Below are 54,961 nucleotides of genomic sequence, written 5' to 3'. Positions count from 1 at the left end.
TGGTTTCGTTGAACCACTTAACAGTGCCGGTATTCACGAATAGAACCTCGTATCGTTCGTTGACCAAACACGCGTATCTGCTCGAGACACCCGGCGCCGGTCCTCTTTTACATTTGACGGGATCAGCAGGTCGTGAGACGTGCGGTGCACGTTGTGTTCGGCTCACTGACGCCCGCTGAGATCCATGTAGGCGCATTGTGCGGCGGCAACAAGGCATCCGGCTGGATCTTGCCTGTCGGATCGACGCACCGCCCTCTCATGCCGCACAATGCGAGCGCTGTGGCGAACCCCGTGTTTTTCGGTCCGCGACGTGCATATATGAGTTCGGCTCCAGGCGGTTAGGCGACGCAATCAGGCGGTTCATGGCGGGCATCTCGGTTTCCCTCGAAGGCGCGAACATCCAGCTCTCGTTCCAGAAGGACGATCAGGCCACGGCCGTCGTCATGGATGCCCGTGCGGCCCGTGCCCTCGTGCGCGCGGTCGGGCATCTGCTGACCGCGATCGACGAGCCGGACGAGGTCGATCCGTCGGACGACCTCGCCGACGAGGACATCGCCATGCTGGAAGTCACCTCCTCCGCCATCGAGGTGGGAACCGACGAGAAGGGTCAGGCCGTCGTGGCCCTCCAGGCGGGGCCGCTGCCGCCGTTCCAGCTGCGCCTGACGGACGAAGAGGCCCGTCACGTCGCGACGAGCCTCTCCGAAATCCTCAACGCCCCCCGCGATGTGCGCGCATCGCACGGGGATCACTGACCGGGGATCACATCCGCACGCCGGGGTCCGTCGGACCGCCGGGCAGATAGTCGGGCTCGGAGCCCGGCCCCGCCGGCTCGTCGATGCCGGGATCGTCGACGGGATAGGGTGTCCGGGGACCGGTCGGTCCGATATCCGGAGCCTCGTCCGGCGGCAGCGGCGGGGGCGGCAGGTCGCCGGGAATTCCCCCCGGGAGCGGCTCGGGGATCGGTAGGCCTGGATTGGCCATGCAGCGTCTCCTTCGCTTTGAGGTGGATCAGTCGGTGTGCCGGAGAAACCCGCCCCGGCAGTCGCCAGTTCCAGCCCGACGCCGATTCGCGAGCCGTCCTGCGACCCTTGCGTTGGCACCGAGGCTGCATTGCATCTCCCCGGAGCCAGGAACCCGCCATATCGGCTACCAGTTCTTCCGCCATCATTCGAGACACGTGCGGAGATCAACCATGTCCGACATCAAGCAATCGAAAGTTCTCATCCTCGCCACCGACGGTTTCGAGGAAACGGAGCTGACGGTTCCGCTTCAGGCGCTTAAAAGCGCCGGGGCGAGCGTCGTCGTCGCCTCGCCGAAATCGCGCGAATCGCGCGAATCCATCCGTGCCTGGGACAAGACGGATTGGGGCAAGAACGTCGCGGTCGACAAGGACCTGGAAGACATCGACCCGGCGGATTACGACGCCCTCGTGCTGCCGGGCGGCCAGATCAATCCGGACAAGCTCCGGCTCGAGCCGAAGGCCCTCGACGTGATCAGGACGTTCCTCGTCTCCGGAAAAGTGGTGGCCGCCATCTGCCACGCGCCCTGGCTGCTGATCGAGGTGGGGGTCGTGAAGGGTCTGAACCTCACGTCGTTCTCGTCGATCAGGACGGATGTCATCAATGCCGGCGGCCAATGGCGGGACGAGGCGGTGGTGACCGACAAGGGCATCGTCACGAGCCGTAATCCCGGCGATCTCGACGCTTTCTGCGCCAAGATCATTGAGGAGATCGAGGAGGGCAACCACGGCGCTCGCCGCCTGGCCGCCTGACACCGCGCCCCCGGCAGCCGCTCGTTCCGGGCGAGCGGCGATCTCAGCCCCGCGAAGGGCCGTCCTCGCCGGTGACTTCGAGGACCATGGCGGACGAGAACGGGCGCCCGTACTCGTCCCGGACCTCGACGGTGATGCGATGGCTGCCGGCCGGAATGTCGCCGTCGAGGCGCGCGACCCAGATGTGGCTCGACGGCTCGGCCTTCACCCACGGCTTCTTCGCCTCCGGATAGCGGAGGAAGACCTCGGCGACGAACGGGTCGGGCCGCCGCGTGCGTACCATCTCGACGGTGGGACCGTCGTCGATGCGGTACCGGACGCTGGTGCGCGGACCGCCGTCGAAGACGTTCACCACCAGATTGGTCGCCCCGACGCTCTCGCGCGGTACTGGCGAGCGCAGTGTCTGCATCGGCCGGTAATCGCGCAGGACCTCACCGGACCCTCCGCGATACTGGCTCTCCAGCACGATTCTCATCCTCTCTTCCGGCTCGCCCTGAGCCGGGCGGTACCGGGTGGTGTAGGCGGCGCCGTCGATGGACAGGACGTGGAAACCGTTGGGCGTCCCGTCGCGGCTGTCGGCCGAGGGAATGCCGGTGCGAGCGGAGGGGCCGCTCCACCACGATCCGGAGACGGCGGTGAGGACGTGGTGATGGTGGCTCCCGGTTGCGTCTTCGCGGGGGTAATGGTGCTCCGTCGTGTGGGTATGGCCGGCGAGGCTGAGCACGGGTCGGTCGCCGAGGAGGTCGAGTAGACGCTCCCGGTCCATCACGTTCTGGCGTGGATCGGCCGGATTAAGATCGGTGAAAAGCGGGATATGCATCGCGATGACGACGAGGGTCTCCTTCGGCGTCATGGACAGCATATTGGCGATGAAAGTGAGCTGCCGCTCGCCGATGCGTCCCTCGTAGCGGCCGACTCCGTCGCCATTGCCCGATTCGGCGCCCAAATAATGCACGGTGTCGAGCATTAGGAACAGCGCCTTGCCGTGGTGGAAAGCATAGTAGGGCGCGCCGTAGACCCGCTTGTAGGTCTCGCGGCTGTAGCGGGCGTCGGGCGCCTCGAAGTTGAGGTCGTGGTTGCCGCCGATATGGAACCAGGGGATTCCGATGCGCCCGATGATGCGGTTTGAGCGGCCGTAAAACGACAGATCGTCAAACAGGATGTCGCCCGTGGTCATGCCGAAGGCGGCCTTCGTGCCGAGGACCCGCGTCACCGCCGTATCCCGGACATGGCCGAGTTCCACCGGACTTTCCGGCTGCGGATCGGTGAACAGGATCACCTCGAACGCGTCCGACTCCGGTTCGCGCATCAAGGTAAAATCGATGGAGGCGGGAAGCGGCCCGGTCGGGTCGATGCCGCGATAGCGCAGGCGTAGATCGGGCAGCGTACCCTGCGGCTGGTGGATGTAGCTGAAGCGCGGAATGTTGTTCTCGTCGCACGGCAGCGCGAAGCCGGCGGGCTTCACCACGAAGACGATATCGCCGTCCAAGACGTCGAGCGCGTAGCGGCCCTGACCGTCGGTGCGGACCACGTCGCGACCGTTCGAGACGGCCACATCCGGGATCCCTGCCCGCCCCCCCGGAACCACTTCATAGACGGACCCCGTCGCGCGCTCCGACGACCGCGCCGCCGAAGTCGCCAGGGCGAGGACGGCGGCACATGCCAGGGTTTCGCGGCGGGTGAGAGCGGGACGGTCAATCATGCGGCAGCCTGTTGCGACGGGTCGGCCGCACCGAACCACGCCCTCTTGACCATGGCGTGACGATAGTCGCGTCCGCCTTCAGTGTCTGGCTGCGGCCTTCTCGACCTTTGGCTTGTCGCCAGTGGCGCCCGAAAACAATTCGCCGAGGTGTTTCTGGTCGAGACCGCGTGTCACGTCCGCCAGTCGTTCGCGAGTGGGGGATTCCGCACTGCGCGTGAGGATCGAACCGGTTGAGACCGGATCCTTCGCCGCTGCGAGGGGGGCCGGCATGGCGGTGGGTGCGCGCTGTACGCGCATGGCCCAATGGGCGGCGGTTGAAAGCGCGGCGATGGCGACGATCGCCTTGATGCCACCGGTGAGAAGGCGTCGCATGCTGGAAAGCCCGAGACTACGCGGAGGAACGCGACCGGTTCCCCGGCCCATCTCACTTGTGCGAGAAGTCGGTAAACCATTTGGCCGCTGGCCGGCCCGGAGCCTGTCCTGAAATGGCGCGGCCCGTCCGTTGGCGCGATGAGCGTGGGCCATCAGCCACGGCGACGGTTCCTGTTCCCCGCGCCCGTGACACACTTGCCGCGACCCGACCCACGAGGCCTCACAGGATCGGCGCAGAGAACTGGTCCGCACCGCCCCGTCACGACAAGCCCTGCGACCACACCAGTCCGAGAGGGTTCGCGAAACCATCGGACGCATCGGCTGCGGGGATGGTGGATGTAGACATCCTGACTTAAGCCGGCAACCGACCCGGCAACCTCAGGGCTTTTCGGCCGCAGCGGCGAAGGCCTTTAACTGCTCGACCTCGTCCCCGTCGCCCTCGGCGGAGAGCCGTTCATAGACGCGCCCCGCGCCGTCGAACATCAGTCGGCCGCCATCGTCGTTCTCGAGAAAACTCGCGATCTCGTCCATCTCCGCGACCCAGCGATAAGCCTTCGGCACCATGTCGGGCAGGACGCGGGAGAACCGCGCGAGCAGTTCCGGCTCGCTTTCGGCGAGTTCGGCATACAGCGCATTGGCGGCACCCGCCCGGCCTGCCGCGAGTACCATGACGGCGGCGAGCGCCGTTAGCCCCTTGTTGATGCCGGCATAGGACATTTTGAGCGCCGACGCCGCGCCGACGCCGCCCTCTACGGGTCGGACGTCCAGCCCCATTTCGCGCAACGCCACGGACGCCGAAAGGTCATCGCCGGAGACGTAGAACCGTGGCCCCCGTTCGCCGGATTTGGGCGGCGCTCCGATGATGGCGGCATCGACGAAGGGCGCGCCGGCCTGTCCGATCACGGCGGCGACGCCACGTTTCGTCACGACGTTAAGGGCGTTGCAATCGACATAGACCGGTTTGCGCACCGCTGCAGCGAGCAGCGGGGACAGGCGAATCGCAAGGTTCGCCGCCTCCGCTGGCGGGACGATGGAGAGGATAAGGTCTGCCTCGGCGAGGGCCGTCTCCTCCACTCCTTCCATTCCGGATTCCTGGGCGCGTGCGATCGTAGCGGCACTTCGACCTGCCAGAACGGTGAGAATACGGGCGCCGTTTCCGTGCAGTCGCGCTGCGATCGCACTGCCCATGGCACCAGGTGCGATGACAGCGATCGTCGCCATGAACGTCTCCTCCGGGCGATACCACCAGGCTAGCATCTGACTCGCGTCAGACGTGAGTCGTCAAGTCGCGATCCACCCTCGGGTGGGTCAGCTTAGCGAGCCGCAGAAGCGCTGGATGCGGGTGCAGGCCTCTTCCAGCGCCGTGTTCGAGGTGGCGTAGGAGATGCGCAGGTTCGGTCCGAGGCCGAAGGCCGAGCCGTGGACGGCGGCGACGCCCTCCGCCTGCAGCAGCTCCAGCACGAAATCCTCGTCTGACTCGATGACCTTGCCGGACGGGGTCTTGCGCCCGATCGTCTCGGCGCATGACGGATAGACGTAAAAGGCGCCTTCCGGCGTCGGGCATTTGAGGCCCTTGGTCTGGTTCAGCATGGAAACCACGAGGTCGCGGCGCTCGTGGAAGGCGGCGCGGAAACGGGCGAGATGCTCCTGCGTGCCGTCGAGGGCCGCCACCGCCGCCCATTGTGAGATCGAGGAGGCGCCGGAGGTCTGCTGGCCCTGGACGAAATCCATCGCCTTGATGAGGTGCTCCGGGCCGGCGGCGTAGCCGATGCGCCAGCCGGTCATCGCATAGGCTTTCGAGACGCCGTTCATGGTCAGCGTGCGGTCGTAGAGGCCGGGCTCCACCTGGGCCGGCGTCACGAACTCGAAATCGCCGTAGCAGAGGTGCTCGTACATGTCGTCGGTGAGCACCCAGACATGGGGGTGGCGCATCAGGACGTCGGTGATCTTCTTCAGCTCGTCGCGGGCATAGGCCGCGCCGGAGGGGTTCGACGGCGAGTTGAGGATGATCCACTTGGTCTTGGGCGTGATGACCCGCTCCAGCTCTTCCGGCTGGAGCTTGAAATCATGCTCCATATCCGTTTCGGCGAAGACCGGCGTGCCGCCGCACAGCACCACCATCTCGGGATACGAGACCCAATAGGGGCGCGGAATCACCACTTCGTCGCCGGGGTTCAGGGTGGCGAGGAGGGCATTGTAGATGACGTGCTTGCCGCCGGTGCCGACAATGGTCTGCGACGCCTTGTAGTCGAGCCCATTCTCGCGCTTGAACTTCCGCACGATCGCCTCGCGCAGGGGCACGATGCCGGAGACCGGCGTGTACTTGGTCTCGCCGCGACGGATCGCGTCGATCGCCGCCTCTTTGATGTGGTCCGGCGTATCGAAATCGGGCTCGCCCACCGACAGGCTGATCACGTCCATCCCGCCGGCTTTCAGCTCGCGGGCCTTCTGCGTCATCGCGATGGTCGCGGACGGCTTCACCTTGGACAGGGCGTCAGCGAGAAAGCCCATGATGGCGTGCTCCGAGGGTTCTGACGGGCACCAACCGGCACCCTTTGAAAAGCGCGCGGACCCTAGTCCCGGAGGTGTGAGCCGGCAAGGCTGAGTCGCAGGCGGCACTGTGTCGGAAACGGCTCGGTCTCGCCCTTCGGGTCGACGCGGTCTTCCTCTCCCATCCATCGCCACATCCCGGGGTGGTGTGAACCAACCTCGGGATGTGGCGATGAATGGAATAAACGGTGTCACCCGTACGCCCTGCGACCGTCGATCGCCGGGCCGGCCGTCGCGCGAGGAGAAAGGCACCCTCGACAACAAAGTCGCCACCCGCCCCGCTCTTGGCTGGCCGGATGACGGTTCGTTTCAGCCGGTGGTGCGTCCGTTCAGATCCCGCCGAAGACCCAGCGCAGCTTCGACAGGAACCCTCCGCCGGATTTCGCAGCGCGGGTCGCCTCCGGCTCGTCCTTCTCTGCCGCGGAGGCCTTGTCCGCATGGATCAGGCCGAGGGCCGCCGTATCGGTGGTCTCGCGGTCGATGAGGATGAAGCCACCGGTATCGCGGTTCGCGGCGTAGGCATCGATTGCCACGGCGCGGTCCAGGCTCAGGGTCACGTCCGCGATGTCGTTGGCCACGAGGCGGGCGGCCGGAACGGGATTGCCGCTCTCGGGATCGACCCGCGTATGGATGGTCGTGACAGTGGCGTTCACCGTCACGGTGCCGATCTTGGCCAGCAGCGTGGCGCCGGGCAGGAGTTCGGTCTCGGCCGCCCAGAAGAGACGGGCGTCGAAACGGTCGCTCACCCGCATCGGTGCATCGGCCGTGACGATCACCGAGCCGCGCGAGGCGTCGATCTCGTCGGCGAGAACGAGGGTGACGGACTGGCCCTCCACGGCATGCGGCAGGTCGCCATCGGCGGTGAAGATCCGCGCGATGGTGGAGGTCCGGCCCGAAGGCTCGACGATGATCGCATCACCGGGGGCAATGCGGCCGCTGGCGATGAGACCGGAGAACCCGCGGAAATCGGAGTTCGGACGGTTCACCCACTGGACCGGAAGACGGAACGGAGCGGCCTGCTCCTCGACCCGCACCGGCACTTCTTCGAGGTACTGGAGAAGCGGCGTTCCCGTGTACCAGGGCACGGCGGCACCGGGCAGGACGACGTTGTCGCCGTTCTTGGCGGAAAGCGGGATGGGCCGGATTTCTGTGAAGCCCAGGGGCGCAGCGAACGCGTCGAACGCCGCCGTGATCGCCTCGAACTTGTCCTGCGACCAGCCGACGAGGTCCATCTTGTTCACGGCGAGCACGACGCGCTTGATCCCCAGCAGCGAGACCAGCAGGGCGTGACGCCGGGTCTGGCGGGTGAGACCCTGCCGAGCGTCCACCAGGATCACGGCGACATCGGCCGTGGAGGCACCGGTCGCCATGTTGCGGGTGTACTGCTCGTGGCCGGGCGTGTCGGCGACGATGAACGAGCGCTTGTCGGTGGAGAAGAAGCGATAGGCGACATCGATGGTGATGCCCTGCTCGCGCTCGGCCTGGAGACCGTCCACGAGGAGGGCGAGGTCGATCTCGGCGCCCTGGGTGCCGTGCTTGCGCGAATCGCGCTGCAGTGCCGTCACCTGATCGTCGAAGATCTGCTTGGTGTCGTGCAGGAGGCGGCCGATCAGGGTCGACTTGCCGTCGTCGACGGAGCCGCAGGTGATGAAGCGCAGCACTTCCTTGCTCTGGTGAGCGGCGAGGAAGCTGTCGTAGCCGAAGGCTTCGGGTGACTGATGGATCGTCATCTTAGAAATACCCCTCCTGCTTCTTGCGCTCCATGGCGCCCGACCCGTCCTTGTCGATCACGCGGCCCTGACGCTCGGAGGTCCGGGCGGCCAGGGTCTCGCCGATGATCTCGGGCAGGGTCGCGGCATCGCTCTCGACGGCGCCGGTCAGCGGATAGTCGCCCAGCGTCCGGAAACGCACGGACAGGTTCTGCGGGGTCTCGCCGGGGTTCAGGGGCAGGCGGTCGTCGTCGACCATGATCAACTGGCCGTCGCGCTCCACCACGGGGCGGGGCTTGGCGAAGTAGAGCGGCACGATCGGGATCTGCTCCTGCTCAATGTAGAGCCAGACATCGAGCTCGGTCCAATTCGAGATCGGAAAGACGCGCAGGGATTCGCCGCGCTTCTTCTTGAGATTGTAGAGGTGCCAGGGCTCGGCGCGCTGGCGCTTCGGGTCCCAGCGATGCTGGGCCGTCCGCAGGGAGAAGATGCGTTCCTTGGCGCGCGAGGCCTCCTCGTCGCGGCGGGCACCGCCGAAGGCCGCGTCGAACCTGTGCTTGTCCAGGGCCTGACGCAGGGCCTGCGTCTTCATCACGTCGGTATGGACCTCGGAACCATGGCTGATCGGGCCGATGCCCCGGGCCAAGCCGTCTTGGTTGGTGTGGACGATGAGATCGAGGCCGAGATCCTTGGCGCGCTGATCGCGGAACGCGATCATCTCCTTGAACTTCCAGTTCGTATCGATGTGCATCAACGGGAACGGCAGACGGCCCGGTGCGAAGGCCTTCAACGCCAGATGCAGGAGCACCGACGAATCCTTGCCGATGGAATAGAGCATCACCGGGTTCTCGGTCTCGGCGACCGTCTCCCGCATGATGTGAATGCTCTCGGCTTCGAGACGCTGCAGGTGAGTCAGACGCTCGGGCAGCGTGGCGGCCAGGGCGGTGGCGGCGCTCATCGGGCCATCTCCAGATTGCTGTTGCGGGGTGTCGATTCGAACGCGGCGGCTTCCTGGCCCGGCTGAACGTTCGCCTCGGGCTGGTGCACGTGCAGGCCGCATTCCTTCTTGGATTCCTGCTCCCACCACCAGCGGCCGGCGCGTTCGGATTCGCCGACCTTGATGGCGCGCGTGCACGGGGCGCAGCCGATGGAGGGGAAGCCGCGATCGTGCAGGACGTTGTAGGGGATGTAATTGTCGATCACGAAGCGGTCGACATCGGCTCTGGTCCAATCCGCGAGCGGATTGATCTTGATGAGACCACGCGCCTCGTCCGCCTCCGCCAGGGGCGTATCGGCGCGATTGGCGGATTGGCCCGCTCGCAGGCCCGTCAGCCAACCGGCGGCGCCGTCGAGGGCCCGGCCCAGCGGCTCGACCTTGCGGAAGCCGCAGCAGGCCTGCCGGGCGGCGACCGAGTGGCGAAAGCCGTTGATTCCCTCGTCGCGGACGAACGCCTCTTCGGCGAGCCGCTCCGGCGCATAGGCCTGGATGCGGATGCCGTAGGCCGATTCGGTCTCCGCCCAGACGTCGTAGGTCTCGGGAAAGAGCCGTCCGGTATCGAGCGTGACGATCTCCGTCCGCCCTTTCGCCATGGCGAGGGCGTGGGTCAGAGCCTGATCCTCGATGCCGAGGCTGGTCGTGAAGACCAGTCGGCCGGGGATCGCGGCTTCGATCGCGCGAATCCGGCCCCGCAGATCGAGGCCGGCCATCGTGGACGCGAGGTCCCGCGCCGTTCGTTCCAGGGAATTGCTCATCTGCGGTGCTCGATACGACTGCCTGAAAGATGCCTGCTTGTCTGGCGCCTGAAATGTTCGCTATAACGAACGCTGTCAAGGCATAGCGGCCATCGCGGCGCGGCATTCCCACGCGGACGCCGCTATGGTTTGCAAAGGCGCGGCGACCGGATTGGTTGCCTGTCGAAGGAATATCCTTCTCAATTCGCCGGTCGACGTCGTGCCTCCGCGCACCTCGGCGCCGCCGATCGGAACTGCTTAGCGAGGTCAATATGGACGCGATCGATCTGAAGATCCTGGCACTGCTGCAGAATGACGCCACTCTGTCGATCGCGACGATCGGGGAGAAGGTCGGCCTGTCTCAGACGCCCTGCTGGAAGCGTATCCAGCGCCTCGAAGCCGATGGCGTGATCGACCGCAGGGTCGCGGTTCTCGATCCCGTCAAGCTGGGTCTCGGCCTCACCGTCTTCGTGTCCATCGAAACGTCGGACCATTCCCGCGATTGGCTCGAGCGCTTCGCCTCGACCGTCGCCGCCATGCCCGAAGTGCTGGAGTTCTACCGCATGGCGGGGGATGTGGATTACATGTTGCGGGTCGTTGTCGCTGATATGCAGGCTTACGACACATTCTATAAGCAGCTCATCGCCACCTTGCCGCTCAAGAACGTGACGTCGCGCTTCGCCATGGAAAAAGTGAAGTCGACAACGGCACTTCCGCTGCCGGCCGCTCCCTCGAACGGTCGTTTCACGCCAACCCTCTCGGTCGTGGCGGGAGAATAAAATTCTATATTGCGCTGCAAGGATAGGCAGCTCCTTCTACCCCGACGTCGTTCTGTAAAACGGACATCCCGTTGACAGCCGGCCTCTCAGGACGACATGGCTTACCGATGGCACGACAAGCGATCCTTCCCCAAACCGCCCCGTTCAACGACAGCGAACGCGCGAGCCTCGACTCGGTCCTCGGCGCAGCGACGCCGATCCAACGCGCCTGGCTCGCGGGCTTCCTCGCGGGGTTGGATGCGGCCGGCGGCCAGAATGCCGTGGCACCCGCAGCGCCGCCGAAAGCATCCGAGCCGTTGACGATCATCTACGCGAGCGAGTCTGGCAATTGCGAAGCGCTGGCCGGCTCCGTAGCCAAGCAGGCCAAGAAAAGCGGCTTCAAGCCGAAGGTCGTGGATTTCGCCGACCTCGACATCGCGACGCTGCCCGGCGCGAAGAACGTGATCGCCATCGCCGCCACCTGGGGCGAAGGTGAGCCTCCGGCCCGCGCCACCCGCGCCTATAACGAACTGATGGGCGACAGCGCCCCTCGCCTCGACGGCGTGAATTTCGGCGTGCTGGCGCTCGGCGACACTTCCTATGTTGAGTTCTGCGCCATCGGGAAGGCGCTCGATGCGCGGTTCGAGGCGCTGGGCGGAAAGCGTAGTGTGGACCGCGCCGATCTCGACCTCGATTTCGACAAGCCCGCCGCCGATTGGATCAAGAACACCCTGAAGGCTCTGGCGCCCGCGCCGAGCGCCGACAACGTCGTGGCGGTCGATTTCGCCGGCCGCGCCTCCGTCGAGGACGACGATGCCGAGCCGAGCCGCGAACCGGTCGTGGTCGAGGTGGTGGATCACATCAACCTCAACTCGTCGCTTTCGGACAAGGAGACGATCCACCTCGCGCTGGAATTCCCGGACGGTGCCCCCGCCTACGAGCCCGGCGATTCGCTCGAGATCTACCCGGAGAACGATCCGGCCCTCGTGGAGGAGATCCTCAAGGCGACGAATCTTTCAGGCGACGAGAGCCTGCGCAGGGCGCTCTTGGCGGAGCGCGACATCACCACGCTGTCGGCCACCACGGTGGAGCGATTCGTGAAGGCGACGGGCCATTCCGAAGCGCAGAAGCTCATCGACAGCGGTGAGGTGAAAGCCTGGATCGAAGGTCGCCATCTCATCGATCTCATCGAGACCTTTCCGGCCACCCTCTCGGCCGAGCATCTCAACACCATCACGCGGCCCCTGCCGCCGCGTGCCTATTCCATCGCTTCCTCGCGCAAGGAAGTCGGCGACGAGGTCCATCTCGCCATCGTCGCCGTTCGTTACGACAGCCATGGCCGCTCTCGGTCGGGTGTCGCCTCGGTCCATGTGGCCGACCGGATCAAGAACGGCGCCAAGCTGCGGGTGAAGTTGAAGCCGAATCGGCATTTCCGCCTGCCGCAGGACCCGGCCACCGACATCATCATGGTGGGCCCCGGCACCGGCGTGGCCCCGTTCCGCGCCTTCGTGCAGGAGCGCCGCGCCATTGAGGCCACCGGTCGCTCGTGGCTCTTCTTCGGTGACCGCCACTTCACCCACGACTTTCTCTACCAGCTCGAATGGCAGGACGCCCTGGAAGACCGCTCGTTGACGAAGATCGACGTCGCCTTCTCCCGCGACCAGCCCGAAAAGATCTACGTACAGGACCGCATTCGCCAGCACGCCAAGGAAGTGGTGGAATGGCTCGACGGCGGCGCCAGCTTCTACGTCTGCGGCGACGCGAACCGGATGGCCAAGGACGTGCGCAACGCCGTCGTCCGGGCCTATGCCGAGGTCAAATCGCTGAGCGAGCCCGATGCGGAAGCCGCCGTGGCGGCCCTCGAGCGGGCCCACCGCTACCAGCAGGACGTCTACTAGGGCGTGTCGTCCCTCCCCCGCGCGAACGTGGGGATGCGCATGCGGCGCCCCGACTATGAACTGAAAAAGACCGGATCATCGCCATGGACGACCTGACTCCTCCCCGCACCTACGAGACCCCGCCGACGACCCGTCCCATCGACGAGGCCGAAGCGGCCCGCGAGGCGGGCCTCGCGCATAACGAGCACATCAAGATCGCGAGCGGCTTCCTGCGTGGCACCCTGGCGGACGGCCTGCTTAAGCATGCCACGGGGGCGATCTCCGAGGATGACGGCCAGCTCGTGAAGTTCCACGGGATGTACCTTCAGGACGACCGCGACCTGCGCCCCGAGCGCACCAAGAAGAAGCTCGACAAGGCCTACAGCTTCATGATCCGCCTGCGCATCGCCGGTGGCGTCGTGACACCCAAGCAATGGCTCGTCCTCGACAACATCGCCACCACCTACGCCAACGGCACGTTGCGGGCGACGACCCGTCAGACCTTCCAGTACCACGGCGTCATCAAGTCGAACCTCAAGCGGACCATGGCGGCCATCGACGGCGCCTTGCTCGATACCATCGCGGCGTGCGGCGACGTGAACCGCAACGTCATGGCGTCGACGAATCCGGCCCAATCGGGTGCCCACAAGGCGGCCTACGATCTCGGCAAGGCGATCTCCGACACGCTCCTGCCGAAGACCAATGCCTGGCGCGAGATCTGGCTCGATGGCGAGAAGGTGATCGGCGGCGAACCGGAATTCGAGCCCGTCTACGGCAAGACGTACCTGCCGCGTAAGTTTAAGATCGTCATCGCGGTGCCGCCGTCGAACGAAGTCGATGTCTTCGCCCATGATCTCGGCTTCATTGCGATCCTCGACAAGAAGAACAAAGTCACCGGCTGGAACGTCACGGTCGGCGGCGGCATGGGCATGACCCATGGCGAGCCGGACACCTTCCCGCGCACGGCCGATGTGATGCTGTTCTGCAAGCCGGACGAGGCCGTTAAGGTGGCCGAGGCAGTGATGACGGTCCAGCGCGACTGGGGCAACCGCAAGAACCGCAAGAACGCCCGTCTGAAATACACGATCGAGCGCTACGGGCTCGCGGCCTTCCGCGCCGAGGTGGAGAAGCGCTTCGGCAAGCCGCTCTCCGACCCGAAGCCCTTCACCTTCACGGGCAACGGCGATCGCTTCGGCTGGACCGAAGGCGACGATGGCCGCCATCACCTGACCCTCTACGTCCCCTCGGGTCGCATCAAGGATCACGAGGGCGACAGCCCGAAATTCCTGTCTGGCCTGCGCCGGATCGCCGGGATCCACGACGGCGATTTCCGCCTCACCGGCAACCAGAACGTCATCATCGCCAACGTGCCGTCCGAAAAGCGCGCGGAGATCGAGGCGCTGGTGGACGAGTACGGGATGACGAAGGGGGCCGGCGCCCTGCGCCGCAACTCCATCGCCTGCGTCGCCCTGCCGACCTGCGGATTGGCGCTGGCGGAGAGTGAACGCTACCTGCCGGACCTGATGACGGAGCTCGAGGAGAGCCTCGCCTCGCATGGGCTGCAGGACGACGAGATCACGATCCGCATGACCGGCTGCCCCAATGGCTGCGCCCGTCCCTTCATTGCCGAGATCGGCTTCGTCGGTCGCGGCCCGGAGCGCTATCACCTCTATCTCGGTGCGGCCTTCGACGGCTCACGCCTCGGCAAGCTCTATGCTGAAGACGTGACCGCCTCGGAGATCAGGACGATCCTCGATCCGCTCTTCGGCGCCTACGCTCAGGGTAAGACGGCGGGCGAGCGCTTCGGCGACTTCCTCATCCGTGCCGGCTATGTCGAGAAAACCATCAACGGACCGGATTTCCATACGAAGACCGGCGCCCTGAAGGCTGTTGCCTGAACCGCCCTTCCTCCGTGCAATGCTTCGGTGATGCTGCAGTGCACGGGGGTTTGTCTTTACGGCCAAGCTCAGGTGGGGACTGAATATAAGTTCGGGTCGGCTGAACTCTGACGCGGCTTAGCGGTTGATCTCGAGATTCGACCGGAGGCTGCGATGGCCAATCACGAAATCCTCAGTTTTTTCGAACATCGCCGCGACGGCGCCTGGATCTGCGTGAAGCCCTTCACGTTGACGACGAAGCAGACAAGCGTCGATATCCGACAGGGCATGCGGTTCGATTACGGCAAGCGTGTCGGCGGCGTGGACCTGGCCGAATATCTGGAACAGCTCGGTTCGCAGTTCGGCTCGTGAGCCCTCAGCAGAGCGGCTGAAGCGCCGGGCCGCTTTCCCCGGCCCTGATCGCCGAATGTTAGGACTATGGCCGGCGCCCGATCTCGAATGACGGAACATGTCGCCCGGCCAGGATCGCCGGGTCGCCCAATGGCCAAGTCCTGACTACCCAGTCCATCGTCCAGCGCTGTCTTTTGGAACCCCGTCTGTATCACGTACGTCCGCCCAAGATCGGACCGGCTCTGAAGCCGGTATCGGCATGCGGATTTCATTCCCGTGGCGTTCATCCGTCCTATGCGACGGCGGCAGCCTCGTTGCCGTGTCTTTGACGGCCGGAAGCAGGAGACCTAGGGTCGTTCCATGACAATCACCGTCGATCCGTTGCAGGCGGGCCTGGAAGCCGCCGCACCCACGACCCGATGCAGGATTTTGGCGGCGGCGGAGAGGTTCTTTCGCGAGATCGGCTACCAGAAGACGACCGTCGCGGACATCGCCAAGACGCTCGGGATGAGCCCGGCCAATGTCTACCGGTTCTTCGACTCGAAGAAGGCGATCAACGAGGCGGTGGTCGAGCGTGTGACCCGCGAGGTCGAGGCGCTGATCGCCGGCATTGCCGTAGCGCCCGGCCTCAGCGCCGATCAGCGGGTCGCCGAGATCATCCGAGAGCTCCACCGCGACTGTATCGAGCGATGCAAGGACAATCCCCGCATCCATGAGATGGTGGAAGCCGCCATGTCGGAGAGCTGGGGGGTGTGCCGGCACCATATCGACCGAATCGGCGCCGCCCTGGAACGGGTGGTCACGGACGGGGTTCGCAGCGGCGAGTTCCAGGTCGAGGATCCCGCGACCACCGCTGCGTGCCTGCACGTGGCGATCACGCGTTATTGCCACCCTGTCCTGGTGAGCCAGTACCCCAATGCGCCGGCGCCACCCATCGATGCGATGATCGCCTTCCTGCTGCGCGCGCTCCACGAACCCGCCAGGAACGGCGCCCCTGTAAAGGCGAGAGAGCCGGCCGAGTCGATCTAGCGAACGCTGTTGGCCGTCGGGGCTCAGCCCATCTCGGCGAGGATCGCCAGCGCCGCGGCGCGGGGATCGGCGCCCTGGGTGATGGGGCGGCCGACGACGATGTGGTCGATCCCCGCTTTCATCGCCGCCGCCGGCGTCAACACACGTTTCTGATCGCCGACATCGCCGCCCGCCGGCCGGATGCCGGGGGTCACGATGAGCCGCGACGGCCCAATGGCGGAGCGGACGGAGGCCGCCTCGGCGGCACTGCAGACGATCCCGCCGATCCCGGCCTCGGCCGCCTGCCGCGCACGCAAGGCCACCAGATCCGCGATGGGGAGGGCGTAGCCCGCCTCCTCGGCATCGGCGTGGTCGTAGGAGGTGAGCACGGTGACGGCGAGGATCGTCGGGCCGTCCCCGCCCCTTCCCCGCACGGCGGCGCGCATGGTCTGCGGGTAGGCATGGACCGTCAGGAAGGTCACACCGAGATCGGACAGCGCCCGGACGCCGTCCTCCACCGTGTTGCCGATGTCATGCAGCTTCAGGTCGATGAAGACCTTGAAACCGGCCTTGGACAGCCGCTGAACCAGGGCGAGGCCGCCCGAATAGGCGAGCCGGTATCCGATTTTGTAGAACGTCGCGGCATCGCCAATCCGGTCCACCATCGCCTCGGCCTCGTGGACGCTCGGCAGGTCGAGGGCGACGATGAGGCGATCGCGCGGATCGCTGGCGGCGGGTGACGCGGCGTGGGACATGACGGGCTCCGAAGGATCGGCTGACGGATCGCCGCCCGGGCTTCCCATGTCAACGCGAAGGCGGGGTCAGCCTCGCGTCATCACCCGGGAAACCTCCTCCTTCAGCACCGGCAGCAACTCGTCGGCGAACCAAGGGTTCGTCCTGAGCCAGCCGTTGTTGCGCCAGGATGGGTGCGGCAGCGGTAGCACGCGAGGCCGACGCGGCTCCTCCAGTATCGCACGCCAGTTCCGCACCATGGCGGTGAGTCCCCCCTCGACGCGGCCGAGATGCCAAGCCTGCGCGTACTGGCCGATGACCAAAATCAGATCCATTTCGGGCAGGCCTGCGAAGAGCGCCTCGCGCCAGTGCTCGGCGCACTCGCGGCGGGGCGGCTTGTCTCCGCCCTTCGCGTCGAGCCCCGGAAAGCACGCGCCCATGGGGACGATGGCGAGCCGCGTGGCGTCGTAGAAGTCCGGTTCGGACAGACCGAGCCACGACCTCAGCCGAATGCCGGACGGGTCCATGAACGGGATGCCGCTCTGGTGCGCCCGGTTCCCCGGAGCCTGACTGGCGATAGCGAGACGCGCCGAGGTCGAACCCTGAACGATGGGCTTCGGCTCCTGCGGCAGGCGCGCGCCATACCGGGGTGCGTCGCGACAAATTCGACAGGCGCGCAGGGCGGCGGCGGTGGATTCGAAAGGGGTCATACGAGAGGACAGGTAGTGCGGGCATCTGCCCCTGGGAATCCGGGGTGCCGGGAATCCATGCCGCGGGAACGAGAGGCCGCACCCCGCGCTTGAATCGCCATAGCAGCCGGCATTGCCGGGCTCATCCGCGAGCACGCCCGACCAGGGAATACAGGGAGCAGCCCCATGGCCTTCATCACCGCGCCGGATGGCACGAGCCTCTACTACAAGGACTGGGGCAGCGGACGGCCCGTGGTCTTCCTCCACGGTTGGCCCCTCGACGCGGATATGTGGGAGTACCAGATGGTGCCCGTCGCCGAGGCGGGCTTCCGGACCATCGCGTATGACCGCCGGGGCTTCGGACGCTCGGACCAGCCCTGGCAGGGCTACGATTACGACACCTTCGCCGACGACCTGAAGGCGGTGCTGGACGCCCTCGACCTCACCGACGTGACCCTGGTGGGCTTTTCCATGGGGGGCGGAGAGGTGGTGCGCTACCTGTCGCGGCACGGCAGCGACCGGATCTCCCAGGCGGTGCTGATCTCGGCGGTGACGCCGATGATGCTGAAGACGCCCGATCATCCCGACGGTGTCGATGCCAGCGTGTTCGAGGAAATCATCGACGGGCTGAAGATGGACCGGCCGTCCTTCCTCGCTAAATTCAACAAGGGCTTCTTCGGTGCCGGCGTCTTCAGCTCACCCGCTTCGTCGGAGATGATCGCCTGGGCCGGGCAGGTCGCCATGCTGGCCTCGCCCAAGGCCACCATCGCCTGCGTGAAGGCCTTCTCCGAGACCGATTTCCGGCCCGACATGGCGAAGGTCACGGTGCCTTGCCTGATCATCCACGGCGATGCCGACCAGACGGTACCGATCGACGTCACCGGAAAGGTCGCGGCCTCAGCCGTGCCGAGCGCGGAATTCGAAATCTACGAGGGGGCTCCGCACGCGATACCGCTGACCCATCACGAGCGTCTGACGATGGACCTCATCGATTTCCTGAGGCGCTGACGCCCCCGCGGCTGGCGGAGGCGCGCTGCCGATCGGGCTCAGACTCCCTTCAGCCCGCTGAGATCCAGGGGCAGGGAGCGCAGCCTCTGCCCCGTCGCGGCGAAGATCGCGTTGGAGATCGCAGGGGCGATGACGGGCACGCCCGGCTCGCCGATGCCGGTCGGAGCGGCGTCGGAGGCCACGATATGGACCTCCACCACCGGCATCTCGCTCATGCGCGTCGGCTCGTAGGCGTCGAAATTCTTCTCCTGCACCACCCCGTCCGTCAGCGTGATCTTGTTGCGCAGCACGGAGGAGAGCGCGAAGCCCACCGATCCCTCCACCTGAGCGCGGATCACGTCCGGGTTGACGGCGACGCCGACATCCACCGCCGCGACGATGCGGTTGACCTTCACATGGCTCCCATCCGCCGTGATGTCGGCCACCATCGCCACGTAGGAGCCGAAGGATTCGTGCGCCGAGATGCCGAGGCCCTGGCCCTTGCCGCCGCTGCGCTTGGCCCAATCCGCCTTCTCGGCGGCGAGCTTCAGGACACCGGACAGACGGGGCGCGCCGGTCAGCATGCCGAGGCGATAGGCCAGCGGATCGGCGCCGGCGGCGTGGGCCAACTCGTCGATGAAGACCTCCATCGCCTGCGCCGTGTGGGTGTGACCCACCGAACGCCACCAGAGGACGGGCACGCCCTCGCGGGCGTTGTGGACCTCGAACCGGTAGGCCGGGAGAGCATAGGGCGTGTCCGACGCGCCCTCAATGGAGGTGGAATCGACCCCGTTCTTCACCAGCATCGCCTCGAAGGGCGAGCCGATCATGATCGATTTTCCGACCATCCGGTGCTGCCAGCCGGTGATGGCGCCCTGGGCGTCGATGCCGGCCTTGAGGGTGTGCAGCACCATCGGGCGGTAATACCCACCCGCCATGTCGTCCTCGCGGGTCCAGACCAGATGGACCGGCGCCTTGCCGCCGGTCGCCTTCATGATGGACGCGGCCTCGGCAATGTAATCGGCGGTGGGCGTCGCCCGTCGCCCGAACGATCCGCCGGCCCATTGCGTATGCAGCCTGACCTTGTCGGCGGTGACGCCGAGGGTCGCGGCGGCCACAGCCTGTTCGATCGTCTGGAACTGGAGGCCGGCATAGATATCGTAGGAGCCGTCGGCAGCCCGCTCGATCGTGGCGTTCAGCGGCTCCATGGCCGCGTGGGCCAGATAGGGGAAGGTGAACTCCGCCTCGATGACCTTGGCCGAACCGGCGATGGCGGCGGCGGGATCGCCTTTCTCCGATGCGACGATGCCGGGCCGCTTGGCCGTCTCGCGATACTCGGCGAGGATCGTGTCGGAGGATCGCTTTTCGGCCGCGCGCTCGTCCCAGGTGACAGACAGGGCATCCCGGCCCTTCATCGCCGACCAAGTATCCTTGGCGATCACGGCGACGCCCGTGGGGATCGTCACCACGTCGATGACGCCCGGCACCGCGCGCGCGGCCTTGTCGTCGACCTTCGACACGGTGCCGCCGAAACGCGGGGCATGCGCCACCACGGCCGTGACCTGACCCGGCCGGCGGATATCCATGGCGTAGATCGCGGTTCCATTGGTCTTGGCCACGGAATCGAGGCGCGGCAGCTTCTTGCCGATATGGACCCACTGGCTCGGATCCTTGAGCTTCGGCTGCACGGGCACGGGGATCGCCGCCGCTGCCTCGGCCAGGGCACCGAACCGCTCCTCGCGCTTCGAGGCGAGATGGCGGACCGTGCCGTTCGAAACCGTGATCTCGGAGGCTGGGACGGACCATTTCTCGGCCGCGGCGGAGACGAGCATGGCACGGGCGGCCGCCCCCGCCTTGCGGAGCTGGAACCAGGAATTGGCCACCGCGGTCGAACCGCCGGTCCCCTGGATCGGCCCCATCAGCAGGTTGTTGTAGAGCTTCGCGTCGGCCGGCGCGAAGGCCACCCGCACGCGGGACCAGTCGGCATCGAGCTCGTCGGCCAGGATGGTGGCGAGGCCCGTCGTGTTGCCCTGCCCCATGTCGAGATGCTTGATCAGCACCGTGACCGTATCGTCGGCCGCGATCCGCACGAAGGCATTGGGCTGGGCGGGAGCGGAGGACAGGTCGGGTCCCGCCGCCGCGCGAACCTGTTTGGCCGGGTCGAGGGTGAATCCAATGACCAGGGCTCCGGCGGCGACACCGGCCCCGCCGAGGAAGGCGCGGCGCGACGGACGGGGAGCAGCCGCCTCGGATTTGGTCTGACGGACCTTCAGCATGGCTTCCTCCACGGAGACGATGACGCACACGATATCGGGCAGGACGATGCCGGCCCCGGGGCCGACCTCGGGTTCGGATCAGGCGAGGGAGCGGGCGGCTTCGTGGATGGCGGCGCGAACGCGCTGGTAGGTACCGCAGCGGCAGATGTTACCGTCCATCGCGCCGTCGATCTCGGCGTCGCTCGGCTTCGGGGTGGTCGAGAGCAGGCCGATGGCCGACATGATCTGGCCGGACTGGCAGTAACCGCACTGGACCACGTCGAGGCCGCGCCACGCGGCCTGGACCGCCTCCGCCACCCGTCCGGACACGCCCTGGATCGTCGTGATCTTCGCTTCTCCCACATCGCCGATGCGGGTCTGGCAGGAGCGGACGGGCTGGCCGTCGAGATGGACGGTACACGCGCCGCACTGGGCGATGCCGCAGCCGTATTTCGTCCCGGTCTTGTCGAGATGATCGCGCAGCGCCCACAGGAGCGGCATGTCGGGATCGGCATCGACATCATGCGACACGCCGTCGACATTCAGTTTCAGCATGACGTCTCTCCGACTTCAGTATCGACTTGTTCTAAATATTACACAGTTCCGAAAAATGTGCGCCTGCACACATCGATCTGAGATCGGCGTCGATGCTGCGTCGGCTCGCGCGCCGTGGATGGGCGCGATTTGGAGACAAGTGTCATGACCGGGTCAGGTCGTTCTTAACCTATCGGGCGCAGATTCGCCGGGTCGCAGCGTCGACGGGTCACGGTCCTTCCGACCGCAGGTTTTCCTCTCAAAAGATCCTCAAAACGGTGATGTCCGACCTGACAGCGGAGATGGTTCAGCGCGGACGCGGTCCTTCGGCACCGGAATCCGCTCGCCGCCGCAAGGTGGCCCGAGACATCCGATCGGCGCGCGAGCGGTTGACCTCGGCGAACGGTCTGGAACGCGCATTCGATTACGAATTGATCCGGATCTATGCCGAGTACCGCTCCGGTGCCGGTCTGACCCATGCCGTGCTCGGGCTTCTCATCGCAGGGGCGTCGTCGCTCTGGGTACCGATTCCCATCGCCCTGTCCTGGGTCGTCTGCCTGCTCTGCGGCGTCGGCCTGTCGATGGGGCTGACCAAGCATTTCCTTCGTCAGCCGGCGGATTCCGTGTCGGTCAGGCGCTGGCGCAGCGCCTTCATGCTGAGCGAGATCGTGCAGAGCGCGTCCTGGGCGCTGATGGTTCTCGTGGCCGCGCCCAGTGCCCGCATCTTCGTCCTGTTCGGCCTCGTCATCGTCGCCGCGGTCGCCGCGATGCTGGCAGCGACCCTGCCCGCCGCCGCCGCCGCCGCGCTCCTTCCGCTGATCCTCGCGGCGCTCTCTCTCCTGGCGTTCTCGCAGGACATGGACACGATCATGCTGGTGACCATGGTGGTCGGCTCGCAGATCTTCTTCATGGGCCTCGCCCGCCGCGTCTACGCCTCGGCGGTGGGCGCGCTGAAATCCCAGGCGGAGAAGGACGCCATCTTCATCGAGCTCGAACAGGCCAAGGCCAATTCCGATGAGGCGCGGCGGCGGGCGGAAGAGGCGAATCTCGCCAAGTCACGCTTCCTCGCGACCATGAGCCACGAGTTGCGCACGCCGCTGAACGCCATCCTCGGCTTCTCGGAGGTGATGAAGAACGAGGTCTTCGGCGCTCACATCGCTCCGTCGTACAAGGAATACGCGGGCGATATCCACGATAGCGGGATGCACCTCCTCAACCTCATCAACGAGATCCTCGACCTTTCGCGCATCGAGGCCGGGCGCTACGAATTGAACGAGGAGGCGATCCAGCTCGCCCACGCGGTGGACGAGTGCCGGCACATGGTCGCCCTGCGCGCGCGCGGCAAAGGCCAGGCCTTCCACGAGTTCATCGATCCCGACATGCCCCGTATCTGGGCGGACGAGCGGGCTTTGCGCCAGATCGTGCTCAACCTCCTCTCGAACGCCGTGAAATTCACGCCGCCGGGCGGCGACATCACGATCAAGGTCGGCTGGACGGCCTCGGGCGGCCAGTATGTCAGTGTGAAGGATAGCGGGCCGGGTATTCCCGAGGACGAGCTCGGCACGGTCATGTCGTCGTTCGGCCGGGGCTCGCTCGCGATCAAGACCGCCGAACAGGGCTCGGGCCTCGGCCTGCCCATCGTCAAGGGGCTGGTGGACCTGCACAACGGCAACTTTCACCTGAAGTCGAAGCCGCGCGAGGGAACGGAAGTCGTCGTGATCTTCCCCGCGAGCCGTGTCATGGACACGCTGCCCGCCCTGAACCTGTCCACCGAAGCAAAATCGAGTGCGGACATGGGCGGCAGGCGGAGCGCGGCGCGCGCGGCCTGATCGGCGCATTCGCCTGTCCCGCTTTCGTCATCATCGGGATGCCGGGCCGTCACGGCCCCGGTATCCCCGATGGGATGCCTTCAGCTTTCGCTGCGTCCCGAAACCCCCGCCTGGGCGAATGTCGCCATGTCGCGATGGCAGGCGAGCGCGCCCTTGAGCAGGCCGATGGCGAGGGCTGCGCCGGATGCTTCGCCGAGACGCATGCCGAGCGCCAGCAGCGGCACCAATCCGAGGCGTTCCAGCACCTCGGCATGGGCCCCTTCCGCCGAGACGTGGCCGGCGAGGCAATGGTCGAGCATCGACGGATCGATGGCATGGAGGATCGCCGCGGCCGACGTCGCCACGTAGCCGTCGATGACCACGGGGATGCGCTGCATCCGCGCCGCCAGGATGGCGCCGGCCATGGCGGCGATCTCGCGGCCTCCGAGGCGCGACAGCACATGGAGCGGGTCGTCGAGGTGGCCGGCATGGAAGGCCAAGGCGGCCTCCACGGCCGCGACCTTGCGCTCGATCCCGGCCGCATCGACGCCGGTGCCGCGCCCGACCCAATGCGCCGCCCCACCGCCATAGAGCGCCGCGTAGATCGCCGCCGCGATGGTGGTGTTGCCGATCCCCATCTCGCCGAGGCCGAGACAATCGGTTCCGGCGGCGATGGCTTCCATACCGAAGGCCATGGTGGCCACGCATTCCTTCTCCGTGAAGGCCGGGCCTTCGCAGATGTCGCCGGTGGGAAGATCGATGGCCAGGTCGAAGACCTTGAAGCCGAGGCCGTAGGCGGCGCAGAGTTGGTTGATCGCGCCGCCGCCGGCGGCGAAATTGTCGAGCATCTGGCGGTTCACCTCCGCCGGAAACGCCGAGACACCGCGCTTGGTGACGCCGTGGCTGGCGGCGAAGACGCAGACGAGGGGCCGGTCGAGGCTCGGTTGACCCTTGCCCTGCCAGGCTGCGAGCCACTCCACGAGGTTCTCGAGGCGGCCCAGCGCGCCTGCGGGCTTCGTCAGCATCGCGTCCCGCTCGCGCACCATGGCGACGGCGTCACGGTCCGCGCCCGGCACGGAGGCGATCAGTCGGCGGATATCCGAGAACGGCGTCTGATCGGGATTGTCCTGGTTCGGGATCGTCTGAGTCATCGCGCGAAACTTGGCCTTCCGTCTCGGCGCGTCCGGTATGGCGGCCTGCCTGTGGGGCGAGCTATAACCAACCGGGCGCGAGCGGTGAAGGCAGGTCCTCGATGACGCAAGGCCGGGATCTGGAACCGGACGATGCCTTTCCCGGCGCGTCCATGGCCTACGATCTCGCGGCGTGCCTGAGATTCTATTCGCGGCTGCCGGTGCCGCGCCTGCCCGGCGAGGGTGATCCGCATCGTCTGCCGGACTTCCGCACCCTGCCGCGCATGCTGCCACTGGCCGGCCTCATCCTCGCCCTGCCCTCCGCCCTCATCCTGCTCGTCGCCTGGGCCCTGGATCTCGGACCGTTCCTGGCAGCCACCCTCGCCCTGGCGGTCGGGACGCTGGTGACGGGGGCGCTGCACGAGGACGGTCTCGCGGATGTGGCGGACGGGTTCGGTGGCGGCGCAACGCGCGAGCGCCGCATCGAGATCATGCGCGACAGCCGCATCGGCGCCTATGGCGGCGTCGCCCTCGTGTTGACGCTGGCCCTGAGGATCGGAGCCCTCGCGACGCTGCTCGATCGCACCGGGTCGCTGGCCGCCTTGGCCCTGGTACTGGCCGCCTCTCTCTCGCGCTGCGCAGCCCTGGCGCCGATGGTGCTGCTCGGCCCCGCGCGGCCCGGCGGGGCGGGGGCATCGGTGGGAACACCCGATCGCCGGACCAGCGGAATCGTTGCCCTCTTCGCCCTCGCCTTCGTCGTCATTGGCTGGATCGCCGGCTTGCCCTTTCTCGGCATGGTGCTGATGCCCGCCCTGGCGCTGGGAGCCTCCCTCGTGCTCACCGCCCTGGCCCGCGCCAAGATCGGAGGGCAGACCGGCGACGTCATTGGAGCCTGCCAGCAGATGGCCGAGATCGCGGCGCTTCTCGCCCTCATCGCAACGATCCCGCGCTGACCATGGCACTTTGGCGCTTGATCGCGACCCGCGCCTGAGCGCATGGAACGGCCATGATCCAGCCTGTCGCCCCGAGGGCTTCGAGCCCCTGCACGAAGCTCTGCATTCTCGACGCAGCGACCGGGCTCTGCGAAGGCTGCGGCCGCACCCGCGACGAGATCGGGCTGTGGGGTTCGCTGTCGGAGGCGAAGCGGCAGGCCATCATGGCGACCCTCGGACATCGCCTTCGCGCCGCCTATCCCCTGCGGGACGAGGCCCTGGCCAAGCCATGATCTACGCCGCCCTCGCCGTTCTCCTCGGCATCGTCGCCTTCCTCGCCCTCTCGGACGAATCGAGCACCGTCGCGGGCTTGGAGAAGGACCAGCTCGCGCGGCTCGCCTTCAGCGGAACCCTGCTGACGATCTTCCTCGCCGGGTTCTGGCATCGGTTCCGCGAGCAGATCGGCACCAACCTGAAGGCGCTGCTGTTCTGGGTCGCCCTCACCGTCGCCCTGGTGGCGGGCTATGCCTACAGGCAAGAGGCCGGGGATGTCGGCAATCGCCTCGTCGGGACGCTGCGGCCCGGCAGTGCCGTCACGGCGGGCGACGGAAGCGTCACGATCAATCGGAGGGCGGACGGCGAGTTCTCCGTCCGGGCGGAGGTGAATGGCCGCCCCCAGGTCTTCCAGTTCGATACGGGCGCGAGTTCCGTCGTTCTCACGGCGGAGAACGCAGCGGCCATCGGGATTTCGCCGGCAGAATCCGACTACGCGATCCGGGTCTCGACTGCCAACGGCATCGCGATGGCCGCCCCGGTCTATCTCGACAGCCTCAGCATCGGCACGATCACCGAACGGCGTGTCTCGGCCCTGGTGAGCCGCCGCGGTGCCCTGTCGGGAAACCTGCTCGGCATGACGTTCCTCGACAGGCTCGGCTCCTACGAAGTGCGCGGCGACCGGCTGGTGTTGCGCCCGGTGCGCTGATGATCGAAGTCTGCCCCCTCGAACCGTCCGCTTCGATCCAAACTGGCCGCACGAGATGACGTCTCTGCCGCTAGAGGGTGGACGTAAGCATTCCTTGCCGCGAATGGCGGAAGCGACCTGAAACGGGAAGGCGCCTGTGTCCCTGCGGTGGATTCTTTGGCCGGCGAGCGGAATCCTGGCCGGCCTGGCGCTCGTCAAATCCTTGGCTCGGCGGCACGCCAGCCGGTATCGGCGCGCACATCTGGGCCGGCTCGAAGGGAGACAGATCCGCGTCGATGGCAGGATGATGCATGCCCGCGTCTCGCTCGCTGCTGTGCCGGATGACCGCATACCCGTCATCCTCGTCCATGGGCTCGGGATGTCGAGCCGGTACATGATCCCGCTGGCAAAGCATCTCGCCCCTCATGTCGAGGTCTATGCTCCCGACCTGCCCGGCTTCGGCTTGAGCGAGAAGCCTCGCCGCGCGCTCACGGTTCGCGAACTCGCGGATGCATTGGCGGCCTTCATGAAAGCGATCGGGGTGAAGCGCGCGGCCTTTGTGGGAAATTCGCTCGGCTGCGAAGTGCTGGTCGAACTGGCGCTGGTTCACCCCCACCTCGTGGACCGCCTCGTGTTGCAGGGGCCCACGCCGGACCCGGAGGCGCGCAACCTGGTCCGGCAGGTGGTCGGCTTCCTCGCCATCGCACCGTTCGAGCGCTGGTCGCTCGCCTGGGTGGCGCTCACGGATTATGCCCGTGCCGGCATCGGACGCTACATCCTGACCTTGCGGAGCATGGTCGACAACCGCATCGGAGAGAAGGCGCTGCGGGTCGAGCAGCCGACGCTCGTGGTCTGGGGCACGCGTGACTACATCGTCCCCCATGCCTTCGTCGTGAGCCTCACAGACTCCCTGCCCCGGGGCCGCCTTGCCGTCATTCCGGGAGCGGCCCACGGGATCAACTACTCGCATCCCGAGGCGTTCACCGCCGTCCTTCTGCCGTTCCTGCTTGATGCCGATGAGATACCTGCCCCACAGAGCCGGACCCCGACGACTCCGCGAATGCGTGGCGCAGGTATGCCTGTACGAAATCCGGCATCGAATAGGGGTCGATCTCGCCGCTGGAACCGACCGTGATGAAACCGGCGAGTTCCGGCTCACTCTCCGCGCGGCGATGGCGCTCCATCCCCTCGCGCAGTGCGTCCGCCCGTTCGGGGAATGTCACGGGCCGCAGAAATGCCGCCTGGGTCCTTCCGCGCAGCAGAAGCCAATTTTCCGGAGCGTCGGCCGGGAGCGCCATGCCGGTCTCCTCCACGAACTCGCGCCCGGCGCTACCGGCGAGATCGACCGTATCGCCATCCCGCACGTCGTCGAGGTCCGGCGTGCCGCAGGGGAAGTAGGCCTCTCCGGCATTGGCGGTGTGAGCGCCCATGACACCGAGCAGCACGGCGCCGTCCGACCCGTGCGGGACGATGGCGGCGAAGGCGTTGAGGACACCTCGGTCGGGCGAGCCAAGATCCTTGTGGCTGATGAAGCTCGCGTAGGATGTTTCGAACAGGTCGACGGCACAGGATGTCGCCTCGATACGGCACGACTTCGCGAGGAGCACGCGTCCGTCGAACAGCCCCGACCGCTCGGCGCAACGGCGCGCCCAGTTCTCGGCGATGGAGGCCGCGTTGGCCTGCGCCCATTCCCATGCGAACGGCACCAGCCGGGCCGTCACCCTCTCGATCCGCGTGAGGGTGAGACCGTCAGGCAAGTAGCGTCCCCTCGCTCATCACCACGGCCGAACCGCCGATCTCGACGGATTGGAGAGCTCCGGATTCGATGACCAGCTGGAGCGCGATCTCGCTCGGCCGGCCCATGACGCCCCCCTGGCGGATCAGGACATCGTGCTCGCCGTCCCCGAGGGGCTCGAACTCCATCATCACGCCGGCGAAGGCCGCGGCGGCCGACCCCGTTGCCGGGTCCTCCATCACGCCGAGATGCGGCGCGAACATCCGGGTCTGGAAGCGGAGGCCGAGGCCTTCCGGGTCCACGGCATAGAGATAGAGCGCCGTCTGAGGCTCCAGGGTGGAGAAGGCGGCGAGGTTCACACGGGCCGCATCGAGCTTCGCCCGCGTGTTGACCGGCACGAACAGGAAAGCCGGCCCAGCCGCGTGCCGGCTCGGCACGTGGCGCCCGAAGCCGATATCCTGCGTCTCCAACCCGATCATCTGCGCGAGGAGTGTCGCGTCCGGTCCCTCGCCGTCGTATTGCGGCAGGATCGGGAGCTTGAAGCGCCCGCGGCCGCGTCCTTCGCCCGCCTCGACGACGCAGGCCACGGTGCCGATCGTCTCTTCGAGACCGAAGGCGGTGGCGTCGGTGAGGCCGGATTTCGCATCGTGCAACGCCAGCAGGATCGCCGCCCCGAGCGTCGGGTGGCCGGCGAAGGGCAACTCGCGGGCGGGCGTGAAGATGCGGAGGCGAGCCTTGTGGCGCGTCTCCGTCGGCGGCAGCACGAACACCGTCTCCGACAGGTTGAACTCGCCCGCGATCCGCTGCATCGCCGCGTCGTCGAGCCCTTCCGAATCTAGCACCACGGCCAGCGGATTTCCGGCGAAGGGCGTGTCGGTGAAGACGTCGAGGGTGACGAAGCGGCGGTTTTTCATACTTGTCCCTGCCATCTGATTCCCTCGGAGAGTTCAAGCTGATCCTTGTTTGGGAGACGATTTTCATTCACTATATCTTGGATTATCTGGGTCGCTATATCGATAGCATCGTCCGCAATAGACTTATTTTCCCAAAATTTATCATTCTTATCGTCGCTACCGTGTACGGTTTTGCTTCTGAGACTGTATAAATTTCCAATTTTTTGAGAAATGGATTTCTTTTCGTCCAAAGATTTTCCTAAAAATAGCGCAGAGCGCATTTTGAGCTTGAATGTGATTTCACCTCCAGTCTCTCCAAACAAGCTCTCCAAGCAGATGGCGGCATCCACAGCCTTATCACGGCTTGAAACCCGCCTCCTTGCCATGGCTAGCCGAGAAAGCGGCACGTTAAGTGCCTTTTTTACCTTCTCATCCAACCTCAAATATTTATCCGCACACTCGAACGCCGTTTCGTCAATTCTGTTATCGAATGGAGATCCAACGGTTGTCTCATAACTTTGGTGACTGAAAATGTTCGCCTCTGCCATCATAAAATCGGGATCAACGAACTCAAGCCACATCGACCCTGGAGATACTGATATTTTTTCTGCTATCGCAAGAGACTTTATTGATTCATATATTATATTTTCTTGGTCTTTAAAGGCAAATCGATTTTCTTTCGTGGACATTTCTATATTTTTGATGTCAAGCTTACAAAAGTACAATCCTTCTCTACTTGGGCCTTGCCCGAAAAATGCTCCTGCACCTCTTGCTTTTACTAATCTTCTTAAATGTGGACTGTCTTGCAATTCTGCGCCCGAACAAAATTCAACACCGTTCGCTAGAGTATGACGTACCATCTGCGTTGCACCAACTAATTCGCAATTTAGCGAAAAATCAGCGCTCACTATATTAAGAACTTTATCTATCCAACTATCAAACGTCTTACAGCCTTCTTTTGCTGATTTTTTAAGCATTCCATTTACTAAAGATTCCGGTGTAAACATCGATTGCCTTGAGCCAAATCTAAGAACTCGATGCTCTCGTAAAGACGGATATTTTTCTACAATACTTAACAATTGCTCTCTAATGTTCTCAGGGTGCTTCAGCCACCCTCTCCCAGAACCCTGTTCAAGCACTGTAATGATATCATAATGCGATTTTATGGCCTCCTCATTAAAGTGAAAAAACTCATCTATTTTTTTATACTCACTGTATCTCATTTCATTTTCCAAATTTTTGTTCTATAAATTTAACGTTTTATATTTGCTCTACCGGGAACGTCTCGCTGGGTGCCACGAACTCGTCCTGCGCGTCGACGGTGAGGATCTCGCGCGAACCCGCCTCCGCCGTGCGGCGCAGGAGGCCGTAGACCGAAGCACCGGCCATGCCCAAAGCCAAAGCCGCCGAGCCGGTGCGGGCGTAATGGACGAGGAACAGGGCCGCGATGGCGTCGCCCGCTCCGTTCACGTCGAGGGCGAGGCGCGGCGTGCGCAGGCGCCAGAACAGGCCGCCCTCCCCCGCCATCAGGTCGATGGACTCGGACGGGGTATCCTCGGTGACCAGGGAGGTCACCAGCACGACGCGCGGCCCGAGGGCCTGGATCGCCGCCAAGGCGGCTTTGGCCTCGCCGAGTGTGCCGGTGGGCAAGCCCGACAGGAAATTCAGCTCGAACTGGTTCGGCGTGACGATGTCGGCCGCGGGCAAGGCCTGGTCGCGCAGGAATTCAGGGATACCGGGGCGGACATAGATCCCCCGATCGGTATCGCCCATCACCGGGTCGCAGCAATACAGCGCCTTCGGGTTGGCGCTCCGCACCGCCGCCACGGCCCGCACGATGGCGGTTCCGATATCGGCCGACCCCATGTAGCCGGACAGGACGCCGTCGCATCGGCCGAGCACGCCTCGCTCCGTAATGCCGAGGACGAGATCCTCGATCATCGGCCCGTCGAACACCCGGCCGCGCCAGGCGCCGTAGCCGGTGTGGTTGGAGAACTGGACGGTATGGATCGGCCAGACCTCGACGCCGAGCCGCTGCATGGGAAACACCGCCGAGGCATTGCCCACATGGCCGAAGGCGACGTGCGACTGGATCGATAGAATTCTCATCGGCGTATCAGGCCTTGCTTCGACGGGTGCGAGCGCGACGGTCAGCGTCGTAGCCGGTTTCGCCCTGCGGTGCATTCACAACCGACGCGAGGCTCGTCCGTGACGAGATCGACCCTTGCCGGGAGGGCGGCCTTCCCGCACATCGGCTGCGACGAACAGGGGCCTCCATGGATTTCGAAGCGCTGAAGACCACGATCCTGACCTTCGTGGAAACGCACAAGGAATGGGCACCCCTCATCATCGCCGTGCTCGCCTTCTGCGAATCGCTGGCCTTCCTGTCGATCCTGGTCCCCGCCACGGTGCTGCTGGTGGCCATCGGCGCGCTGATCGGTGCCAGCGGCATCCCGTTCTGGCCGATGGTAATCGCGGGCGGCATCGGCGCCGGGCTCGGGGATTGGGTGTCCTACGAGATCGGCCGGTACTTCCAGCACGGCGCCAAGTCGATCTGGCCGATGAGCCGCTATCCGCAGATGGTCGCCAAGGGCGAGGATTTCTGCCGGCGCTACGGCGCCTGGGGCATCGTCATCGGCCGGTTCATCGGCCCGGCCCGCGCGGTGGTGCCGCTCATCGCCGGGATGTTCGAGGTGCCGCGCCTGCCGTTCCAGCTCGCCAATTGGAGTTCGGCCTTCGTCTGGGCCTTCGTCTGGCTCGCGCCGGGCGCGGGTGTCATCAGCTTCTTCAATTCGTGACGCCGCATGCGCCGGTTCCCACCCGAACGGATCGTCTGCCTCACCGAGGAAACCGTCGAGACCCTCTATCTGCTGGGTGAGGAGGACAGGATCGTCGGCGTGTCCGGCTACGCCGTGCGCCCCGCCCGCGTCCGCAAGGAGAAGCCGCGCGTCTCGGCCTTCACCAGCGCCGACCTGCCGAAGATCCTCGCCCTGCAGCCGGACCTCGTCCTCGCCTTTTCCGACATGCAGGCCGAGATCGTCGCCGACCTCGCCCGCGCCGGAATCTCGGTCCATCTCTTCAACCAGCGCGACGTCGCCGGCTGCCTCGCGATGATCCGCACCGTGGGCGCCCTGGTCGGGGCCAGCGAGAAGGCTGATGCGCTGGCTCAGGGTTACGCCCACCGCCTCGGCGCCGCCGCCCTCGACAATGCCGGCCCGCCCCGGCTGACGGTCTATTTCGAGGAATGGGACGAGCCGATGATCTCCGGGATCGGCTGGGCCTCCGAACTCATCGGCTATGCCGGCGGCGACGACGTCTTTCCCGATCTCGCCCGGCAGGCGGCGGCCAAGGACAGGATCGTCACGTCCGAACAAGTAATCGCCGCGCAGCCGGACGTCATCCTCGCCTCGTGGTGCGGCAAGCGGGTGAACGTGGCGCGGATCCGCGAGCGGCCGGGCTGGGATTCGATCCCCGCCGTGGCAGCGGGGCGTATCCACGAGATCAAGTCGCCTCTGATCCTGCAGCCCGGGCCGGCGGCACTGACCGACGGGTTCGACGCGATCCGCGCCGCACTGGCGGGCGGGCAGGCTGCCGCAGGTGACAAGGGCGGGCCGACCTGATTCCCTGGCGGGACAGTCGATTCGAGACCGCACTCTCCCCAAGCGAAGCCATCCCCAAGCGAAGCCATGTCAGCAGCCCTCGCCCATCTCGTCCTGCCGCCGGACCGCCGGCAATCGGCGACCGCGCTTCAGGTTCAGCGCGGGGTTCGCCGGCTCTTCGCCGACCTCGGCCACGTGACGATCCCGGAATTCTCTCTCGCCAACGGCAGGCGAGCGGACATCATCGCCCTGTGCCCGGCGGGCCGGCTGACCATCGTCGAGATCAAATCCAGCGTCGCCGACTTCCGCGCCGACAAGAAGTGGCCGGATTACCGGGACTATTGCGATCGCTTCTATTTCGCCGTTCCCGATTCCCTTCCCGAAGGACTGACGCCCGACGAGGCCGGGCTGATCATCGCCGATGGCTACAGCGCCGCCATCCTGTGCGACCCGGTCGACCATGTGCTAAGCGGCGCCCGCCGCAAGGCGGTGACGCTGCGCTTCGCCCATTCCGCCGCGCGGCTGCTTCACTCGCTCGCCGATCCGGGGGCGGTGCGGGAGGGGGCGCTCTAGGCGCAACCAAAGTCTGCAAAAATGGCACGCGGCTGCACTAAGAGATTCCGCGCGTCGCCCGGCGATTGAGATTGCATTGGTACCGCCCTACCACCTTCCGCAACGAACACTGAGGAGCGGATATGTCGGCGGTTCTAGTCGCGAATGGCGACCCGATAGACTTGGATTCCGCCATCGGCGTCCTTCCCGTCGACTTCATCGTACCGACGGCGAAGGGTGGGTTTGGCCTGTTGGCGCAGGGATATGTGCCGGGCCAAGGGGGTGAACCCGCCACGAGCCGAGCAACGCTGACGAGTTTCAGTTCGACTGGCATCCAGGCGAAGAACTCGCCCGCCCTCGGCGATCTCCAGGTGGAGGCCTTGTCCTACCGAGCCGATGGATCTGTCGTCGTCGGCGTCTATGACAGCACTTACGTCGACGGCACGTTCGGCGGCTTTTCGACGCAATATCAGAAGGCAAAGTACAGCCTCGGCACCGTGGACGCGAAAGGGACCTACACGCCCTTCTACACCACGAAGATCACCTCCCTGTCCGATACGGACGTGCCGTTCCTGAGCTCCTACGACAACAGCGTCGCCTTCGCGCGGAACGGTGCGATGGCCCTCGCCCATATCGCTCAGGGAGCGACCAGCAAGATCCGGACTGTCGACATCATCGACGAGAACCACCGCTTCGTCGCGACCGCCGTCGTCGACCGGTCGGTGAACGACGACCAGACCCACTCGACCAAAGTCACCGCCCTGTCGGACGGTCGTTATCTCGCGACATGGGTCGATACGGGCCGTGTCAGTTCGACCCTCATGGCACGCGTGGTGACCTCAGACGGCAAGGTGCCGGGCGAAGCGTTCAAACTCGGCCAGGTGGCCGAGTTTGCCGGCGGATACGAAACGAAGGTGATTTACTCGGTCACCGCCGACCAGAAGGGTGGATTTGCCGTCGCCTATGAGGGGCGGGACATCAAGAAGGCCGCTAATGGCGTCCAGACCGATGTCCTCACCGATATCGCAGCATCGACTTACAAGGCTGGTCACGACGGAAGCATCACCAAGGCGGTCACGCTCGCCCAGACCTACACGTTCGACAACGCTTACATCGTTTCCGTGACGACTCTCTCGAACGGACAATTGCTCGAACTCGTCCTCGGATCTTCCGATCTGGCGGACGGAAAGATCCTGACGACCGCGCGCGGGTTGCTTTACAACGCCGACGGGTCTTCCACCGGTCAGGTTTTCGACTTCTATTCCGAAGCGATCGGAAGCGGACATATGTCCGAACCGCCCCAGATCGTGGCCTTGCAGAACGGCACTTTCGGTCTCCTCAAGGCGGGTCGCGAGACGGGACTCGAACGGACCGGTAGCGACACCGATTTCCAGATCTATTCCGTTTCGACGGACGACCCGTTCCAGGTGAAGGGCGCGACGTCGGGCGCGGACCTGCTCAGGGGGGCCATGGCCTCCGCCAGGAACGACCGGATCGACGGTCTCGGCGGCAACGACAAGCTCTTTGGCTATACCGGAAGCGACCATCTCATCGGCGGAGCGGGCAACGACACCCTCGATGGCTGCAAGGGTATCGACCGGATGGAAGGCGGCGTCGGCAACGACACGTTCGTCATCGATCATTTCGGCGACGTGGTGATCGAAAAGCGCGGCGCGGGCACGGACCTCGTTCTGTCATCGGTCGATCATACGCTCTCGGCCCATGTCGAAAACCTGACACTTACCGGCAAGGGCGATATCGGCGGCGTCGGTAATGCGCTCGCGAACACGGTTACGGGCAATGCGGGCAACAACCGTCTCGATGGTGGAGCCGGTATCGATGTCCTGAAGGGCCTTGCAGGCAACGACGATTACTATGTCAGCAATAAGCGGGATCAGGTCATCGAGGCAAAGGACCGGGGCACCGATACGGTCTATGCCAGTTCGGATTTCACGCTCGCGAAGGACCAGTCCATCGAGTTCCTGATCGGCAGCCAGGAAGACCCCTATCTCGCCATCGATCTCACCGGCAACAATCTCGCGAACGCGATCGCCGGCACGTACGGCGACAACGTCATTAATGGCGGGTTGGGGACGGACGTACTGGCAGGCTCCGGCGGGAAGGACGCGTTCGTCTTCGATACGAAGCTCGGGAAAGACAACATCGACAGCATCACCGATTTCTTTCACGGCACCGATACGATCAGGCTAGAGAACGCGATCTTCAAAGGCTTGGTGGAAGGCGATCTGTCCGGCGCTGCGTTCAAGAACATTCGCACGGGTACGGTCGATGCGAGCGACCGTATCCTCTACGATTACTACACGGGCGCCCTCTCCTACGATGCCGACGGCAGCGGCGCCGAGCAGGCCGTCCAATTCGCGACGGTCAGGAGTGTCGGATTTCTGACGGCCTCCGACTTCCTCGTCTCATAGCACCGCACCGGAGCGGGTCTGCCTTCAACGCCCGCTTCGCCGCGCCGAGACCAGCGCCAGGGCGGCAAGATCCTTGTCGCCGTCGCCGTGGCTGACCGCGTCGATGAGGTTGTCGCGCAGCACGCTGGCGAAAGGCATCGGTACGCCGGCCTGGCCCGATGCCGCGAGGGCGAGGCCGATATCCTTGAGCCCGAGCCTCAGACCGAAGCCCGGTGGCTCGTAACGCCCGGCGGCGATGGATGCGCCGTAGCCCGTGTAGACCGGAGAGGCGAACAGCGTGTTGGTGAGAAGGCCGAGGAGATCGGCACCGGCGACGCCATGCCCCTCGGCGAAGGCGGCGGCTTCGCCCATGGCCTCGATGGCCGCGATCAGCATGAAGTTGCCCGCGAGCTTCACCGCATTGGCCCGGTACGGCTCGGTTCCGAAGGGCCAGGTCTTCGTGCCGAGGGCGTCGAGCAGCGGTTGCGCCGTCGCGATGACGGAAGGGTCTCCCGCGACGACGATGTTCAGGGCACCGTTCTGCGCCACGTCCGGCCTGCCGAAGACGGGGGCGGCGATATAGGGCACGCCGGCCCGCTCGTGGATCGCGGTGAGCTCCTGGGCGAGCGCCACCGAGATCGTGCTCATGCTGAGATGCAGGCCGGGCCGCGTGCCGGAATCGAGAAGCCCGCCCTCCACGATCACCGAACGCAGGGCCGCGTCGTCGGCGAGCATGGTGATCGCCGCATCCCCGGTGAAGGCGTCCGCCGCGCTATGCACGACCGTCACCCCATCGAGACCGTCGGCGGTGGATGCAGTCCGGTTCCAGACCCTCACCCGATGACCGCCCCGGACGAGGCTCTGAACCATGCCCCGGCCCATCCGGCCCAACCCGATCACGCCGACATCCATCTGAGTGTTCCCTTAGTTTGTCCCGGCTCAATGGCCGTTGAGGAATTCGAGCATCGTGGCGTTGAAGCGATCGGTCGCTTCCATATGGACGAGGTGGCCGATGCCGTCGAAGACGACAGCGCGCCCATCGGGCATCCGTGCCACCAGAGCTTTGGCATGGCCGGCATTGTCGCCCATGGCGGCGCGCAGGTTCTCGGGGGCGAAAGGCTTGCCCGGTGCGTTGCGGTCGTTCCCGCCCATGACGAACAGCGTCGGCGCGGCGATCAGCGGGATCTCGTGCACCACCGGCTGTCCCCAGATGATCTGGTAGGAATTGACGAAGGATTGGAGCCAGCGCGGATACTCGCCTGAGCCTTTGACGCGCTCACGTATCGAAACGAAGGGCTCGATCGCCGATGAGGGAAGCGACAGCGCGTAGTTCGTCATCAGCTGGCGCCGGTAGGCTTCCGCGGTGACACCCCCCTCGATCCGCAGAAGCGTGTCGTTGGAAACCGGCGGGACGGTGAAGCGATAATCCTCGAGACCGATCGGCGCTTCGAGGACGAGGCTGTTCACCCGGCTCGGCGCGTTTCGGGCAAGTCGGGCAGCCAGCATACCGCCCATGGAATGGGCGACCACGTCGACACGTGGAAGTCTCAAGGAATCGAGGAGTGCCAGCGTTTCCGCAGCCATCACGTCGAAGCTGAACGGTCCCACCGGCTTCGACGATTTGCCGAAGCCGAGTTGGTCGGGAACGACCACGCGGTAGCCCGCACTGGCCAGCGCGCCGATCACCGGCTCCCAGTAACTCGACGGGAAATTGCGGCCGTGCAGCAACAGCACTGTGCGTCCATTTGGCGTCCCGGTCGGCGTGACGTCCATGTAGGCGAGACGCTGGCGCTCGTTGTCCCGTGTCAGGTCGAGAAACCAGACCGGATAGGGATAGGCGAACCCTTCGAGCCCGATCCCAAGCGGGCCGGTATCCTCGGCTCGCACGGCGGCGGGCGACAAGGCGAGCAGGCAGCCGAGCAGGAGTGTCGCCAGACGCATGTCATTCCTCCGTAGGGGGGTAACGATGCCGCCCCCCTCGCCGAGGGGTGACATAGGGCACTTGCCGAAGCGAGCAGGGATCGTCCACGGCTCTGTGCGATGACGCACGAGGCGATTCCCCCTACCGGAGGCACGGCCGGTCCGGTTCCCGATAAACCGCTGGACGGCCTGCCGGTGCGTGAGCGCATGCTGGCGCTTCTCGCCATCGGGCTCGCCATGACCATGGCGGTACTGGACGGGGCCATCGTCAACGTGGCCCTTCCCGCCATGGCGAAGGATCTCGGGGTCAGCCCGGCCTCGGCGATCTTCGTGGTCAACGGCTTCCAGATCGCGGTGACAGCATCGCTGCTGCCGCTGGCCTCGCTTGGTGACATCCTCGGCTATCGGAAGGTCTATCTCGGCGGCCTCGTCCTGTTCGTCGCGGCGTCCCTCGCCTGCGCTCTTTCCACATCCCTGCCCGGGCTCATCGTCGCGCGGATCGCCCAGGGGTTCGGCGCCGCCGGGATCATGAGCGTGAACATCGCCCTGGTGCGGTTCATCTACCCGCACCGCATGATCGGCCGGGGCGTCGGCAACGTCGCTCTCATCGTCGCCATGGCTTCCGCCACCGGCCCCACCGTCGCCGCCGCGATCCTGTCCGTGGCGACATGGCCCTGGCTGTTCCTGGTCAACCTGCCCGTCGGCCTCGTGGCCCTGGCGGTGGCGGCGCGGACCCTGCCGGTGACGCCGGTGAGCGGGGCGCGGTTCGACGTACCAAGCGCGATCCTGAACGCCCTCACCTTCGGCCTACTCATCATCGGGCTCGATGGAATCGGCGAGGCGAATGGGCGCTGGCTCGCCCTGGGGGAGATCGCAGCCGGGCTCGCGGTCGGCACCGTGTTCGTGCAGTATCAGGCGCGGCTCACGACGCCGCTGCTGCCGGTGGACCTGCTGCGCATTCCCGCTTTTGCCCTGTCGATGGTGACGTCCATCGCCTCGTTCGGGGCGCAGATGATGGCCTACATCGCCCTACCCTTCTATTTCCAAGATGCGCTGCACCTCTCGGCCACCGAGACCGGCTTCCTGATGACGCCATGGCCCATCGCCATCGCCATCACGGCGCCGATATCCGGCCGCCTCGCCGACCGGTACGCGCCGGGTGTTCTCGGCGGAATCGGGCTGGCGCTCATGTCCGGCGGCATCGCGGCGCTGGCCCTGCTCCCCGCCGCCCCGTCCCTCCTTGATATCGCCTGGCGGCTGACCGTCTGCGGCGTCGGCTTCGGGCTGTTCCAATCGCCCAACAACAAGGTGATCGTCACCAGCGCACCGCGCTCGCGCAGCGGCGGAGCCAGCGGCATGCAATCGACGGCGCGGCTGACTGGGCAGTCGCTGGGCGCGGCCCTCGTCGCCGTCATTTTCGGGCTCACCCACGCCAGCGGCACGGCGGTCTCCATCGGAACCGCTCTGTGGTTCGCTTGCGCCATGGCAGCGGCGGGTGCCGTCTCCAGCATCATGCGGCGCCAGCCGACGGGCTGATCCACCGAACGCAGCCACCCATCGCCTCGGGCGTTGATCAACGAGGCTGCCAACGGAGGAACATTCATGGACATGAATCTGAAGGGGCGACGTGCGCTGGTGACCGGCTCGACCGGCGGCATCGGCTACGGCATCGCCAAGGCCCTTGCCGGAATGGGTGCAACCGTCGCCGTCAACGGGCGTACACCGGACCGGGTCCGGGCGGCGATCGCGCGCTTGACCGAGGAAACCGGCACGACCTGCTTCATTGCGGCGCCCGGCGACGTCGCCACGGCGAGCGGCGCGGAAGCGGTGGTGAAGGGGCTGCCGGCCGTCGATGTCCTGGTGAACAACACCGGCATCTTCGAGCCGAAGCCGTTCTTCGAGATACCCGACGAGGATTGGTTTCGCTTCTACGAGACCAACGTCATGAGCGGCATCCGCCTCTCCCGCGCCTACACGCCGGGCATGGTCGCGGCGGGATGGGGGCGGGTCGTCTTCATCTCCAGCGAGTCCGGCCTGAACATTCCGGTGGAGATGGTGCATTACGGCATGACGAAGACGGCGCAGCTCGCCGTGTCACGCGGCCTCGCCGAGACCGTGGCCGGAAGCGGAGTAACGGTCAACAGCGTGCTTCCCGGTCCAACCCTCTCGGAGGGTGTCGCGGACTTCATGGCGAAGATGGCCAAGGATACCGGCGAAGTCGACCTCGACAAGCTGGGACGTGACTTCGTCGCCGAGCACCGCTCCACCTCGCTGATCGGTCGCCTAGCGACGGTGGAGGAGGTCGCCAGCATGGTGGCCTATATCTGCAGCCCGGCCGCGAGTGCCACCAGCGGCGCCGCTCTGCGTGTGGATGGCGGAGTCATCCGTCATATCGCCTGAGGCGGACCCACCCGAACCGGGAACGGCCTTATCGCCGTCTCGAAGAGCCTGCCCGGCGCTGTCGAAGCGCCGGGCCGCATCGGCGTCAGGCCGACTTGAGATGGGCGGCGAGGTGCTTGTTCATCTCGAACATGGTGCACTTGTCCTTGCCGAAGACCTTCTTCAGCTTGTCGTCGGCCAGGATCTCGCGTTTGTTCTCCGGGTTCTGGAGATTGTGCTTCTTGATGTATTCCCAGACCTTGCTGACGACCTCGCCGCGCGGAAGCGCTGCGGCGCCGACCACGGCTGCGAGTTCCTCGGAGGGCTTCAGCGGCTGCTGCAGCGCGTTCGGCTTTGCGGCGCCCTCGGCCTTCGGAGCAGCGGCCTTCTTGGCGGCGGCCGGCTTTTCGGCTGCCTTGGTGGTGGTTTTGGTTGCCATGAGTTCCTCCGGAATTTGGCTTCGAGCGCCGTCACGCCCACGGCCAGGGGCCTCGGAGCGCATAGCTGCAACAACTAAGCGGTGCTGAGAGCGTTCCAAGAGGGAATCACGTAGACCCACCGCCCATCCACAGAAGGGACGGGGATAACGGGGACCCTGCAGCCCTCTCGGACCCCGATCACACACAATCGCCGGGGCAGGGGCGGTCGCCCGTGCAGCCACGCTTCGGAGCGGGCCGACGAGACGTCATCGCGCCCTCGGATCGAAAATTTTACGAAAAGCGTCACGCCAACAAGGGCTTGTATGGATGCCAGCATTGCCGCGGGGCATTGCGCCGCCGAGCACTTATCCGGGTCAAGGCGGTGCGGCCGGTGCGAAGCTTCTCGGCTTACAGCAGCATCCCGACGCATCGAGGGCCTGTTCCGACCGCCAGGCGCGAGCATGGAATTTTTTCGACCGACCCTCATCAAGGACGTCGGCGCATCGCCCGACCCGGCTCATGCAACGATCCCTTAAACTCGATGAGGAACACTCCGCGCATGATCATCGCAGTCGTTGCCCTCACCATCGTCGCTTCCGGTGCATTCCTCGCTGGTCTTGCCGGACTTGTCGCCGCCGAGAGTCGGGGCGAAACCGACACACGTGGCGCCGACCTGATTTAACCGTCAAGATCACGCTTTCCGCATGCAGCGTTTCCACCGTGCGGAAGGACCTGCTGCGGTGCCTTTCACGAAACTCCCGCATCGCCGCCCGGCCGGGAACGGAAGGCGGCGATGACCGGGAGTTTCGCGAGCGTTCGTCAGAACTTGCCGCCGAGGCCGACGCTGCCGCCCGAGCCCATCTGCGGAGCGAGTCCGCCGGAGCTGGACCGGCTGGTCGTATCGCCCTCGATATCCTCGCGGCGGATACGCCGCTCCGTCTCCGCCTGCGAGCGGGCCTGGCCACCGGCCGATTTCGGCAGGTCGAGCCGCCGCGTCGGCGCCGTCTGCAGAGGTACGCCATCGGGGTCCACTTCGGCCGCCCGCGGGCGCTGGGCTCCGGGAACCGAGCCACGCATGGACGGCGGAGGCCCCACTTCGCTCTCGGGCATGACGCCAGAATTGCCGGACAACGCCTGACATCCGCCCAGGGCCGCCGCGATGAGCGCCACGGCGCAGACGTTCGACGAGATACGCATCGACTTGATCCTCAAAAGTATTCCACCCTGGTTCGCGCGGGTGGTCCGGCACGCTTGCGCGCATCTCTACGATGCACAAAAGGCGAAAACCAGACGATCGCAGGGCGTTTGTCACACCTCCCCCCTCGAACTGAGGGAAAATTCGGGGTGATCGTCCACCGGTTCGTCTGGACACCCCCCATACTCCACGCCACCATGGCCGCGACGGTCCGGTTCTTGCCAACTCGACATCGGGGCGAGCCGCATCGTCGCCGATCGACCCGCCCTCATCCACAACTTCGCCTTGGTCCGCCCTCATACGCCGTCCGTCCCATGGCAGGTGGGAACTCAACGGAATGGCTCAGGTTGAGCGGGAGCCGGCGAGATGCTTCTTCGGGGAACGCACGTGTTCAGAACTGTCCGGATGGTCGCCGCCGCGTCGATCACCCTTTGGGCCGCCGCCGCAGCAGCAGCGGAGGGCAACGCCCCGGTCACCGGCCCGGCGAGCGAAGCAGCGCCGGCCGCCCCCGCCGCGCCGCCCGCACCGGCCTCGCAGCCTGCGGCGCCGCAGGCTGCGCCAACGGCCATCGCACCCGTACTGCCGACCGGCACCCCTGCCACGGTCTTGGACACCCAGGATTACGAGGGCGTGCTCGGCAAGGGCGTCCGCAGTTCCACCGGCGAGGATATGGGCCGGATCATCGACATCATCCTCGACAAGGACGGTCGCCCGCGCGCCGCCATCATCGATTTCGGCGGCTTCCTTGGGGTCGGCTCCCGCAAGATCGCCGTGGATTGGCGGTCCATGCGGTTCTCGCCCGATGGCAAGCCGAGCCGCCTCGTCCTGCAGTTGAGCCGCAACCAGGTGCGCGTCTCGCCGGAGTACAAGCCGGGAGATCCCATCGTTGTCCTCGGTCCAGCCAGCCCCAGCGTTCCACCCGATGGCGAGCCGGCTCCTTCGACCGCGTCGAGCCAGATTCCGGCGGCCCAAGCGCCAGCTGCCCAGCCTGCGGCGCCGGTCCAGGCTCCGGTGGCGCCGCCACCGAGTGCGGCGCCCTCTCCCGCGCCCGACAAGCCGGGTGAGAAAACGCCGGACAAATGACGGCATCCCGCTCGCAGAATCGACGCGTCATCAAGCCCCGTGAATTGCCGCGGTCGGAGTTCCGGCCGCGAGGGGCTCTGCGGCGCGACGCCTATGCCGAGAAGCCCGGAGAGGTTTCCACCGACATGCAGGCTGGTTCGGTGAGGAGCAGCCGGGGGCTCGACGCCTTCACGTTCTTTGTCGCGAACCTCCAGACCGGCTTCGGTCCGTTTCTCGCCGTGTACTTCACGCAGGCGCAGTGGACGCAATCCGATATCGGTTTCGCCCTGACCGTCGGGAGCCTCGTGAGCCTGCTGGGTCAGGTGCCGGGCGGTGCCTTCGTCGACGCCGTCCGCTCGCGACGCTTCGCGGCCGGGCTCTCGGTGGTGGCGATCTCGCTCAGCGCCTTCGCTCTCGCCATGTGGCCGAGCTTCCTCATCGTCCTCCTCGCGATGGCGGCCCATTCCGCGGCGAGCTGTATTCTCACACCGGCCATCGCGGCCATCAGCATCGGCCTCGTCGGCCATAAGCGAGCCGGTGAGCGGCTCGGGCGCAATGCCAGCTTCTCGGCGCTCGGCAACGCCGTCGCTGCGGCGCTGATGGGGGCCTGCGGTTACTACCTGTCGAACGACGCGGTGTTCTACCTCACCGCTTTCCTCATGATCCCGACCCTGATCGCGCTCTCGTTCATTCGCCCTGGCGCGGTGCCGCTTCAGGCACGCCAGGGCGAGACGGTGGAGTCCGGCCCCAAGGAAAGCGCGCTGAAGGCCATCGTCACCAACCGAGCCCTGCTGTGCTTTGCCGCCTGCATGACCCTGTTCTTCCTCGCCAACGCCGCCATGCTGCCGCTGGTGGGCAGCATGCTGACCTTGCGGGCCAGCGAGACCGCCACGGCGCTCATCGCCGCCTGCATCGTGGTGCCCCAGGTCGTCCTGGCGATCTCCGGACCTGCCGTCGGACGGGCCGCAGAGAAGTGGGGCCGACGCCCGCTCCTTCTCATCGGCTTCGCTGCCCTGCCGATCCGCGGGCTGCTGTTCGCCTATACCGACAGCCCGGAACTCCTCGTCGCGATCCAGGTCTTCGACGGCGTCTCGGCGGCCGTGTTCGGGGTCATGGTGCCCCTCGTGGTCTCCGACGTCACGCGCGGCACCGGACGGTTCAACCTCGCCCTCGGTGCGGTCGGAACCGCCATGGGCATCGGCGCCGCCCTGTCGACATCACTGGCCGGAATCATGGCCGATCATCTCGGTAGTCACAGCGCGTTCCTCGGCCTCGCCATCGTCGGTCTCGCCGGCTTCGCGCTGCTCGCCCTGATCATGCCGGAAACCCGTCAGGCCGAGGTGGTCTGACGGGTGGGCCGGCACCGAATTCGCTTGCCGCTCAACACCCGTTCAGGTTTCCTCCCTACAAACGGGCAAGCTTGACGGTCGCCCGCAACGCTTGGACGAGATTAGCGTTGCGACCTATAAGTTCACGGTTCCGTGCGGCCTGCTTGCGGGATCGCGCGAGCATCCGACAGTTAAAAACGAGCACTGGGATGGTCACCCATATGGAAGACCTCTGCGTCTACGCCGACAGGCCCTTCGCGTTCGTCGCCCGCTATCTCAAGCGGCGGGCACTGCCGCATCTGGTGATCCTCTGCGCCGTTCTCGGCGCCGTCGCCTTCTCGGTGAGCACCGATTACGCACTCAAAGGCGTCGTCGATGCCCTCAGCAAGGGGCCGGATGCAGGCCTGATCTGGGGCGCACTGGCGATCCTCATCGCCTTCATCGCCGCCGACAACATGCTCTGGCGCGTGGCGAGCCTCGTCGGGTCGTTCACCTTCGTCGGTGTGACGGGTGATATCCGCCGCGATCTGTTCCGGCACATGACCGGCCACTCGCCGTCCTTCTTCGCCGACCGGCAGCCCGGAACCCTGGCCTCGCGCATCACGGCGACATCGAACGCGATCTTCACGGTCGAGAACATGTTCGTCTTCAACGTCATGCCGCCCTGCGTCGCGGCCTTCCTGTCGATCATCTATATCGGCACCGTGAACCTCACCATGGCGGGCGTCCTGGCCGGCATCTTCGCCGCCGTTGTCGTCCTGATGTTCAAGATGGCGGCCGCGGGAAAGCCGCTCCACCACGATTTCGCCGCCAAGGCAGCCAGCGTCGACGGCGAGATGGTCGACCTCGTCGGCAACATGCCGCTCGTCCGGGCCTTCTCGGCGTTCAAGCGGGAGTACAAGCGGTTCGACGGCACGATCGGCGTCGAGATGCGCTCGCGCCGGTCCTCGCTGCTCTACCTGGAGAAACTGCGGATCGTTCACGCGATCCTGACGGTCTTCGCCGTGCTCGGTCTGCTCTATTGGGCCATTATCATGTGGGAAGCCGGCCAGGCGACGAATGGACAGGTGGTCCTCGTCTGCACCCTCGGCATCCGCATCCTCGCCGCCACCCGCGACCTGGCCGTTGCCCTGGTGGATGCGACCCAACACACCGCCCGTCTATCGGAGGCCCTGCATACCCTGCTTCAGCCGCATGACCTGATCGACCATCCGGAGGCCATGCCGCTGTCGGGAACGGGCGCCGAGATCGATTTCGATCACGTGGCCTTCTCCTATCCCGATGGGCGCGCGGTGTTCACGGACTTCAACGTGAAGATCGAAGCCGGCCAGCGCATCGGCCTCGTGGGCAAGTCGGGCGGCGGCAAGTCGACCCTGTTCTCGCTGCTCCAGCGCTTCTACGAGGTTCAGGGCGGGAAGATCCTGCTCAACGGCCAGGACATCAACCGCGTGACCCAGGACTCGTTGCGCGAGGCCATCACCGTGGTGCCGCAGGACGTCTCGATGTTCCACCGGACCCTGCGCGAGAACATCCGCTACGGCCGGCCAGACGCATCGGACGAGGATGTCTGGAAGGCCGCCGCGGCGGCGCATTGCACCGATTTCATCGAGGCACTGCCGGAAGGTTTCGACACCATCGTGGGCGACCGGGGCGTAAAGCTGTCCGGCGGTCAGCGCCAGCGTATCGCCATCGCCCGCGCGATCCTGAAGGATTCGCCGATTCTCCTGCTCGACGAGGCCACGTCGGCCCTCGACGCGGATTCCGAGGAGGCGATCCGGCACGCTTTGGCCAATCTGATGAAGGGCCGCACCGTCATCGCGATCGCACATCGTCTCTCGACGCTGAAGGATTTCGACCGGATCGTGGTGCTGGAAGGCGGGCGCATCATCCAGGATGGCTCACCGGACAAGCTCACCCATCTCGACGGGTTCTATCGCGAGTTGATGAAAAAGGAATCGATGTCGATGGCGGCTTTGGCCGCCGCCTGACCGATCAAGCGAATGGAGACACCCAAAACCCCTCGATCGCGCGGATGAGAGAAGCCGCGCGATCGGGCTTTTGAAAAATCACCGCACCCTCCTCCATCCGGGGGGTATGGGAAATGCCGGTGGCGTCATTCAACGCTATGTAAGGCGGGCCTCGTCCGTGCCTCGTTACTCGACCACGAGCTTGTAGCTTTGTCCGGCACGGATGACGGCGCCCCGCTCCAGCTCGTTGAGCACGAGGAACCGGTCCAGGGGACGATCCGGCACGACCATCCTGCGTGCCATCTCGTCGGCCGTATCGGCCGGTCCGGCGGTCACCACCTGGATGCGTAACGGGCGCAGGGATTTCACCTCGTCGGGGCCGACGCCGGACAGGCTTTCGGTCCAGCGCCGGAACGCACCGTCGGGATCCGTGCTGCCCTTGGCGGCCATGATCATGCGGAAGGTCGTCTCTCCAACCCGGACGGCAGCGAGGCGGAAGGTCCAGTCCTTGCCGCGCGACATCGCCGTCACCGCCGAGTTGCCGGCGACCATGCGGTTCTCCACCGAACTCGCCTCGATGCTGTCGCTCCACGTGGCGCGCAGAACCTCCTCCAGGCTCTGACCCACATGGCTTTCGACCTGATCGAACAGGAGGCGGCGGCTCCCCTCCCCCGTGGCACCGAGGACGGCGTTCCGCGTGTTCTCGATGGTGAACCCCTCCGGCACCTCGAAGGCGATGCCGAGGCTCGGATGGAGAAAGCGGCGGCCCTTGACGATGCCGTCGCCCGGATTGTCGCCATAGGCGATCCCATCGATGGCGGCGAGGTAGCGGGCGCGTTCATCGACGCCGAGACCGGGCGCGCCGATGAGACGCGCGGCTCGGGTGACGAGGTTGATCCGTTCGCTCGTGCCCGGATGAGTGGCGAGCATGTCGGGCTCGCCGGCCATGCCCGTCCCGGTCTTCATGTTGGTGGTGCGGTTGAGGGAGTTGAGGAACCGCCCCGCGCCGAACGGATCGTAGCCCGCACGGGCGAGCGTCCGCACGCCGATCCCGTCGGCCTCGAGCTCCTGATCGCGGGAGAAGCGGGCCAGGGCGAATTTCGACTGGTTCTGAAGTTGCGCGCCGGTGGCCGGATCGTTGAGGACGTCGGCGACCACCCGGCTCACCAGTTGGGAGCGCAGGGCGAGCTCGGTACGTGCCGTGGCATGGCGCAGGGTGACGTGGGCGATCTCATGGGCGAGGACGGCGGCGATCTCCGACGTATCGCTGGCGAGCGCCAGCAAGCCCCTCGTCACGTAGAGACGGCCATTCGGCAGCGCGAAGGCGTTGATGACCGGCGAATCGAGCAGCGTGACCGCGTAGGTCTCCTCGGGACGGTCGGTGGCCTTCACCAACCGGTCGGTCACCTCGGTGAGCAGGCGCAGAGCCGCCGGCGAGCGGTACTCCCCGCCGAACGACGCCACGAGCTTGGCATGGTCGGCATCGGATGCGGTGCGCTCCCGGCCGGTGGTCCGAGGCGCCTCGACGGGGACCTTGATCGCCGCCGGCTGCAGAACCACGCCGCTCTGGTCGGAACTGCAACCGGTCAGAATGAGCGTCGAGACGAGCAGCCCGGTTCGGACCGCTCCATATCCGCGATGTCGTGTCTGCCCCCCGCTCATACCGTTCAGCGCCGAAGCGTCCGCTCCTCATCCAGAACTTCGATCATGTCTGCGCTCGCGATGTCGAGGGTGGGGCCGCGCCACGCTTCCACGATTCCCCGAACCCGGACCATGCGCCCCCGCAGGGTCGCCACATTCAGACCACGTTCGCGCAGCCGCCGCCAAGTGCGCTTCGACACGGTGACCGTCAAGCCATCCTCGCCTCGTTTAGCGAAGTCGAGATAGGTCCGCGCCGGACGCTCGCCGACATTCACGACCCGGCCCTGCGCCACGATGAAACGCCCCGTAGCCTCACGCAACGCGGCACCCTCGCGGCCCTCGCGGACACCAGCCCGCCACAGGCCGCGGGCGGCCGCCCGAGCCCCGGATTCCAGGGTCAGCAAGGCCGGCCGGCAGAGCGTATCGCGTTCCCCCGCATCGGCATAAGCGAGTCCCTCTTCGATCAAGCCTCCGGCCAGGTCGATGGCTTTGTCGGAGACGGCCGCATCCACATGCATACGCCCCCAGCGGTCGATCTCCCCGCGCGGTACGAGGGTCAGCGTACGGTGCCGATGGTCGAGCATCCAGGCACGCGCGGCGCCGTCATCCTCCACCGGCCAGCGAATCCCGTCGAGGACGGCGCGATCACCCGATGCCAGGATCATCTCGCCACGCTCCCCGAGCCCGGCGAGCGCCTCCTGTCGCGTCGGCCCACTCACGCATTCGGGCGCCACGGAGCGCGCCGCTTCGGCCCGCGCCGCCCCGGCGAGAACCAGCGCCATGCTCGCTGTCCTCAGGATGCGTTCGATCCGCCGCCCGATCATCACGCGCTGCATCCTCACCCATCCGGATCCGAACCGGAGCAACCAGACACCATTGTGGGGCTTCGCATCGCAGCAAAACAAGGAAACGACAGGACGACCGGACGGTTTGCCCCGTCATGCGGCCAGCAAGCCACACCGTCAGCCACGGAAGCGCACCCGTCTGAACTCCCTTGCGCGACAAGGGCCGTCAACGCTGCCGGGACATCCCTTGATTCCCGTCCCCGCTGCTCCCAAGTGACGGCAATCGGCTGCGGGCCCCTCTGGCGGATGCGCATCTATGCCTTCCGTGATGTCGGAGCCGATGCTTTCCTGCGTTTCGCAAAGCATCGACGGTCCCAAATGGTCGACTTTCTCTTCATCGAATGGCTCGGCAAGCCTGTCTGGATGTGGCTCGGCTTCCACGCCCTAGTCGCTGGCCTTCTCGCCTTCGATCTCGGCCTGTTGCATCGGGACAAGGACCACGAGATCGGCGTCAAGGAGAGCCTTCTCCTCACCGCATTCTATTTCAGCCTCGGCCTCGCCTTCGGGGGCTGGATCTGGTGGTACTTCGGTGCTCAGCCCGCCCAGGAATATGTCGCCGGCCTCGTGGTCGAGAAATCGTTGTCCATGGACAACGTCTTCGTCATCGCCGTCATTCTCACCTCCCTTGGCATTCCCCGCGCCGCCCAGCACAGGGTTCTCGTCTGGGGCATCCTCGCTGCGGTTCTCCTGCGGGGTCTGATGATCGGGCTTGGTGCCGCCCTGGTGCATCAGGCTGCCTGGGTGCTGTCGATTTTCGCCGCCTTCCTGATCTTCGCGGGGTTGAAGATGCTGTTCGGAAAGGAAGAGGAAGCCGGCGACATCCAGGACAACGTCATGGTGCGGATGCTGCGCAAAGTGATGCGCATCACACCCGAGATGCATGGCCAACGCTTCGTCGTCCGTAAGCCGGATCCAGAGACCGGAAAGGCGGTGCTGTGGTTCACGCCTCTCGCCCTCGGTCTGATTCTCGTGAACGGCGCCGACGTCATCTTCGCCGTCGATAGCGTCCCGGCGATCTTCGCCATCACCACGGATACCTTCGTCGTCTACACCTCGAACATCTTTGCGATTCTCGGCCTGCGCGCTCTGTATTTCGCCCTCGCCGCGATGGTCGACCGTTTCGCCTACCTGAAGACGGCCCTCGCTTTCATTCTCATCTTCATCGGCACCAAGATCGTGATCGCCGACACGTTCGACCTCGTCCACGTACCGCCGTGGGGATCCCTTGCGGTCACGCTCGTGTTGCTCGCCGGTGGCGTCGCCTACAGCCTGTGGCGCACGCGGGACGTGGCAAAGCACGAGGGTACGGACAGGGTGTCGCAACGCGCCTGATCAGATGGCCTTCGTCGTCCATCCACCTACTCCTGCGTCCTGTCGAGCGAGCCAAGCGACGGGGCCGCACAATGGAACCGGGCATGGACCGATCGACGTCGTTTCATGGCGTGGCCGGTGCGAATGGCTGCCACACCACGTGCGTCGTACGATGCAAGCCGTATCCCGCGCGGCGGCGCGCCGCTCAGCGTGACGGCAATCCGGCCAGGAGATCCCGCAACGTCGTGATCGTGGATGCATCGGCGACGCCGTCCACGCGCTCCTGCCTGAATCTGCGCTGGAAGGCGGTGATCACGGCCTTCGTTCGCGGGTCGAAGATACCGGTCACCGGAATGTCGTAGCCATAGATCGCGAACATCGCCTGAAGCGCCTCGATCGGTTGGCCTGCGTCTCCTTCGGCGAAGAAGCGGCCGTCGCGAATGGGCGCCGCCGGCACGTGGTGCCCCACCCCGGCTGCCGCCAGACGATCCCAGGGGAAATGCTCGCCGGGATCCTCCTTGCGTTCCGGCGCCACGTCGGAATGCGCCAGCACATGCCACGGTGCGATGCCCCAGCGGGCGATGATGTCCCGGGAAAGCGCGATCACCGCGTCGATCTGTTTGGACGGGTAAGGCGGCAAGCCGCCGACATGTCCGCCATTGACGATCTCGATGCCGATGGAGCGCGAATTGATGTCTCGCTCCAGCCCGAAGGCCGTGCGCGCCCATACACCGGCCCCCGCATGCCAGGCGCGGCGCGATTCCGGCACCATCTGGATCACTCGTCCGTCCTCCAGCACGACGTAATGCGCCGATACCTCGGAGATCGGGTTCGCGAGACGCTGCAGGGCAGCGGCCGCGCTCTCCATTCCGGTATAGTGCAGTAGCAGCATGGTCGGCGGACCACCCCTGCGCTCGCCGTGGTTGGGCGACGGCATCACGCTGGTCGCCACCGGACTTTCCGGAATAGGCTTCATGCGGCAGCTCTCCCGTTGCGTGTCAGCGCAGCCCTCGCTCGGCGGCGATCCGGTCATAGGCGGCATTGATCGCGGCGAGTCGCGCGGTGGCGATCTTCACCGCCTCGGGCGGAACGCCGCGGGCGATCGCCCGGTCCGGGTGGTTCTCCATGACGAGGGCACGATGCCGGGCTTTCACCTCCGCGTCCGTCACCTCGTGGTCGAGGTCGAGCACGAGATAGGGGTCGTCGGCGAGACGCACGTGCCGGGCGGCAATGCGCCGGAAGGCTACGTCGTCGAACCCGAAAGTTTCGGCGACGGCACGCAGGTAGCGTTCTTCCGCCTCATGGATCGCACCATCGGCCTTGGCAATATGGAACAGGCCGTCGAGCACATCTTCCAGCAACGCCGGCTCATCCTGAAACGCCGTTGCCATCTGTCGCGCATAGGCCTCGAACCCTGCCGAGGTGCCTTTGGCGAGGTCGAACAGGCGCTGGACCCCGGGCTTCTCCCGTTCGCTCACCTGGACCACTTTGGCGAAGGCTTCGATTTCGGAAGGCGTCACCACCCCGTCGGATTTCGCCATCTTGGCCGCGAGCGCCACGAGGCCGGTCGTGAAGACCACGTCCTTCGGTGTCGCGCCGAACAAGGCCCCTTCCCGATCCACCAGGAAGTGACCGGCGACTCCGCCCACCAACCCGCCGATCGGTCCACCGATGGCGAGGCCGATCCCCGCGCCGCCAAGCTTGCCCCAGATGCCGACGCTCACGCCGCGCCACCATCGTCAGCGACAGCAGTGTTTGGGCGAAGGGGATAGAAAAGGTCTTGAAGCAGCATCGGCATCGCAGCGCATCGTCCACCGGCCATCCGCCGGGTCAGCCCCGCATACGGCAATTTCCGCCTGCTCGTCCTGTCTCCGAGACATGAAAAAGGGCCGAGGCATGCGCCCCGGCCCTCCGCTTCTCCCAAACGGGAGAACGATGTCAGCGGCAGTACACGTCGCCGTAAGCGTCACGATACGTGCCGTATGGGCAGCGCGGAGCCGTGCCGGCACCGATGATCGCGCCGCTGGCTCCGCCGATGGCCGCACCGGCCAGAGCGCCGCCCGCACGACCGGTGGCAGCGCCGCCGATGGCCGCACCGGCCAGGGCGCCGAGACCGGCGCCGCCAAGAGCACGATCCTGCGGCGTATTGCAGGCGCCGAGGGAGAGGGCGAGAGCCCCGGCGAGGGTAGCGGCAATGAGCTTCTTCATGGTCCCGAGACTCCCTTGTGCGTTTTGTGGCCCGGCTTATCGCCGTGGTGACCTTGCGCAACGTAGCTTAGCCATTCCGTTCGTGGAATGCATCACGTGAGGAAACGGTTCCAGCCACGCTTTCCGTTCCGGCAGAAAACCCTCTACTGATGCACGCCAGACACCTCGGGCGCCCCTCGCCGGACGCCCGGACAAAACCCAGGACCGTTTCGAGGAAGCCATGCTGCGTGCCACCGCCATCGTCCGCAAAGCCGCCATTCGCCCGGATGCCGTGGCGGATACCGTGACTCTCGACCATTCTGGACGCCAGGGAGCAGCCGCGATCCTCACCGGCGCGGGCGGGGTGAGTTTCACTCTAGCGCTGGCGAAGGCTGCCTCCATCGAGGACGGTGACGCGTTTCGTCTCGAAGACGGGCGCCTGGTGACCGTTCGCGCTGCGGCGGAATCCTTGCTCGAAGTACGGGCGGAGAATCCGGCACGCCTGCTGCGGTTGGCCTGGCAGCTCGGTGGCAACCACGTGCCGGCGGAGATCGGTGCAGACGTCCTCTATGTACCCGCGACCTCGGCCAATGCCGAACTGATCCGTGGGCAGGGTTGCGCCGCGACCCCGGTTTCGCGGGCCTTCAAGCCCGAACGCGAGGCTCACGACCACAGTCAGTGCAGTCACGACCATGCTCACGACCGAGGTCACGATCATTCGCATGCGCACGATCACGGGCATGCACACGACCATGCGGATCACGGCCACGCAAATCACGGCCATGCCCATGTGCATGGCCCCGATTGCAAGCACGATCACTGAGGCGGGCAAGGGAAGCGGTCGCCGCACAATTAAAACCGAGCCGCGTCACTTTCATACGGACACCATGACACCCAGCGATATCCGTTTCTCGGTCGCACCGATGATGGATTGGACGGACCGCTATTGCCGGTCGTTCCACCGTGTCCTGTCGCGCCGTGCCCGGCTCTATACTGAGATGGTGACCAGCAATGCCGTTCTTCACGGCGACAGAACGCGTTTGCTCGGTTTCTCCGAGCCGGAGCATCCGGTCGCCGTCCAACTCGGGGGTTCGGTACCCGGCGATCTTGCGAAGGCAGCACGCATCGCGGAGGGATTCGGCTACGACGAGATCAATCTGAATGTGGGCTGTCCCTCGGACCGGGTTCAGGATGGCCGTTTCGGCGCATGCCTCATGCGAGACCCGATCCTCGTCGGCGAGTGCGTGGCGGCCATGAAGGCCGCCATCTCGGTGCCGGTCACGGTGAAGTGCCGCATCGGGGTCGACGATCAGGATACGGAGGTCGCCCTGGACGCGCTGGTCGATGCCGTGACGCAGGCGGGAGTGGACGGGCTCATCGTTCATGCCCGCAAGGCTTGGCTCCAAGGTCTGTCGCCGAAAGAGAACCGCGATGTCCCCCCCCTCGATTACGGACGCGTCGTGCGGCTGAAACAGAAGCGCCCGTCTCTGCCGATCGCTATCAACGGCGGCATCGCCACGATCGACGACACGCTGACCCAACTCACCGTCGTGGACGGCGTGATGATGGGTCGCGCAGCCTATAACGAGCCGGCCCTGCTGCTCGACGTGGACGACCGGGTTTTCGGAGAAGCGGCCCCCGTGGCGGATGCCTTCGAGGCTGTCGAGGCTTTCGCACCGACCATCGCTGAAGCCTTGGGAAACGGTATCCGCCTGCACACGCTCACCCGCCATATGCTCGGATTGTTCAACGGACGGCCCGGCGCGCGTGCCTATCGCCGACACCTGTCGACGTTCGGCACTCGCGCGGATGCCGATCTCTCGACCCTGCGCGAGGCAGTGGCTCACGTCTCCAGGGACGCCCCCGGAGAAAGCGGCGTTCAGGCCGCGTGAGCGCAGGACGTCAACTGTCGACCGCGCGCTCGAAAGTGACGAGGCTGCGAGTCTCCCCCTCCTCTGCCCAGTTCGGCATGACGCGCCACGGGGTCAGGACACGAAGGCGCGCCCCATCGATCTCGAAAGACCGCGTCTGTTCCGTACCGACCCAAGCAGGATTCCACGCCGCATCGAGCTTGGCAGTCCACTGATTACCCGTGACGGTAAAACGGCCCGTATAGGAAACCATGGTGTCGAGAAGAGCGGCGCGATCCCTGTCGCTGACTGCAGGCTTCCGATCCTCGCCGGTGAGGTTGAAGAACACCCTCCCCTCGGGTGTGAAATAAGCGAAACCCGCCGGATGGGCACCCATGACCGGAATCGTTTTGCCGGTTGAGCGAACCTCGACTTCGTAGGAGACGAGTTTCCACAAACCGGTGATGCGCGCATCGCCGGCGGCCTGCACCGATCCGGTCAGCGTCGACGTGAAGAGTAACGGAAGCCACATTCCGAGAAAGCTGCGTCGTAGGGTCGAAACTCTCATGATCGGATTTTGCCCTCTTAGAGCATCGCAACCAGAGATGCTCTCGCGGGCATCTCGATTTGAGCTATGCAATGAATAGGTACCACTCTCAACGCCTCAGATAGTTGGCTCGCCTGCTTGTGATGCGTTCCCGCTGAGTTCCGATATGTCATTTGACATGACAAAGCCCGCGGCGTTTTACGCTGCGGGCTTTTGCGTGTTGTGTTCTGGTGTGTTTGGTTGCGGGGACAGGATTTGAACCTGTGACCNCATTTGACATGACAAAGCCCGCGGCGTTTTACGCTGCGGGCTTTTGCGTGTTGTGTTCTGGTGTGTTTGGTTGCGGGGACAGGATTTGAACCTGTGACCTTCAGGTTATGAGCCTGACGAGCTACCGGGCTGCTCCACCCCGCGCCAGGGTGTTCTGCCGGCGAGAATGTGCCGGCAAGGTATGGATCGTTTGAGGGGATGTTTTCTGTACTGTGCAGGTCTGGCGGCGACCGACTCTCCCGTGTCTTGAGACACAGTACCATGGGCGCTGGTGTGTTTAACGGCCGAGTTCGAGATGGGATCGGGTTNATGGTCGAGACCGTGCCGATCGGTGTCGCCGCCACGACCCGCTTCGTGGAGGAGGTGGGGATGTTTTCTGTACTGTGCAGGTCTGGCGGCGACCGACTCTCCCGTGTCTTGAGACACAGTACCATGGGCGCTGGTGTGTTTAACGGCCGAGTTCGAGATGGGATCGGGTTCTGGGCACACCGCTCAAACCACCAGACCGGCGCAGGACAGGGCGTTCGGCAAGTCGCAGCGAAGCGAAGATCCTCGCGAAGGCGAGGACCCACGTTCAAGCGAACCGGCATCGTGTGCGACGCTGCCGGCCATTGGTCTTTTGGTTGGCTCTGACCGTGTCCGTTTATGGCGGACATGGATCACAAGAGCGATCAAGTTCAATCGAGCGATTAGTACTGGTAAGCTCAACGCGTCACCGCGCTTGCACACCCAGCCTATCAACGTGGTGGTCTTCCACGGCTCTCAAGGGAGTACTCGTTTCGAGGTGGGTTTCCCGCTTAGATGCCTTCAGCGGTTTCCCGTCCATACGTAGCTACGCTGCACTGCGGGGCGCTGGTGTGTTTAACGGCCGAGTTCGAGATGGGATCGGGTTCTGGGCACACCGCTCAAACCACCAGACCGGCGCAGGACAGGGCGTTCGGCAAGCAGTGTTGTCTTTTCGTTTGCTCTGACCGGTCCGTTTGGCTTTGCCAGCCTTGCGGCTGCCGAACCAAGTCACGGACATGGATCACAAGAGCGATCAAGTTCAATCGAGCGATTAGTACTGGTAAGCTCAACGCGTCACCGCGCTTGCACACCCAGCCTATCAACGTGGTG

54 protein-coding genes, 1 tRNA gene, 2 rRNA genes, 1 pseudogene and 1 other annotated feature (1 of these 59 cut by a window edge) are annotated in these 54,961 nt (G+C 65.5%); of the genes and pseudogenes, 26 read left to right on the top strand and 32 right to left on the bottom strand.

The window, feature by feature from the left end; genetic code table 11:
• On the bottom strand, window positions 1-37 hold the start of the coding sequence (locus ASF26_RS19100) for a cold-shock protein (RefSeq protein ID WP_026175704.1). Its footprint begins 173 nt before the window's first position; the window shows 37 of its 210 coding nt (coding positions 1-37); it begins with the start codon at window positions 35-37; its stop codon lies off the left edge, out of view.
• 325 nt (window positions 38-362) lie between these two features.
• Between ASF26_RS19100 and ASF26_RS19095 the strand changes: the two genes are divergently transcribed.
• Window positions 363-752 carry a hypothetical protein gene (locus ASF26_RS19095; protein ID WP_056257748.1) on the top strand — a complete coding sequence of 130 codons (390 nt, stop codon included), beginning with the start codon at window positions 363-365 and terminating at the stop codon, window positions 750-752.
• A 7-nt stretch (window positions 753-759) separates the two neighbouring features.
• Here the strand turns inward: ASF26_RS19095 and ASF26_RS19090 are convergent, their stop codons facing one another.
• Complete coding sequence (locus ASF26_RS19090) at window positions 760-981, bottom strand: hypothetical protein (protein ID WP_018042520.1); 222 nt, start codon at window positions 979-981, stop codon at window positions 760-762.
• A gap of 211 nt (window positions 982-1,192) precedes the next feature.
• On the opposite strand from ASF26_RS19090, the gene ASF26_RS19085 reads away from it, so the two are divergent.
• Window positions 1,193-1,771 (top strand): type 1 glutamine amidotransferase domain-containing protein, encoded by a 579-nt coding sequence (locus ASF26_RS19085; RefSeq protein ID WP_056257745.1) that lies wholly within the window; start codon window positions 1,193-1,195, stop codon window positions 1,769-1,771.
• Window positions 1,772-1,814: 43 nt separating this feature from the next.
• Here ASF26_RS19085 and ASF26_RS19080 read toward each other — a convergent pair whose 3' ends face one another.
• The 7 genes from ASF26_RS19080 to ASF26_RS19050 form a co-directional block, all read right to left on the bottom strand.
• The gene (locus tag ASF26_RS19080; protein WP_056257742.1) at window positions 1,815-3,473 is read right to left on the bottom strand and encodes a calcineurin-like phosphoesterase family protein; all 1,659 of its coding nucleotides are present in this window, start codon (window positions 3,471-3,473) and stop codon (window positions 1,815-1,817) included.
• 78 nt (window positions 3,474-3,551) lie between these two features.
• Complete coding sequence (locus tag ASF26_RS19075) at window positions 3,552-3,845, bottom strand: hypothetical protein (protein ID WP_056257738.1); 294 nt, start codon at window positions 3,843-3,845, stop codon at window positions 3,552-3,554.
• Between the two features lie 378 nt (window positions 3,846-4,223).
• The gene (locus ASF26_RS19070) at window positions 4,224-5,066 is read right to left on the bottom strand and encodes an NAD(P)-dependent oxidoreductase (RefSeq protein ID WP_056258179.1); all 843 of its coding nucleotides are present in this window, start codon (window positions 5,064-5,066) and stop codon (window positions 4,224-4,226) included.
• Between the two features lie 87 nt (window positions 5,067-5,153).
• Entirely contained in the window at window positions 5,154-6,356 is a 1,203-nt protein-coding gene (locus ASF26_RS19065) for a pyridoxal phosphate-dependent aminotransferase (RefSeq protein ID WP_056257735.1), read from the bottom strand.
• A 368-nt stretch (window positions 6,357-6,724) separates the two neighbouring features.
• Window positions 6,725-8,125, bottom strand: a complete 1,401-nt coding sequence (gene cysN, locus ASF26_RS19060) for a sulfate adenylyltransferase subunit CysN (RefSeq protein ID WP_056257732.1) — start codon at window positions 8,123-8,125, stop codon at window positions 6,725-6,727.
• Between the two features lies 1 nt (window position 8,126).
• Complete coding sequence (cysD, locus tag ASF26_RS19055) at window positions 8,127-9,062, bottom strand: sulfate adenylyltransferase subunit CysD (protein ID WP_056257729.1); 936 nt, start codon at window positions 9,060-9,062, stop codon at window positions 8,127-8,129.
• Window positions 9,059-9,856, bottom strand: coding sequence for a phosphoadenylyl-sulfate reductase (locus tag ASF26_RS19050; protein ID WP_056257726.1), 798 nt, complete (start codon window positions 9,854-9,856; stop codon window positions 9,059-9,061). The genes cysD and ASF26_RS19050 overlap by 4 nt, the downstream gene beginning before the upstream one ends.
• 251 nt (window positions 9,857-10,107) lie before the next feature.
• Here ASF26_RS19050 and ASF26_RS19045 point away from each other — a divergent pair, with 251 nt between their 5' ends.
• The 5 genes from ASF26_RS19045 to ASF26_RS19025 all read left to right on the top strand — a co-directional run bounded on the left by ASF26_RS19045 (window position 10,108) and on the right by ASF26_RS19025 (window position 15,727).
• Window positions 10,108-10,614 carry an Lrp/AsnC family transcriptional regulator gene (locus ASF26_RS19045; RefSeq protein ID WP_018042510.1) on the top strand — a complete coding sequence of 169 codons (507 nt, stop codon included), beginning with the start codon at window positions 10,108-10,110 and terminating at the stop codon, window positions 10,612-10,614.
• 107 nt (window positions 10,615-10,721) lie between these two features.
• Window positions 10,722-12,491 (top strand): flavodoxin domain-containing protein, encoded by a 1,770-nt coding sequence (locus ASF26_RS19040; protein ID WP_056257723.1) that lies wholly within the window; start codon window positions 10,722-10,724, stop codon window positions 12,489-12,491.
• Window positions 12,492-12,574: 83 nt separating this feature from the next.
• Window positions 12,575-14,368 carry an NADPH-dependent assimilatory sulfite reductase hemoprotein subunit gene (locus ASF26_RS19035; protein WP_056257720.1) on the top strand — a complete coding sequence of 598 codons (1,794 nt, stop codon included), beginning with the start codon at window positions 12,575-12,577 and terminating at the stop codon, window positions 14,366-14,368.
• A 153-nt stretch (window positions 14,369-14,521) separates the two neighbouring features.
• A complete protein-coding gene (locus tag ASF26_RS19030; protein WP_056257717.1) occupies window positions 14,522-14,719 on the top strand; it encodes a hypothetical protein in 198 nt (65 codons plus the stop codon).
• Window positions 14,720-15,058: 339 nt separating this feature from the next.
• The gene (locus tag ASF26_RS19025; RefSeq protein ID WP_056257714.1) at window positions 15,059-15,727 is read left to right on the top strand and encodes a TetR/AcrR family transcriptional regulator; all 669 of its coding nucleotides are present in this window, start codon (window positions 15,059-15,061) and stop codon (window positions 15,725-15,727) included.
• Window positions 15,728-15,750: 23 nt separating this feature from the next.
• Here ASF26_RS19025 and pyrF read toward each other — a convergent pair whose 3' ends face one another.
• Window positions 15,751-16,461 (bottom strand): orotidine-5'-phosphate decarboxylase, encoded by a 711-nt coding sequence (gene pyrF, locus ASF26_RS19020; RefSeq protein WP_056257710.1) that lies wholly within the window; start codon window positions 16,459-16,461, stop codon window positions 15,751-15,753.
• A gap of 66 nt (window positions 16,462-16,527) precedes the next feature.
• Window positions 16,528-17,148: a uracil-DNA glycosylase family protein gene (locus ASF26_RS19015; protein WP_018042504.1), complete on the bottom strand. Its 621-nt coding sequence runs from the start codon at window positions 17,146-17,148 to the stop codon at window positions 16,528-16,530.
• A gap of 165 nt (window positions 17,149-17,313) precedes the next feature.
• Between ASF26_RS19015 and ASF26_RS19010 the strand changes: the two genes are divergently transcribed.
• Window positions 17,314-18,135 carry an alpha/beta hydrolase gene (locus ASF26_RS19010; RefSeq protein WP_056257707.1) on the top strand — a complete coding sequence of 274 codons (822 nt, stop codon included), beginning with the start codon at window positions 17,314-17,316 and terminating at the stop codon, window positions 18,133-18,135.
• Between the two features lie 38 nt (window positions 18,136-18,173).
• Here the strand turns inward: ASF26_RS19010 and ASF26_RS19005 are convergent, their stop codons facing one another.
• Complete coding sequence (locus tag ASF26_RS19005; protein ID WP_056258174.1) at window positions 18,174-20,390, bottom strand: xanthine dehydrogenase family protein molybdopterin-binding subunit; 2,217 nt, start codon at window positions 20,388-20,390, stop codon at window positions 18,174-18,176.
• 78 nt (window positions 20,391-20,468) lie between these two features.
• Window positions 20,469-20,924, bottom strand: coding sequence for a (2Fe-2S)-binding protein (locus ASF26_RS19000; RefSeq protein ID WP_056257702.1), 456 nt, complete (start codon window positions 20,922-20,924; stop codon window positions 20,469-20,471).
• Between the two features lie 260 nt (window positions 20,925-21,184).
• On the opposite strand from ASF26_RS19000, the gene ASF26_RS18995 reads away from it, so the two are divergent.
• Window positions 21,185-22,732: a HAMP domain-containing sensor histidine kinase gene (locus ASF26_RS18995; RefSeq protein WP_056257696.1), complete on the top strand. Its 1,548-nt coding sequence runs from the start codon at window positions 21,185-21,187 to the stop codon at window positions 22,730-22,732.
• A gap of 80 nt (window positions 22,733-22,812) precedes the next feature.
• Here the strand turns inward: ASF26_RS18995 and cobT are convergent, their stop codons facing one another.
• Window positions 22,813-23,862: a nicotinate-nucleotide--dimethylbenzimidazole phosphoribosyltransferase gene (cobT, locus tag ASF26_RS18990; RefSeq protein WP_056143976.1), complete on the bottom strand. Its 1,050-nt coding sequence runs from the start codon at window positions 23,860-23,862 to the stop codon at window positions 22,813-22,815.
• Between the two features lie 101 nt (window positions 23,863-23,963).
• Here cobT and cobS point away from each other — a divergent pair, with 101 nt between their 5' ends.
• The 4 genes and pseudogenes from cobS to ASF26_RS23555 all read left to right on the top strand — a co-directional run.
• The gene (gene cobS, locus ASF26_RS18985) at window positions 23,964-24,794 is read left to right on the top strand and encodes an adenosylcobinamide-GDP ribazoletransferase (RefSeq protein WP_056257693.1); all 831 of its coding nucleotides are present in this window, start codon (window positions 23,964-23,966) and stop codon (window positions 24,792-24,794) included.
• Between the two features lie 53 nt (window positions 24,795-24,847).
• On the top strand, window positions 24,848-25,066 hold the full coding sequence (locus ASF26_RS18980; protein ID WP_056257690.1) for a DUF1289 domain-containing protein: 219 nt from the start codon (window positions 24,848-24,850) through the stop codon (window positions 25,064-25,066).
• Window positions 25,063-25,755 carry a TIGR02281 family clan AA aspartic protease gene (locus ASF26_RS18975; protein WP_056257687.1) on the top strand — a complete coding sequence of 231 codons (693 nt, stop codon included), beginning with the start codon at window positions 25,063-25,065 and terminating at the stop codon, window positions 25,753-25,755. The genes ASF26_RS18980 and ASF26_RS18975 overlap by 4 nt, the downstream gene beginning before the upstream one ends.
• 283 nt (window positions 25,756-26,038) lie before the next feature.
• Window positions 26,039-26,662 (top strand): annotated as a pseudogene (locus tag ASF26_RS23555) (alpha/beta fold hydrolase); the annotation flags it as partial.
• A gap of 52 nt (window positions 26,663-26,714) precedes the next feature.
• Here ASF26_RS23555 and ASF26_RS18965 read toward each other — a convergent pair.
• The 4 genes from ASF26_RS18965 to pdxY are packed head-to-tail and all read right to left on the bottom strand — an operon-like array spanning window position 26,715 to window position 30,471.
• Window positions 26,715-27,491, bottom strand: a complete 777-nt coding sequence (locus ASF26_RS18965) for a hypothetical protein (protein ID WP_056257680.1) — start codon at window positions 27,489-27,491, stop codon at window positions 26,715-26,717.
• On the bottom strand, window positions 27,484-28,383 hold the full coding sequence (locus ASF26_RS18960) for a PhzF family phenazine biosynthesis protein (protein WP_056257675.1): 900 nt from the start codon (window positions 28,381-28,383) through the stop codon (window positions 27,484-27,486). Before ASF26_RS18960 ends, ASF26_RS18965 begins: the two co-directional genes overlap by 8 nt.
• Window positions 28,380-29,585, bottom strand: a complete 1,206-nt coding sequence (locus tag ASF26_RS22830; RefSeq protein WP_156463048.1) for a HEPN domain-containing protein — start codon at window positions 29,583-29,585, stop codon at window positions 28,380-28,382. Before ASF26_RS22830 ends, ASF26_RS18960 begins: the two co-directional genes overlap by 4 nt.
• A gap of 37 nt (window positions 29,586-29,622) precedes the next feature.
• The gene (gene pdxY, locus ASF26_RS18950; RefSeq protein ID WP_056257670.1) at window positions 29,623-30,471 is read right to left on the bottom strand and encodes a pyridoxal kinase PdxY; all 849 of its coding nucleotides are present in this window, start codon (window positions 30,469-30,471) and stop codon (window positions 29,623-29,625) included.
• 167 nt (window positions 30,472-30,638) lie between these two features.
• Here pdxY and ASF26_RS18945 point away from each other — a divergent pair, with 167 nt between their 5' ends.
• From ASF26_RS18945 to ASF26_RS18930, 4 genes are all read left to right on the top strand, one after another.
• Window positions 30,639-31,160, top strand: coding sequence for a DedA family protein (locus ASF26_RS18945; protein WP_056257668.1), 522 nt, complete (start codon window positions 30,639-30,641; stop codon window positions 31,158-31,160).
• 6 nt (window positions 31,161-31,166) lie between these two features.
• Window positions 31,167-31,982 carry a cobalamin-binding protein gene (locus ASF26_RS18940; RefSeq protein ID WP_056257665.1) on the top strand — a complete coding sequence of 272 codons (816 nt, stop codon included), beginning with the start codon at window positions 31,167-31,169 and terminating at the stop codon, window positions 31,980-31,982.
• 66 nt (window positions 31,983-32,048) lie between these two features.
• Window positions 32,049-32,534, top strand: coding sequence for an MmcB family DNA repair protein (locus ASF26_RS18935; RefSeq protein ID WP_056257662.1), 486 nt, complete (start codon window positions 32,049-32,051; stop codon window positions 32,532-32,534).
• A gap of 122 nt (window positions 32,535-32,656) precedes the next feature.
• A complete protein-coding gene (locus ASF26_RS18930; RefSeq protein ID WP_156463047.1) occupies window positions 32,657-34,945 on the top strand; it encodes a calcium-binding protein in 2,289 nt (762 codons plus the stop codon).
• Between the two features lie 24 nt (window positions 34,946-34,969).
• Here the strand turns inward: ASF26_RS18930 and ASF26_RS18925 are convergent, their stop codons facing one another.
• Entirely contained in the window at window positions 34,970-35,836 is an 867-nt protein-coding gene (locus tag ASF26_RS18925) for an NAD(P)-dependent oxidoreductase (RefSeq protein ID WP_056257656.1), read from the bottom strand.
• 27 nt (window positions 35,837-35,863) lie between these two features.
• On the bottom strand, window positions 35,864-36,865 hold the full coding sequence (locus ASF26_RS18920; protein ID WP_056257652.1) for an alpha/beta fold hydrolase: 1,002 nt from the start codon (window positions 36,863-36,865) through the stop codon (window positions 35,864-35,866).
• 99 nt (window positions 36,866-36,964) lie between these two features.
• Between ASF26_RS18920 and ASF26_RS18915 the strand changes: the two genes are divergently transcribed.
• Both ASF26_RS18915 and ASF26_RS18910 read left to right on the top strand, forming a co-directional pair.
• The gene (locus tag ASF26_RS18915) at window positions 36,965-38,380 is read left to right on the top strand and encodes an MFS transporter (protein ID WP_082477704.1); all 1,416 of its coding nucleotides are present in this window, start codon (window positions 36,965-36,967) and stop codon (window positions 38,378-38,380) included.
• A 66-nt stretch (window positions 38,381-38,446) separates the two neighbouring features.
• The gene (locus tag ASF26_RS18910) at window positions 38,447-39,244 is read left to right on the top strand and encodes an SDR family oxidoreductase (RefSeq protein ID WP_056257649.1); all 798 of its coding nucleotides are present in this window, start codon (window positions 38,447-38,449) and stop codon (window positions 39,242-39,244) included.
• Between the two features lie 85 nt (window positions 39,245-39,329).
• On the opposite strand, the gene ASF26_RS18905 is transcribed toward ASF26_RS18910, so the two are convergent.
• Entirely contained in the window at window positions 39,330-39,662 is a 333-nt protein-coding gene (locus tag ASF26_RS18905; protein WP_018042485.1) for an SWIB/MDM2 domain-containing protein, read from the bottom strand.
• Between the two features lie 539 nt (window positions 39,663-40,201).
• Here ASF26_RS18905 and ASF26_RS23710 point away from each other — a divergent pair.
• Window positions 40,202-40,324 carry a hypothetical protein gene (locus ASF26_RS23710; RefSeq protein ID WP_280136367.1) on the top strand — a complete coding sequence of 41 codons (123 nt, stop codon included), beginning with the start codon at window positions 40,202-40,204 and terminating at the stop codon, window positions 40,322-40,324.
• A gap of 137 nt (window positions 40,325-40,461) precedes the next feature.
• On the opposite strand, the gene ASF26_RS18900 is transcribed toward ASF26_RS23710, so the two are convergent.
• Complete coding sequence (locus ASF26_RS18900) at window positions 40,462-40,839, bottom strand: hypothetical protein (RefSeq protein WP_056257646.1); 378 nt, start codon at window positions 40,837-40,839, stop codon at window positions 40,462-40,464.
• Window positions 40,840-41,242: 403 nt separating this feature from the next.
• Between ASF26_RS18900 and ASF26_RS18895 the strand changes: the two genes are divergently transcribed.
• From ASF26_RS18895 to ASF26_RS18885, 3 genes are all read left to right on the top strand, one after another.
• The gene (locus tag ASF26_RS18895) at window positions 41,243-41,920 is read left to right on the top strand and encodes a PRC-barrel domain-containing protein (RefSeq protein WP_056257643.1); all 678 of its coding nucleotides are present in this window, start codon (window positions 41,243-41,245) and stop codon (window positions 41,918-41,920) included.
• Window positions 41,917-43,248, top strand: coding sequence for an MFS transporter (locus ASF26_RS18890; RefSeq protein WP_056257639.1), 1,332 nt, complete (start codon window positions 41,917-41,919; stop codon window positions 43,246-43,248). Before ASF26_RS18895 ends, ASF26_RS18890 begins: the two co-directional genes overlap by 4 nt.
• A 200-nt stretch (window positions 43,249-43,448) precedes the next feature.
• A complete protein-coding gene (locus ASF26_RS18885; protein ID WP_026175700.1) occupies window positions 43,449-45,215 on the top strand; it encodes an ABC transporter ATP-binding protein in 1,767 nt (588 codons plus the stop codon).
• A gap of 165 nt (window positions 45,216-45,380) precedes the next feature.
• Here the strand turns inward: ASF26_RS18885 and ASF26_RS18880 are convergent, their stop codons facing one another.
• Window positions 45,381-46,865 carry a M48 family metalloprotease gene (locus tag ASF26_RS18880; protein ID WP_244476005.1) on the bottom strand — a complete coding sequence of 495 codons (1,485 nt, stop codon included), beginning with the start codon at window positions 46,863-46,865 and terminating at the stop codon, window positions 45,381-45,383.
• Window positions 46,862-47,671, bottom strand: a complete 810-nt coding sequence (locus ASF26_RS18875) for a hypothetical protein (RefSeq protein ID WP_056257636.1) — start codon at window positions 47,669-47,671, stop codon at window positions 46,862-46,864. Before ASF26_RS18875 ends, ASF26_RS18880 begins: the two co-directional genes overlap by 4 nt.
• A gap of 327 nt (window positions 47,672-47,998) precedes the next feature.
• Between ASF26_RS18875 and ASF26_RS18870 the strand changes: the two genes are divergently transcribed.
• Window positions 47,999-49,012 (top strand): TerC family protein, encoded by a 1,014-nt coding sequence (locus ASF26_RS18870; RefSeq protein ID WP_056258168.1) that lies wholly within the window; start codon window positions 47,999-48,001, stop codon window positions 49,010-49,012.
• 184 nt (window positions 49,013-49,196) lie between these two features.
• Here ASF26_RS18870 and ASF26_RS18865 read toward each other — a convergent pair whose 3' ends face one another.
• The 3 genes from ASF26_RS18865 to ASF26_RS18855 all read right to left on the bottom strand — a co-directional run bounded on the left by ASF26_RS18865 (window position 49,197) and on the right by ASF26_RS18855 (window position 51,199).
• Window positions 49,197-49,967 carry an N-acetylmuramoyl-L-alanine amidase gene (locus ASF26_RS18865; protein ID WP_056258165.1) on the bottom strand — a complete coding sequence of 257 codons (771 nt, stop codon included), beginning with the start codon at window positions 49,965-49,967 and terminating at the stop codon, window positions 49,197-49,199.
• 22 nt (window positions 49,968-49,989) lie between these two features.
• Complete coding sequence (locus ASF26_RS18860; RefSeq protein ID WP_056257633.1) at window positions 49,990-50,715, bottom strand: TerB family tellurite resistance protein; 726 nt, start codon at window positions 50,713-50,715, stop codon at window positions 49,990-49,992.
• 214 nt (window positions 50,716-50,929) lie between these two features.
• On the bottom strand, window positions 50,930-51,199 hold the full coding sequence (locus tag ASF26_RS18855) for a hypothetical protein (protein ID WP_018042474.1): 270 nt from the start codon (window positions 51,197-51,199) through the stop codon (window positions 50,930-50,932).
• A gap of 220 nt (window positions 51,200-51,419) precedes the next feature.
• Between ASF26_RS18855 and ASF26_RS18850 the strand changes: the two genes are divergently transcribed.
• Both ASF26_RS18850 and dusA read left to right on the top strand, forming a co-directional pair.
• Window positions 51,420-52,001, top strand: coding sequence for an urease accessory protein UreE (locus tag ASF26_RS18850; protein ID WP_056257630.1), 582 nt, complete (start codon window positions 51,420-51,422; stop codon window positions 51,999-52,001).
• Between the two features lie 64 nt (window positions 52,002-52,065).
• Window positions 52,066-53,070 (top strand): tRNA dihydrouridine(20/20a) synthase DusA, encoded by a 1,005-nt coding sequence (gene dusA, locus ASF26_RS18845; protein WP_082477703.1) that lies wholly within the window; start codon window positions 52,066-52,068, stop codon window positions 53,068-53,070.
• A 10-nt stretch (window positions 53,071-53,080) separates the two neighbouring features.
• Here the strand turns inward: dusA and ASF26_RS18840 are convergent, their stop codons facing one another.
• The 5 genes from ASF26_RS18840 to ASF26_RS23265 all read right to left on the bottom strand — a co-directional run.
• Entirely contained in the window at window positions 53,081-53,560 is a 480-nt protein-coding gene (locus tag ASF26_RS18840; RefSeq protein ID WP_056257626.1) for a lipocalin-like domain-containing protein, read from the bottom strand.
• 352 nt (window positions 53,561-53,912) lie between these two features.
• A tRNA-Met gene (locus ASF26_RS18835) sits at window positions 53,913-53,989 on the bottom strand.
• Window positions 53,990-54,063: 74 nt separating this feature from the next.
• Window positions 54,064-54,190 (bottom strand): 5S ribosomal RNA (rrf, locus tag ASF26_RS18830).
• 44 nt (window positions 54,191-54,234) lie between these two features.
• Window positions 54,235-54,350, bottom strand: a 5S ribosomal RNA gene (gene rrf, locus ASF26_RS18825).
• A 162-nt stretch (window positions 54,351-54,512) separates the two neighbouring features.
• Window positions 54,513-54,961, bottom strand: a sequence feature (most likely nonfunctional fraction of RNA operon).
• On the bottom strand, window positions 54,751-54,961 hold a 211-nt coding region (locus tag ASF26_RS23265), incomplete at its 5' end, for a hypothetical protein (RefSeq protein ID WP_210168146.1). (Overlaps the previous feature by 211 nt.)

Origin of the sequence: Methylobacterium sp. Leaf93, assembly GCF_001422345.1 — a bacterium.
GTDB classification, from domain to species: domain Bacteria; phylum Pseudomonadota; class Alphaproteobacteria; order Rhizobiales; family Beijerinckiaceae; genus Methylobacterium; species Methylobacterium bullatum.
Note: the sequence above shows the minus strand (reverse complement) of the source record. Positions and strands in the feature narration are given on the sequence as shown.

Excerpts from the sequence above, each read along its gene's own strand:
- ASF26_RS18855 (WP_018042474.1), bottom strand. The coding sequence starts at position 51,199 with ATGAAGAAGCTCATTGCCGCTACCCTCGCCGGGGCTCTCGCCCTCTCC.
- ASF26_RS18960 (WP_056257675.1), bottom strand. The coding sequence starts at position 28,383 with ATGAAAAACCGCCGCTTCGTCACCCTCGACGTCTTCACCGACACGCCC.
- ASF26_RS18905 (WP_018042485.1), bottom strand. The coding sequence starts at position 39,662 with ATGGCAACCAAAACCACCACCAAGGCAGCCGAAAAGCCGGCCGCCGCC.
- ASF26_RS19035 (WP_056257720.1), top strand. The coding sequence starts at position 12,575 with ATGGACGACCTGACTCCTCCCCGCACCTACGAGACCCCGCCGACGACC.
- ASF26_RS18925 (WP_056257656.1), bottom strand. The coding sequence starts at position 35,836 with ATGGATGTCGGCGTGATCGGGTTGGGCCGGATGGGCCGGGGCATGGTT.
- ASF26_RS18940 (WP_056257665.1), top strand. The coding sequence starts at position 31,167 with ATGCGCCGGTTCCCACCCGAACGGATCGTCTGCCTCACCGAGGAAACC.
- ASF26_RS18870 (WP_056258168.1), top strand. The coding sequence starts at position 47,999 with ATGGTCGACTTTCTCTTCATCGAATGGCTCGGCAAGCCTGTCTGGATG.
- ASF26_RS18840 (WP_056257626.1), bottom strand. The coding sequence starts at position 53,560 with ATGTGGCTTCCGTTACTCTTCACGTCGACGCTGACCGGATCGGTGCAG.
- ASF26_RS19010 (WP_056257707.1), top strand. The coding sequence starts at position 17,314 with ATGGCCTTCATCACCGCGCCGGATGGCACGAGCCTCTACTACAAGGAC.
- ASF26_RS18890 (WP_056257639.1), top strand. The coding sequence starts at position 41,917 with ATGACGGCATCCCGCTCGCAGAATCGACGCGTCATCAAGCCCCGTGAA.
- ASF26_RS22830 (WP_156463048.1), bottom strand. The coding sequence starts at position 29,585 with ATGAGATACAGTGAGTATAAAAAAATAGATGAGTTTTTTCACTTTAAT.
- ASF26_RS18920 (WP_056257652.1), bottom strand. The coding sequence starts at position 36,865 with ATGCGTCTGGCGACACTCCTGCTCGGCTGCCTGCTCGCCTTGTCGCCC.
- cobS (WP_056257693.1), top strand. The coding sequence starts at position 23,964 with ATGACGCAAGGCCGGGATCTGGAACCGGACGATGCCTTTCCCGGCGCG.
- ASF26_RS19050 (WP_056257726.1), bottom strand. The coding sequence starts at position 9,856 with ATGAGCAATTCCCTGGAACGAACGGCGCGGGACCTCGCGTCCACGATG.
- ASF26_RS19090 (WP_018042520.1), bottom strand. The coding sequence starts at position 981 with ATGGCCAATCCAGGCCTACCGATCCCCGAGCCGCTCCCGGGGGGAATT.
- ASF26_RS18930 (WP_156463047.1), top strand. The coding sequence starts at position 32,657 with ATGTCGGCGGTTCTAGTCGCGAATGGCGACCCGATAGACTTGGATTCC.
- ASF26_RS18915 (WP_082477704.1), top strand. The coding sequence starts at position 36,965 with ATGACGCACGAGGCGATTCCCCCTACCGGAGGCACGGCCGGTCCGGTT.
- ASF26_RS18875 (WP_056257636.1), bottom strand. The coding sequence starts at position 47,671 with ATGCAGCGCGTGATGATCGGGCGGCGGATCGAACGCATCCTGAGGACA.
- ASF26_RS18885 (WP_026175700.1), top strand. The coding sequence starts at position 43,449 with ATGGAAGACCTCTGCGTCTACGCCGACAGGCCCTTCGCGTTCGTCGCC.
- ASF26_RS18865 (WP_056258165.1), bottom strand. The coding sequence starts at position 49,967 with ATGAAGCCTATTCCGGAAAGTCCGGTGGCGACCAGCGTGATGCCGTCG.
- ASF26_RS18980 (WP_056257690.1), top strand. The coding sequence starts at position 24,848 with ATGATCCAGCCTGTCGCCCCGAGGGCTTCGAGCCCCTGCACGAAGCTC.
- ASF26_RS19045 (WP_018042510.1), top strand. The coding sequence starts at position 10,108 with ATGGACGCGATCGATCTGAAGATCCTGGCACTGCTGCAGAATGACGCC.
- cysN (WP_056257732.1), bottom strand. The coding sequence starts at position 8,125 with ATGACGATCCATCAGTCACCCGAAGCCTTCGGCTACGACAGCTTCCTC.
- ASF26_RS19025 (WP_056257714.1), top strand. The coding sequence starts at position 15,059 with ATGACAATCACCGTCGATCCGTTGCAGGCGGGCCTGGAAGCCGCCGCA.
- ASF26_RS19070 (WP_056258179.1), bottom strand. The coding sequence starts at position 5,066 with ATGGCGACGATCGCTGTCATCGCACCTGGTGCCATGGGCAGTGCGATC.
- ASF26_RS18945 (WP_056257668.1), top strand. The coding sequence starts at position 30,639 with ATGGATTTCGAAGCGCTGAAGACCACGATCCTGACCTTCGTGGAAACG.
- ASF26_RS19015 (WP_018042504.1), bottom strand. The coding sequence starts at position 17,148 with ATGACCCCTTTCGAATCCACCGCCGCCGCCCTGCGCGCCTGTCGAATT.
- dusA (WP_082477703.1), top strand. The coding sequence starts at position 52,066 with ATGACACCCAGCGATATCCGTTTCTCGGTCGCACCGATGATGGATTGG.
- ASF26_RS19005 (WP_056258174.1), bottom strand. The coding sequence starts at position 20,390 with ATGCTGAAGGTCCGTCAGACCAAATCCGAGGCGGCTGCTCCCCGTCCG.
- ASF26_RS19040 (WP_056257723.1), top strand. The coding sequence starts at position 10,722 with ATGGCACGACAAGCGATCCTTCCCCAAACCGCCCCGTTCAACGACAGC.
- ASF26_RS19085 (WP_056257745.1), top strand. The coding sequence starts at position 1,193 with ATGTCCGACATCAAGCAATCGAAAGTTCTCATCCTCGCCACCGACGGT.
- cobT (WP_056143976.1), bottom strand. The coding sequence starts at position 23,862 with ATGACTCAGACGATCCCGAACCAGGACAATCCCGATCAGACGCCGTTC.
- ASF26_RS23710 (WP_280136367.1), top strand. The coding sequence starts at position 40,202 with ATGATCATCGCAGTCGTTGCCCTCACCATCGTCGCTTCCGGTGCATTC.
- ASF26_RS18900 (WP_056257646.1), bottom strand. The coding sequence starts at position 40,839 with ATGCGTATCTCGTCGAACGTCTGCGCCGTGGCGCTCATCGCGGCGGCC.
- cysD (WP_056257729.1), bottom strand. The coding sequence starts at position 9,062 with ATGAGCGCCGCCACCGCCCTGGCCGCCACGCTGCCCGAGCGTCTGACT.
- ASF26_RS19080 (WP_056257742.1), bottom strand. The coding sequence starts at position 3,473 with ATGATTGACCGTCCCGCTCTCACCCGCCGCGAAACCCTGGCATGTGCC.
- ASF26_RS18995 (WP_056257696.1), top strand. The coding sequence starts at position 21,185 with ATGTCCGACCTGACAGCGGAGATGGTTCAGCGCGGACGCGGTCCTTCG.
- pdxY (WP_056257670.1), bottom strand. The coding sequence starts at position 30,471 with ATGAGAATTCTATCGATCCAGTCGCACGTCGCCTTCGGCCATGTGGGC.
- ASF26_RS18895 (WP_056257643.1), top strand. The coding sequence starts at position 41,243 with ATGGTCGCCGCCGCGTCGATCACCCTTTGGGCCGCCGCCGCAGCAGCA.
- pyrF (WP_056257710.1), bottom strand. The coding sequence starts at position 16,461 with ATGTCCCACGCCGCGTCACCCGCCGCCAGCGATCCGCGCGATCGCCTC.
- ASF26_RS18935 (WP_056257662.1), top strand. The coding sequence starts at position 32,049 with ATGTCAGCAGCCCTCGCCCATCTCGTCCTGCCGCCGGACCGCCGGCAA.
- ASF26_RS19065 (WP_056257735.1), bottom strand. The coding sequence starts at position 6,356 with ATGGGCTTTCTCGCTGACGCCCTGTCCAAGGTGAAGCCGTCCGCGACC.
- ASF26_RS19000 (WP_056257702.1), bottom strand. The coding sequence starts at position 20,924 with ATGCTGAAACTGAATGTCGACGGCGTGTCGCATGATGTCGATGCCGAT.
- ASF26_RS18975 (WP_056257687.1), top strand. The coding sequence starts at position 25,063 with ATGATCTACGCCGCCCTCGCCGTTCTCCTCGGCATCGTCGCCTTCCTC.
- ASF26_RS19030 (WP_056257717.1), top strand. The coding sequence starts at position 14,522 with ATGGCCAATCACGAAATCCTCAGTTTTTTCGAACATCGCCGCGACGGC.
- ASF26_RS18850 (WP_056257630.1), top strand. The coding sequence starts at position 51,420 with ATGCTGCGTGCCACCGCCATCGTCCGCAAAGCCGCCATTCGCCCGGAT.
- ASF26_RS18910 (WP_056257649.1), top strand. The coding sequence starts at position 38,447 with ATGGACATGAATCTGAAGGGGCGACGTGCGCTGGTGACCGGCTCGACC.
- ASF26_RS19095 (WP_056257748.1), top strand. The coding sequence starts at position 363 with ATGGCGGGCATCTCGGTTTCCCTCGAAGGCGCGAACATCCAGCTCTCG.
- ASF26_RS19075 (WP_056257738.1), bottom strand. The coding sequence starts at position 3,845 with ATGCGACGCCTTCTCACCGGTGGCATCAAGGCGATCGTCGCCATCGCC.